Consider the following 56,958-nt stretch of genomic DNA (forward strand, 5'->3'; position numbering starts at 1 on the left):
ATACGCCCGCAGGTAGATGTTCAGCGTCGCCGCCGTCTTGAAAACCGGGCGGGCATTCAGCGTGAAAGTGGTGCCGCTGCCGGTCACACTTGAGGTTTGAGTGTTGATCGCGCAGAGTTTGTTCTGAAGCGCCGCACTCGCGGTGCCGGGCTGAACCGGCCCTACGAAGAACCCACCATCTCCATAGAGCCAGAATCCATCGCCTCGCACATCGTAATGCAGGAAACAATACGGCTGGCCGCCCCCGTCCGCCGCCGCGGCCACTAGGAATTGAACAAAGAGGAGGTCGGTATGGCCCAGGCCCGCCGAGTAGGTCGCCGTAAACGCGCCCGAAGCGCCTGACCCGCTGGCAGGCGACACACTGACCGCGTCAGCCGACGGGGTCGCCGGAACAAAGACGGCGTGGACCGCGCGAGGCGCTGTCATGCTGAGGCTCTGCGACCCGTTGCTGCCGGTAAGGTCGCCACTGAAGCCCGCGAATCGGTAACCCCCGTCCGGGGTCGCTGTTATGGAGACCAGGTAATTCGAATCCAGGTAACCTGTGGCGGGCGCGATGGTCCCGCCCGCGGAAGCCGTGGTGGTGAGCAGATACTGGGTTTTGAAAGTGAGCGAATAGGTGCCGGACTCCCACAAGGTGAAGGACCGCTTCGTGGCAGCCCCACCGTCGGACCAACCCTGCAGCACATAGCGTGTGCCCGCGGTCGCTCCAGGCTGTATGGGCGCGACTTCCACCGTGTGCGTGCTGCCGGCGCTCCAGTGGAAAGTTTGCGCCGTGGCATAGGTCACGCCGTCAACCGCATAGGCCTGGCCCGCAGGCTGCGTGGAGAACGATACCGCCGCCTGCGGAGAAACCGCGGTGATGGCCGCGCTGTGGGCCAGACCCGCCGTGACCGCCGCTACTTGAGTTGCACTGCCGGGCAACGTGGTCTGCCCCTTGTCGTTGGCGCCCCACGCCTGCAGCGTCCCATTCCATTGCAGTGCCAGCGCGTGGGCTCCTCCTGCGGCCACTTGGCGCACGTCCTGCAAATTGGCGGGGATTCCCGCTTGGATGCTCGCCGGATTGTTTCCCCAGGCCGCCACCGTCCCATTCCGGAGTGCCGCCAGGCTGAACTGCGTGCCCGCTGCAACAGATTCCACAGCCGCCAGATTCGCCGGAACCGTGCTCTCGCCCGCGCCGTTGCTGCCCCAGGCAATCACCGTGCCGTCACCCAGCACCGCCAGCGAATGATCCCCTCCCGCTGCAATGGCAACAGCGTTTTGAACCGAGGCTGGCACGCTGCTCTGCCCGCTGCCGTTCGCGCCCCAGGCCGCCACACTGCCGCTGCTCGTCAGCGCCAGGCTGTGGTGCGCCCCGGCCGCAATGGCGAGCACGTTAGTCAGATTGGCCGGGACACTGGACTGGCCGCTGCCGTTGTCCCCCCACGCCGTCACCTGCCCCGCGGAACTCAGCGCCAGCGTGTGGTCCAGGCCCGCTGCGAGCGCGATCACACTGGTCAAGTTGAACGGCACTTGGGACTGCTGCGTGTCGTTCGCGCCCCACGCTGCCACCGTGCCGTCGCCCCGCAGGGCCGCCGTGTGCCTGCCTCCGGCGGCCAGGGCCGTCAGATTCGTCAAACCGTTGGGCAGCGAACACTGGCCGGCGGCGTGATCCCCCCAACAGAGCACCGCATTGCCGGCGCCGGAAACCTCGGTCGGGGCCGTCGCCTCGACTATGCTTGCGTTCGTGGACCTCACCTGCATCACCGGTGCGATGCTGCTGGTGGTATTCGCCGGGATCGAGACAACCGCCTGTATCGCCGGAAATGCCTGCCCTGCCGCGAGCGTGTCGGCGCGGCTGCACGTCGAACCGGAACAGCTCCAGCCGGTGCCCCAGAGGCTCTTGATCGTCACGTTCGTGAATGTCACCGACACCCCGCTCACCGCGGTCGTGCCTTCGTTCAGCACGCGGCCCGCGAAGCTCGCATTCTGCTGACCCTGGATGAAAGGGCCCGCCCCGCGCAGGGTGGCTCGCAGCGCGGTCCCCGTCTGCGCCACGAAACTCGCGGTGACCTGGTCTGGAGCGTTCATCACGGTACGAGCGGGGTTGTTGCCTGTCGTGCCGAGAGAGCCGCCGGTGAACTTGGAGAACACAAAGCCGGGCAATGGCGTTGCCTGGATCAGTACACTGGACCCGATATCGAAGTACCCGCCGGCCGGGCTGATCGTCCCGCCGGTGCCCGCGCTGGTCGCCAGACGGACCCTCGGCTTGAAGTCCAGGGTGTACGCTGCGTCAGCGGAGCCGATCGCAATGCTGTGCGTGGCGGCCCCTCCGTCGCTCCAGGACGCAAAATTCCATTCCACCCCGTTGCCCGATGAGAACTGCTTCTGCCCGGTGGAGATCGTGTGGGTTCCTCCCGGCGCCACTCGCACCGCGTTGTAATAGGTAGCGGGGATGCCGTCTATGGCGAACTTCGGCGAATCAACCGCATAACTCTTCACGTCGAAGTGCTGGGCGGTGACCTGCACGGATAAAATCACTGGCGGTGCGGAAAGGATGACCAGGAAAAAGCTGGGCGTCCCCGCAATGGCTCTGGCGGAGGCCAGGGAACCCGCTGCCAGCGCGACATTCGGCCACGGAGTGACTTGACTCGTAGACGGGCCCCAGGCCCGGACGATGCCGTCGTCCTGCAGCGCCATCACATAGCTATCGCCGGCCAGTGCAACCACTCGGTTCAGGCCCGCTGGCGGAGTCAACAGTTCGCTGGTCCTTGCCTTGTCCCACACCACCACCGTTCCGTCGGCCCGGATGCCGGCCGCCGTGTCCAGATCCACTCGCTCCACTCGCACAAGTGTTCCCAGGTTGGCCGGAATGGGCGGCACCCGTCCGCCCCACGAAACCACTTTCCCCTGTGCGGTGAGCACGAAAGCGCCTCCTGTGCCTGCCGAGAGCTGCACGACGTTCGAGAGGGCGGCGGGAATAAAAACCTCTGCCGGCATTGCCAGGGACACGGCTTGGACCGTCCCCTCCGCGCTCAACGCCAGGGCAAAGTTCGGCCCCGCAACAATCGAGACAATGTTCGACAAGCTGGATGTGTCCGGTGCCGGATAACTCGTGCTCCAGGCAACAACATGCCCGTCACTCTTCAGGGCGAAGAACGTCGTGTCGCCCGCCGCCACCGCGATCACATTCTTCAACCCCGCGGGCAGCGGCCAATTGTTCGAATGGTCGAGGACCCATTGCACGACAGTCCCGTCTTTGCGCAGCGCCAATCCACCCAATCGCGAACCGGCAATCGCCACCGCATCCGACAGGGTACGCGGCGCCAGGGACGCAACGGAAGGCAGGGCACCATTCTCCTGGCCATACAGCCATCCCTCCGAGGCAATACTCGTCGCATCGGTGGCTACGTTATCGCTGATGTTCGAATCCCCACCGCCTGACACCGTCACCAGATTGTTGATCGAGCCCGGAGCGTTCGCCCCCACTGTGGCCAGCACCGTAATGGTGGGTAGCATCTGTCCGGCGGCGAAGCTGTCGGTCCGGCTGCAGGTGCTCGCGGCGCAGGTCCAGCCGGGCCCCGACATCGAAGCAATGCTGATACCGGACGGCATCGACTCCACCACCGCGATGGTTCCGGAAGTGGCGCCCCCACCCACGTTCGTCACCCGGATCAGATACACGGCATTGGTCTGTCCCCTCAGGAAACTGCTGGTGTGGGTGACCTGGATATTCAGATCCGGTCCGGCCGCTGCCCCCAAAGGTCGCTGGACCGCGCCCTGCCCGGGAATCAGCGAGACCGGCTCCTGCAAGCCACGCTGGACCTGCACCTGGGCGGAACAGGGATGGACGGCCAGAATCAGGCACGAAACCAAAGCAGAAATCGAAGCGGCAGAATTACGCAAGACAACCTCAGATTTAGAATGTCACACCGTATTGCGGAAACTAAAGTGGGAATGCAATGAGCCGGAATTATTCAATCAGAGGACATCCGGGACGCGCATAGTCTGGGTGATCCGTTTCGTAAGCAGCCCGTAAAGAAGGACTTGCCGCCGGAATCTCCTGGCCTGTTGACGTTTGGCCGCCCGGGCTCCACTCGCCCGCCACCTTTCTCAACCTCCTGCAACTTCCTGGAATGCACGACAATGCAGCGCCTAAAGCGTCCCGTTTTCCGCTCAACGTGCACTCCGGAGTACGTGTTCAATCAATCGAAATGGCCATTCGGATCGGCCGGCGTCCGGCAAGGAGTCTCCGTCTGGCCCTGCGGGCCGCCAAAACGGAGGAAGACGCCCCCCACATCCCCAGTCCCCGAGCGCAGCGACGGGCTACGCGGACGTCTTCAATGGAGTCAGGGGTGCAGGCAGTGAGCCACATCGTCCCTCAACAGCCGCCGCCATCCACCGTGCTTACCTGGAAACCACCCCCAGGCATCACGCGCCTCACCCCGCAGCCCGCCCGATCCCCACCACCCCCTTCGCCCGAGACCGCACTTTCCCCGCGGTATCCCCCTGTTTTCCACGTTAAGCGTCGTTCATCACGCAACAATCAGAAATTTCTTCTCGCCTAGAATCAACACATTGCGGACATTCGTCTCCTAAATCTTTGGTCCACCACTCCTAAGAATGGGTATAGAGGACATTTTCCATGTACACCATCGAACCGACCGATTGCGCCTTCCCCGACATCGACCTGCTCACCCGTCACACCGCCGTCGAAGAAGACGGTATCCTCACCGGCCCCAACGCCACCGGAGCCATCACCTTCTGCGAACGCAAGGGCTTCTACAAAAAAGTACGTGCCGCCGTCCACGAACAGTACAAACCCGCCAACGTCTACCAGCACATCCTCGCCGACCGCATGGCCGACTGCATCTGGCGCGCCGAACGCTACGCCTCCTTCGAAACCACTGCCCTAAACTTCCAGATCCAGCGCCAATGGGACCACACCAATGAGCTCGTCCCCAAAGCCAGCGTCGGCGTCCACGCCTACCAGGCCTTCCAGACCATGGACCCCGCTCAGCGCAAATCCCTCATGGAAGCCCTCAAACTCGAGGAGCGCTACTGGCGCCGCCACCGCACCCTCGCCGCCGAGCTCCGCCTCATCCAACGCACCTGCCCCATTCAACAGGTGCAGTGAAGAGCAGGGAACACATTCACGAGAACCTGGACCGAGGATCCAGACCAACGATCCAGACCAACGATCCAGACCAACGATCCAGAAATGACCCCCTCCATGCCCCTCGCCCAAATCTCCGAGAAGCGCCTCGCTGCCAACCGAGCCAACGCTCGCAAGTCCACCGGCCCACGCACCGCAAAGGGCAAAGCCAAGGTGTCCGCCAACGCCCGCCGCACCGGAAGCTACAGCGAGGACCACCGCATGCCGCCCCGCCTCGAAGCCCACTTCCGAGCCCTCGCCGAGGCCCGCACGCAAATCCTGGCCGATCCAACGCTGCGCGCCCTCACCTTCGAATGGCACATGCTCCAGGGCCACCTCGTCGTCCACGAGAGCCGCGAACGAGCCCTCTTCAACGCCGGTCTCGAATACGGCTGCGGCAACGAGGAAATCGCCCGCGACTGGGTCCTCCGCCAGCACGGTTACATCCAGGCCCTCAATCGCTACGCCGGTTGGATCCAAATGGGCCTCGGTCGCGTCGAAAGCGCCATCCTCGCCACCCCAATCGGCCCGGACCACCTCGCCCAGTTCCTACGGCCGGAGCCAGAACAACCGCCCAGCCCAGCCCATGTGGGGCCGCATTTATGCTGCGCGGGGCTTGAGCCCCGCCGCGTAGGAACTCCGGAAACTGCGGCGCTATTGTCGAGCAAGCCCTTGGCCGCCGAAGACCAACCCGGCCCCGCCAAGCCCGCAACCACCGAACCCACCGCGATTTTTGAGCGAACAAACCCACCTGTGCCCGAACCGCCGCCCGCCCAGCGCGTCACCCTGGAACCCAACCCGAAACTCGAACCGAAGCCGGAATTTGAGGGAACAAACCCACCTGTGTCCGAACCGCCACCCACCCAGCGCGTCACCCTGGAACCCAACCCGAAACTCGAACCCAAGCCGGAATTTGAGGGAACAGACCCACCTGTGTCCGAACCGCCACCCACCCAGCCCGTCACCCTGGAACCCAATCCCAAGCTGGAATCCAAACCGGAATTTGAAGGAACAAACCCATCTGCGGTGCAACGGCCGGCCATCCCGCCCGCCACCCTGGAACCCACCATGGAATTGGAGGGAACAAACCCACTTTCTCGAAACCGGCCCGCACCCCCGATGGCCAGCCCGGCGACCAAGCCGTCATCCATCCCCCACGAACCGCGAAACAGCCGGAAGCCGCCAACCCAACCGCGCTCCGAGCCGCAGACACCGCCGCATTGAGCCGCGACCGTAAGGGAGCGGAGGAGTCACCGAGAGCCCCCACCAACCCAACCGCGCCGCAAGACCCGACCGTCCACCGAGGCGCCCCCTGGCCACCCCAGCGACCACACCCGCGTGCAGAGCCGCGACTAGAAGGAGCGGGGGAGCAACGGCAAGTCTCCAACCAACCAGCGAAGCCGCCGCGTCCCGACCGTCCCGCCTGTCACCACACTGCGAACCGCGACTGGCAAGAAGCGGACCATGGACTCACCTTCACTGCCGCGACCCCGCCTCACACACCACCGTACGGCGGTCCACCGGCTCCCGGCGCAGCCTTCGAGCATCCTGTCCGACGCGCATTCAACGACTCCCACCCGGCACGGGACGCGACCCTCACGAGAAGCGCGTCCCTCACCGGCCGGCACGCCCCACGCGGCACACCCCCGCACGAGCCCGTACCCACCCGGCAGCCCCGGCCCACCATCCATCACCTACTGACCAAGCAGCTTGGTGGCCCGGTCCAGCTCAGCCGCGAACGCCTCGATCGACGCGGAAGTCTTGACGATCTGCTCGTCGGCCTCTTGCCAATACCGCTCCTCAATCGCCTCCCGGATGCCCGGCAGCGTCTTCACCCCGTAGCCTGTGTAGAAGCCCGGCGCGTAGATCTGGTGCTGGAACCACGGCCGCCGCGGCAGTCCCTCCGGCCGCGTCAGCTTGCGTTCGATCTGAAGCAGGATCGCGTCCAGCGCCTTGGCCTTGGGCTCCGGCAGCGCCTTCAGGTCGATCTTCGTGAACGCCTCGGTACTCAACTTGAGCTTGCTCACCGCGTTGTCCAGCGGAGCGAAGTTCAGGAACGGCACGGCGGACTTAGGCTCCGGCACGATGTATGTCTTGCGCGGATCGGCTGTGAGCTTCAACGAGCCGTTGCGGATCAGCTCATTCTGCTTGTCCGTCTCGGCGCGCATATCGTCGGCCAGCTTCTTCACCTCGCCGGCATAGCGCGTGACGATCTTCGAGAAGTTGTCGAAGCGCAGCGGCAGGACGTCGGCATTCGCCAGGCGCAGGACAAAGCGCCCCCCAAGCTGGGCGGAGGCGAAGATGTACTGGAAGTCGGGGTCTTCGAACTTCACCACGTGATCGTAGGTGTCGTAGTTGGAGTGGTAGCTGCCGGCGCCATTGCCCTCTCCGCCGAAGCCGATGTTCAGGCTGGCAATGCCGAGGTGGTCCACGAAGACGGTGTAGTCGGAGCCGGAGCCGAGGGCGCTGATGGGCAGGTCCCCGGGCGTCGGGTTGCCGGCAACGGCGCGCTGGGCCTTGGCGCGCTCCAGCGTGGAGACCTTGGTTTCGGGATCGGTAATGTCGCGGGCCGCCTGGGACGCGAGGGTCTCCAAGGTATGCGAACCGCCCACATGGACGAAGCCGCGCGAGGTGCCGTCCGAGTTCACATAGACGGCGGCGTGCTTCTTGAGTTCGTCGGCGTGGAACTCGGCCCATTCGGTGGAGCCGAGCAGGGCGGGCTCCTCACCATCCCAGGCGCAGAAGATGATCGTGCGCTTCGGCTTCCATCCGGTCTTGGCGAGTTCCGAGAGGGCGCGGGCCTCTTCCATGACGGTGACCATGCCGGTGAGGGGATCGGAAGCTCCGAAGACCCAGCCGTCGTGGTGGTTGCCGCGGAGGATCCATTCGTCGGGCCGTTCGGCTCCGGTCATGCGGGCGATGACGTTGTGCGTGGGGGCGAGGTCCCAGTTGAATTCGAGCTTGAGGTGGACCTTGGTGGCTCCGGGCCCGATGTGATAGGTGAAGGGCAGCGCGCCGCGCCAGTCGGGCGGGGCGACGGGCCCGCCGAGCGCGCGCAGCAGCGGCTCCGCATCACCGTAGGAGATGGGCAGTACGGGGATCTTGGTGAGCGTGGCAGCCTGCTTGTAGGGGCCGCGCTTCAGGTCCTTGGTGGCGCCGACGCCGGGCGAAAGAGGGTCGCCGGGGTAAGTGGGCATGTCCATGACGCTGCCGCGCTGGGCGCTGTCCTTGGGCCGGAAGCCGCCCTTGGGATAGACGTCGCCGGCATAGTAGCCGTCGTCCCGTGGGTCCGAATAGATAATGCAGCCGATGGCGCCATGCTCGGCCGCGACCTTGGGCTTGATGCCGCGCCACGAAGCGCCGTAGCGGGCCAGGACGATCTTGCCCTTTACGTCGATCCCCATCTCGGCGAGCTTGTCGTAGTCGCCGGGCAGGCCATAGTTCACATAGACCAGGTCGCCGGTGACGTCGCCGTCGATCGAATAGGCGTGATAGGTGGGCAGGCCGCCGGCGGTGTTGGCCGTGCTCTCGTCGCCTTCGATGGGCGGCTCGCTGAGCTTGGCGGTGAACTTCTCGGGGGCGATCATCTCCAGGACGCGCGTCTTGGGGGTAGGGAAGAGCGGGTAGAACGTCTCGATCTGCGTGTCGTAGCCCCAGCTCTTGAATTGGGCGGCGATGAACTCGGCCACCTCGCGGCTGCCGGGCGAGCCGACATGGTGCGGCTTAGCGGACATGCGCTTGAGCCACTGCTGCAGGTTGGCGCGGCTCAGGTGGGAGTCGAACTGCTTTTCGAGCTCGAATTCGCGGCGCGCGTTCTCGGGTTGGAAGCCTGCCAATGGTTTCTCCGGCGACTGCGCGGAGACCATGAGTGTAGACACAAAAAGGGCCAGTGCTCGTTTCATGGAGGTAATGGCTTAGATTATCGCTCCTTCGGGACGCGCGTGTGCGGGCGAGGCTCTGGCTTCTCGCCCAGGTTCGGCCAACTCCACGCGGTGCACTCTATTTCTGGCGTTTGACGGAGAGCTTGGCGGTCTGGTGTTCGCCGTCGCGGTCGCGTTGGATCTCGCCGTTGAGCTCATCGCCGTTGAGGACGAGGGCGAACTTCATGATGCTCTCGCCGGCCGCCACTTCGAAGGTGAGCTTGCCGTCCTCCACCTTGCCCTTCTCGATGGGCATCTGCTGGCTGGCGTCGGGACCGGCCGTGCCGGTGAGCTTGTCTCCGTCCTGTTTGAGAACGAGTAGGGCGGGGCGGGGTTCAGGCGAGTCGCCATTGACGGTGAAGGTTCCGGTCCAGGTGCCGGTGGCGTCGGCTGCCAGCAGGATGGCCGAGGCAGCAAAGAGGGCGAAGGTCAGGCTCAGGATTCGCTTCATGGGAGCTCCTTAGCCACACAGTACGAGGCGGAACCGGCAATTGTTCGGCAGAACGTGAAAAGTTACCCGTGCCGTATTGATTTCACAGCCAGCTTGGGCTTAGGTTGGAGACGAGCGCGAAGGGCGCCACCAGTCCGCGGGAAGGGCCGTGCCCACCTTCAGCAGGTTCCGTGTCGACTACGAACCTTCTTTCAGCCTGATTCGGGCGGACTCCAGGCACGACTTGAAAGGGAGTTCGTCCATGAACACTACTGACCTGATGCCGCTGCCGGCTCGTCCGAGCCTGGCGCAATACCGGAAACAAGCCAAGGAGCTGCTCAAGAGCTACAAGGCTGGAGAGAGTGCCGCCGTAGAACGGGTCAAGCAGTTCCACCCGCGAGCCAAGGAGCTTAGCAGCGAAGAGTTTGTGCTGGCCGACGCGCAGTGGGCGCTGGCACGGCAGCACGGGTTTGAGAGCTGGCCGAAGTTCGTGAAGTGTGTGGAGGCGCTGCTCAAGGCGAGCTCGCCCGCCTCGCGCTTTGAGCAGGCCGTGGAGGCTGTGGTTGGAGGAGATCTCGGTGCCCTGCGGCGGCTGCTGGGCGAGGATCCGTCGCTGGTGAATGCTCGCTCGCCGCGCGTGCACGGGGCGATGCTGCTGCACTATGTGGGCGCCAACGGGGTGGAGAACTACCGGCAGAAGACTCCGCGCAATGCCGTGGAGATCGCCCGCGCGCTGCTGGATGCCGGGGCCGAGGTGGATGCCGAGTGCGGAGCGTATGGGAAGGACACCGCTCTTGGCCTGGTCGCCACCAGCATCCATCCGCTGGCTGCGGGCGTGCAGCTCCCGTTGATGGAACTGCTGATTGAGCGGGGGGCCTCGCTGGAGGGCGCTCCGGGCGGGTGGACGATTGTCCCGGCTGCTCTGGCCAACGGGCGCAAGGCCGCGGCGGTCTATCTGGCGGAGCGGGGCGCCAGCCTGGACCTGGAAGGCGCCGCGGGTGTGGGCCGGCTGGATGTGGTGAGCGGATGCTTCGATGCGGAAGGCCGGCTCAAGCCAGGCGTGCCGGAGTCGAAGCTGCTGCGAGGGTTTCACTGGGCCTGCGAGTATGGCCGCGGGCGCGTGATCGAGTTTCTGCTGGACCGGCGGCCGGAGTTGGTGCGGGATGCCAGTACGGGGATGACGGGCCTGCACTGGGCGATTGTCGGCGGCGAATTGGAGGCGATGAAGACGTTGATCGCCCGGGGCGCTCCGCTGGAGGTGGAGAACCAGTATGGGGGCACCGCGCTGGGCCAGGCGCTTTGGTTCGCGATGACGGCAACGAACGGCATCGATTATCCAGCCACGGTTGAGGTGCTGCTGGCGGCGGGGTCGGAAATTGAGCAGGGCTCGCTGGGCTGGGTGACGCGCCAGGCGAGCGCCTCCCTGGCCACGCGGGAGCGCGTATCGGCCGCGCTCCGTCAATATGGGGCCGAGTCGTAATCCCGGCTAGTCGAAGATTCGGAACTGCGGCTGGGTCCGCGCTTTGGTCTCCTGCTCGAAGGCATAGGCCAGATTGATGAGCTGTTGATCGCGCCAGGCGGTGGAGAAGAACGACAGGCCCACGGGCAGTTCGTCGACCAGTCCCGCCGGGACGGTAACGTGTGGGTAGCCGGCTACAGCGGGCGGAGTGGAGCAGCCGCCCGTGTCGTAGTCGCCGTTCACCCAGTCGATGCACCAGGCGGGACCGTTGGTGAGCGTGACGATGGCGTCGAGCTTGAATTTGGCCAGCGCGGCGTCGATGCCTTCGTCGCGGCTCAGGCGCAGGCAGATGGCGCGGGCGTCAAGGTACTTCTTCTCGGTCAGCGGGCCCTTCTCCACGGACTGGAGCAGGATCTCCTGGCCGAAGTACGGCATCTCGCGGATGCGGTTCTTCTCGTTGAAGTCAATGAGGTCGCGCATCGAGCGCACGGGCCGCCCCTGGGGCTGGCGCGCGAGATAGGCATTGAGGTCCGTCTTGTACTCGTAGAGCAAGACCTCGAACTCCTCCGTGCCGGACTTGCCATGGGACGGCAGATCGGCCGGGTCGACGATTACGGCTCCGCAGCGTTTGAGGACCTCGATTTGCTTGTTGAGGAAGCTGTCCATCTTCTGGGTGCGCTCGAAGAACTTCCGGGCGATGCCGATGCGGGCTCCGTTGAGGGCTTCGGGCTGCAGGTCTTTGGCGAACTCCTTGCCGGCCATGATGCCCAGCAGAATCGCGGCGTCGCGCACGCTGCGGGCCATCGGGCCGGCGGTGTCCTGGCTGTGGGCAATGGGAATGATGCCGCTGCCGGGCAGCAGTCCGAGAGTGGGTTTGATGCCGACCAGGCCGTTGACGGAGGCGGGGCTGACGACGGAGCCATCGGTCTCGCTGCCGATGCCGGCGGCGCAGAGGTTGGCCGCGACCGCCGTTCCGGTGCCGCTACTGGAGCCCGAAGGAGTCCGGTTCAAGGCATAGGGATTGCGGGTCTGGCCGCCTCGTCCGCTCCAGCCGCTGCTGGAGTGGGTGGAGCGGAAGTTGGCCCATTCGCTGAGATTCGTCTTGCCCAGGATGAGGGCGCCGGCGGCCCGCAGGCGGGCGGCGATGGGTGCGTCCACGGGCGCATGCCAGCCATCGAGGGCGAGCGAGCCGGCGGTCGTCATCATGCGGTCGCCGGTGTCGATGTTGTCCTTGAGCACGATGGGCACCCCGTGCAGGACACTGCGCGGGCCGCGCTGGCGCCGTTCGTTGTCCAACTCGTCCGCCAGCTTAACCGCGTCCGGATTGTGCTCGATGATGGCGTTGAGTTTCCACTCCCCGCCGTCGAGGTCCTGGATGCGGTTGACGTACAGCTCCAACAACTGCCGGGAGGTCCAGCGTCTGGAGCGGAGACCGACCGCGAGCCCTTCGAAGCTGAGCTCCTCCAGTTCGAACGCGGTACGGCGGTAAGGAACGCGCGCACAGGATGCCAGGCCGAGGGCGGCGGCCGTGGCTCCGAGAAACTTCCTGCGATTCATGTGCGCCATTGTCCCATGACATACAATTCATTGGACGGAAGGAGGCTCACATGGCAGATAACACCCGGCGGCAGTTCTTTCAGGGCATGGCGGCCACGGCTGTCCTGGCTGAGGAAGTCCTGGCGCAAACCAGCAGCGCATCGGAGACCGGCGTGCCTACGCGGTTGTTGGGCAGGACGGGCGAACGCGTATCGATGCTCGGAGTGGGCGGCGCACACACGGGCCGCGACCGGGACGACAACGCCTGTGTGCGGCTGATCCAGACGGCAATCGATGAAGGGATGACCTTCCTCGACAACGCCTGGGAGTACAACGGCGGGCGCAGCGAAGTGGTGATGGGCAAGGCGCTGGGCATGGACGGGTATCGCAAAAAGGCGTTCCTGATGACGAAGGTCTGCAGCCGCGAGTATGAGGGCGCGATGCAGCAGTTGGAAGAGAGCCTGAAGCGCCTGCAGACGGATCATATCGACCTGTGGCAGTTCCACGAATGCAACTACCACAACGATCCGGACTGGGTGTTTGAGAAGGGCGGCATCCGCGCGGCGCTGGAAGCGAAGAAGCAGGGCAAGATCCGGTTCATTGGCTTCACGGGTCATAAGGCGCCGGCGATTCACCGCAGGATGCTGTCGAAGGAGTTCGCCTGGGATACGGCGCAGATGCCGAACAACGTGCTGGACTCGCAGTTCCTCAGCTTTCGGGAGGAGGTGATGCCCATCTGCCTGCAGAAGAAGATGGGCATAGTCGGCATGAAGGGCTGCTGCGGAGATGGCCGGCCGATCAAGGCCGGGTTATTGACGGTGGAAGAGTGCTACCGCTATTGCCTGTCGCAGCCGGTCAGCGTGCAGGTGGTGGGGCTGTCGAATCTCGAAGAGTTGCAGACCGCGCTGAAGATCGCGCGGTCGTTCAAGCCGCTGACCGCGGCGGAGAAGGCCACGCTCTTAAGCAAGGTGAAGGACGTGCAGTTCGACGGACGGTATGAGCTGTTCAAAACGAGCAAGCGCTATGACAGCGCGTACCACCGCACGCAGCACGGCTTCGCGACGGAAGGCGTCTAAGACCGCGTTTACTCCGGCGCCAGGACCGCTTCGATCAGGAACGGGCCGGGGCGCGACATCGCCGTACGGAAGTGCTGGATGAACTCGGGCGTCGAGGTGGCTCTTACGGACTCGACGCCCATGGATTCTCCCAGCTTCCGCCAGTCGATGTCGGGCCGCGTCAGGTCCACGAGTTCGTCGGCACGCGGGCCGATGACCGTTGTGCCGGTGCGCTTCATCTCCACATCCAGGATGCGGTAGCGGCGATTCACGAAGATCACCGCGGTGACGTCGAGGCGCTCTCGGGCCATGGTCCAGAGGGCCTGCGGCGTGTAGAGGCCGCTGCCGTCCGCTTCCAGGGCGATGACCTTTCTGTCCGGGCACGCCAGGGCGGCGCCCGTGGCAACCGGCAGGCCCTGTCCGATGGAGCCTCCGGTGACGGGCAGTACGTCGTGGGCGGGCGCGTGGTTCAGGTGAAGCTGGACGGGTTCGCTGCTGGAGACCATCTCGTCGCAGAGGATGGCGTTGGCGGGCAGCAGGGCGGCGATGGCGGCTCCGATGGTGTCGGGTGTCAACGCTTCCGCGGTGGGCAGGTCCAATGCGGCAGCCCGCGGGAGTTCCACGCTCGGGCAGCCCGCGGCGAGAGCCTCCAGTGCCGCGGGACCGTCTTCGTTCTGCGCGGCCAGCGTGTGGAACTCGCAATCCTCCGGGGCCATGGTGCTGCGGCGGTTGGGGTAGCCGAAGAAGGACACGGGTGCTTCGGCTTCGACGAGGATGATCTGCTGGATGCCGCTGAGAAGCTCTTCGGCCGGTTCCGGGAAATACGGGATCCGATGGGCGAAAGACCACGGTGCGCCGCGGGGGATGCGCCCGCAGTTGCGGTTTAGGAAGACGGGGACGCCGAGCCGGGCGGCAGCGGTGAGGCCGCGTTCCGACAGGGCTGTGCCGCTGAGCAGCAGGGCCGCGCCGGGGGTCCTCAGTCGTGCGGCGATGGCCTGGATGTGGGCGGCGGGCGGAATGGGCCGGGCCGATGGTTGCACGACGGGGCCGGGTTCACCGGCGGGACTCCAGGAGTGATCCGCCGGGATGATGAAGCTGGCGACCTGGCCGGGCGGTCCGTAGCAGGCGAGGACAGCTTCGGAGGCAGTAAAGCCCATGTTTTCGGCGGAGTCGAGCGTCCGGACCCAACCGGAGACGGGACGGGCGAAGGCTTCGACGTCGGCGGTGAGGGGGGCGTCGTAGCGGAGGTGCTGGGTGGAGTGTTCGCCGACGATGTTGACGATGGGTGAGCGGGCCTTGCGGGCGTTGTGGAAGTTGGAGAGGCCGTTGGCGAGTCCTGGTCCGAGATGGAGCAGGGTGGCGGCGGGGCGGCCGGTCATGCGGGCGTAGCCGTCCGCCGCGCCGGAGCACACACCCTCCTGCAGGCAGAGGACGCCGCGCATGCCGGGGACCCGGTCGAGCGCGGCGACAAACTGCATTTCCGAGGTGCCTGGATTCATCAGGCAGAGGTCGATGCCGTTGGCTAGGAGGGTACGGAGAAGACTTTCAGCGCCGTTCATGGGGAGAATTCCCATGAAAGCACATCGAGGCTGATGGGGTGGTGAATGAGACGATCCAGAATGAGTACGGCGCGCACCCCGAGTGGGGCAGCGCGCCGTGTTAGGCCAAGGTTTGGGCCGAAGCTGTTAGGCTTTGCCGCCCTCAGTATCTGAATCGCTGTCGTCGAAATCCGAAACGAGAACTGGTCCGTGCAGGAGAGGGATCTCCTCTTCCAACGGGCTCGGCTTGTCAGTGTCCTCCTTGCGTTGGAGGCGCTTGGCCGCCTTGTCGCGCTGCTTTTCAGCGCGGGCTTGTTCTTTTTGCCGTTTCGTAAATGTCGTTCGCGATCTTTGAGCCAAAGGGGACTCCCTTTCTAATTAGATTGAGAACTACCAGCGGGGTTCGCGACGCTGACGGTAGCCGCCGCCGCCACCACCGCCGCCGCTGTTGGTCTTCGGACGGGCTTCATTGACGTTCAGGGCGCGACCGCCCATGTTGTAACCGTTCAAGGCGTCGATGGCGCGATCGGCTTCACCCGAATCGCTCATTTCCACAAAGGCGAAGCCGCGGGAGCGGCCAGTCTCACGATCGGTGACGATGCTGACGCGGTCGACGTTGCCGTACGACGAAAACAGGGTGCGAATGGACTCTTCGGAAGCGCCGAAATCCAGGTTACCGACGAAAATATTCTTCAAGTTAACTCCTTGCAGTCGACTAGTTGAAGGCGGGCTCGACGGGGCGGGACGGATCTCGGCCGGTTCTGCGGCACAATCAAGTAGCAATCTCAGTATAACAGGTTCCTCTCCGCTGACCTTTTGGGGTGCACCGTGCCGGAGCACTCAATTTGCCCTCTCCGGGGGGCGAAGATCGGCACAAAAAACGCCGGCCCCACGAGGAGGCCGGCGGGAGGAGATTCACGAGTCTTCGGTCAGACCGCTACGTAGAGGGTGTTGCCTCCACGGTTGACGAGCAGGAGTGGATTCTTGCCCGATTTCTGGACCGCGCGATTGAATTCGGCCACCGACCGAACCTTCTGGCGGTTCACTTCCTGGATTACGTCGCCACGGCGCAGGCCGGAATCGGCTGCCGGGCTGTCGGGATCCACGTCGGAGACCACTACGCCGGCGGTCGTGGGCGGGAGGCCCAGTTCCCGGGCGGCGCCGGCTGTAAGTTCTTCCACCTGAATGCCGTTCAGGTCGGCATCGGGGTTGGATTTGTCGTTGGAAGCGCGCTCCTCACGGGTGGGCAGCTTGCCGAGGGTGACTTCCACGTTCTTGACTGCGCCGTCCCGCAGGACCTTCAGTTTGGCCTGGGAGTCGACCGGCATCATCGAAATGCGGTTGCGCAGTTGGTTGCTGTCGTCGATGGGCGAGCCGTTCACCTCGAGGATGATGTCGCCCTTCTGGAGGCCGCTCTTGGCCGCCGGGCCGTCGGGCGTGACATCGCCCACCAGGGCGCCCTTGCTGTCCTTCACGTTGAAGGCGCGCATGATGGCCGGGGTGACGTCCTGCGGCACGATGCCGAGGTAAGCGCGGGTGACTTTGCCGTCCTTCAGGATGCTGTCCATCACCTGGCGAACCAGGTTCGAAGGAATGGCGAAGCCGATGCCCTGGTTGCCGCCGGAGCCGTGCGAAAGGATGGCCGTGTTGATGCCCACGAGTTCGCCGCGCTCATTCACCAGCGCGCCGCCGGAGTTGCCGGGGTTGATTGGCGCGTCGGTCTGGATGAAGTCTTCGTAATCCTCGATGCCGAGATTGCCGCGGCCGGTGGCGCTGACAATGCCCATGGTGACGGTCTTGCCGACGCCAAAGGGATTGCCGATGGCCAGGGCGAAGTCGCCCACCTGGACTTTGGAGGAGTCGGCGATGGTGATGTAAGGCAGGTCGTCGACGTCGACTTTCAGCACGGCGACGTCGGTCTTGGGGTCGGAGCCGATCAGGCGGGCCTGGAGTTCGCGCTTGTCGAACAGCACGACTTTGATGTCGGTGGCGCCGTCGACCACGTGGTTGTTGGTGATGATGTAGCCTTCGGGGCTGACGATGACGCCGGAGCCGAGGCTCTGTTCACGGCGCTCCTTGGGAATGGCGCGGCCGCCGGGATTGCGGCCGAAGAACTGTTCAAAGAAGGGGTCCATGGGCGGCATGCCGGACATTCCGGCCGGGGTACGGACGACCTTCGAGGACGAGATGTTTACCACGGTGGGGTAGGCGCGCTTCACCACGGGGGCGAAGCTGAGTTTGTTGGGGCCTTCATTCGGATCGGCCAGTTTGAGGGTGGCCGGCGGGTTGGCCGACGCGAGCACCTTCGAGGCGTATGCGGTTCCGAGACCACCCACGACCAAGGCCGCCGCGAAGGCGATGGCGAGACCGGTTCGATTCTTCCAATGCTTCATCATGTGTCGGATTTTCCTTCCTGCTCATGAGACGCGGCCGCCGCGCGGATGGGGTCTCCCGGAGACTGGGTATTTCCGTCACCGACGTTCAGGGATGGGGCGTAAGCGAAAGAAAAATCAGGAAATGACGCCCTTGCGGACGGCGTACAGGATGAGTTCGGGCATGCTCTTGAGGTTGAGCTTCTTCATCAGGTTGGCGCGGTGGGTCTCGACGGTGTAGACGCTGAGATTCAACAGGTTGGCGACGTCCTTGCTCGACTTGCCTTCGGCGACCAACTGGAGGATCTCGCGTTCGCGGGGGGAGAGAAGTTCGTAGGAGTCCTCGGCGCCGGTTTTGCGAAGTTTGCGGAGGTAGTCCTCCAGCAGAACCTGGCTGACGGCGGGACTGAAGAACGATTTGCCCTCGCGGACGGCTACGATGGCCTGGACGAGGTCCGCTTCGGCGGAGTCCTTGAGCAGGTAGCCGCGGGCGCCGGCCTTGAGAGCCCGGAGGACGTACGACTCGTCGGAGTGCATGCTGAGCATGACTACCGCCGTCTCCGGTAGCTGCTCAGTGATCTGGCGGGCGGCCTCGATGCCATTGAGTTCCGGCATGCCGATGTCCAGGACGGCCACGTCCGGCTTGAGTTCCGTGGCCAGCGCCACGGCCTGGCGGCCATCGCCGGCTTCGCCCACGACCCGGAACTCCGGCTGCTGCTCGACGAGCAGGCGCAGCCCGGACCGCATGAGTTTGTGATCGTCGGCGAGGAGGACACGGATGCTAGGCATCGCCGTTAGTTTACCGGGTTCGCGCCGGCGGCAGGCTGGGTCCAGGGCAGTTCCGCACGCAGGGTGGTGGCCCCGCCGGGCGCCGACTGGATGGAGAGCGAGCCGCCGAGCCGCTTGACGCGCTCGTCCATGCCGAGAATGCCCATGCCGCGCGTGGTTTTGGGGTCGAAGCCGCGGCCGTCGTCCGTGACCGTCAGCTCGAATTTGTTGTCACGGTAGTGCAGGGTGACGGTGGCCTGGCGTGCCGAAGCGTGGCGGGCGGCATTGTTCAAGGCCTCCTGGACGACGCGGTAGATGCAGGTCTTCTGGTCGTCGGGGATGTCCTCCGGGATGTCGTCGGCGTGGACCTCCACCTCCATCTCGCCGTGGCGCGAGACCTCGCGGGCCTGCCATTCCAGGGCCGGAACGAGGCCGAGGTCGTCGAGCATGGAGGGGCGCAGCAGCAGGGCGATATTGCGGACGGACTGGAGCGTGCGTTCGGCCACCGACTTGATGTGGGCGACGTAGCCGCGCGCCTGTTCGTCTTCCTGGGGCACGAGCGACGCAAGGCGTCCGGCATCGACCAGCAGGGCTCCCAGGGACTGGCCGACTTCATCGTGCAGTTCGCGCGAAATGGAGCGGCGCTCCTCCTCGTGGGCCTGAACCAGGCGGGAGGAGAGCTGGCCGAGTTCGAACGACCGTTCGTCCACCTCGCGCTCGAGGCGCACGATGTAGAGGAAGCTGCCGGCGGCGAGCAGGAGGCCCGAGAGCAGGGTGATGAGCAGCAGCAGGCGCAGGCGGCCCTGCAGGGTGTCGAAGCGGGCCAGGAGGCGGTAGCCCGACTCCTCCAGCATGCGGCGGTTGACGCGGCTGATCTCCTCGGAGATCTCGAGAATCTGAACCTTGCCGGCCATGATCATGCTGCCGGTGGCGAGCGGCGGCAGGTCGCTGCGTCCGATGAAACTGCGGGCCATGGCCTGGTGCTGGAGCAGGGTGGTATGGAGGAGCTCAATCAGATTCTGCTCTTCGACCGGGCCGTCGTTCGGATAGTGGCTGAGCGCGCCTTCGACGGCTGCGAAGAGGCGGACGAACTCCCGCTCCCTGCGCGGATCGTCCCAGCCATTCTCGGCAATGCAGCGATCGAGGCCCTGCCAGTATTCCAGGAGGCTGCCGCGGAGTTGGGTGAGCGTGGCGTTGCGGATCAGAAATGCCCGGCGCGCCTGCTGCTCCTCGTCGTGCAGGCGGCTGAGGACGCCCAAGCCGTCGAGGCCGGAGAAGAGCAGCAGTCCCAGCAGGCCGCTGAAGCTGACCAGGAGAATTGCCCGCAGTTTCTGGACGGAGGACGATCTGGCGCTATCCATTTGGGCTCAAGCAAGGGCGGTACAAATACAACCGGCCCTGCGATCGATTATCTCGCAGGGCCGGTGAGGGGATGGGATTGGCGCGGGTTAGTGATCGTCGCCCTGAGGGGCGTCGCCGTAGTCGTACTCGTAGACCCCCTCCATCGGCGAACCGGGCTCCATCTGGGCGATGGCCTTGAGGTAGCCGGTGCGGACGTCATAGACCCAGCCATGGATGACGGGCCGGTGCTCCGCTTTCCAGGCGCGCTGCACGATGGACGTCTCCGCGACGTGCAGGACCTGCTCGGCGACGTTCAGCTCCACCATGCGGTCGTAGCGCTGCTGGAAGTCGCCGATGGTGTCGAGCTCGCGTTTGTTGATGCGGTAAACGTCCTTGATGTGACGCAGCCATTTGTTGATGAGGCCGAGATCCTGCCGCGTCATGGCGTTCTTGACGCCGCCGCAGTTGTAGTGGCCGCACACGATGATGTGGCGGATCTTCAGATACTCTACGGCATACTGCAGGACGCTCAGCACGTTCAGGTCAGTGTGAATGACCATGTTGGCGATGTTGCGGTGGACGAAGAGCTCGCCCGGCGCCGAACCGGTGATGTCCTCGGCGGGCACGCGCGAGTCAGAGCAGCCAATCCAGAGGAATTCCGGTGTTTGTACGGTAGCCGTGGCGTCGAAGTAGTCAGGCCGGATGTTCAGCTTGTCTTCGACCCATGCCTTGTTGGCGAGCAGCAGTTTCTTGTAAGACTCCATCGTTGGTAGTTCCTTTTCGGGCTTTCCAATTCTTTCGGGGGTTTCCCTAGCGGGCAGAGGCGAAATTGCGGTACTCGATGTCGATGTTCTTGAAGGACGCCGACTTCTGGAAATCGGAGACTACTTCGAAGATGTCACGATCGATATAGATGGCGCGAGTGGCATCGATCTGGAGGGTGGCGCCGTCCGGGATGGAACGCAGCAGGTTCTTCAGTTCCGCCTTGTTCACGAAGGTGGTGTCCTTGGTGAAGCGGATGAGATACCAGTTGTCCTGCTTCACCAGCACGAACGCCTTGTGGTGGTTGGAGTGAATGACGAAGAACAGCCCAAAGGCCATGCCGATGAGGACGCCCTTCAGCAGGTCTGTGAAGACGATCGCCATTACGGTGACGATGAACGGGATGAACTGGGCGTAGCCAGCGGCGAACTGAGCTTTGTAGAGGTCGATCTTGGTGAGTTTGTAGCCGACGGCGAGAAGGATGGCGGCCAGGGCGCAGAGTGGGGTGAGGTTCAGCAGGGCGGGGATGAACATCGCGGAGACGAGCAGCAGGATGCCGTGCGTAAAGGACGAGATCCAGGTGCGGGCTCCGGAGTAGACGTTGGCGGAGGTGCGGACTACCACGGAGGTAACCGGCAGCCCGCCGATCAGGCCTGAGACGATGTTCCCCGCGCCTTGAGCGAAAAGCTCCCGATTGGGGGGAGAGATTCGCTTGTATGGGTCCAGTTTGTCGCCAGCCTCGAGGGAGAGGAGCGATTCGAGGGAGCCGACCACGGCGAGCGTGGCGGCCGTCATGATGGCCTGTGGATTCGCCAGGATCGCGAAGTTGGGGAACGTGAACTGTTGGGCGAACTCGGTGATGGAGGCGGAGACCGGAAGCGATACGAGATGCGCTTTGTCGGTGAGTTCCAGGAACGGGAAGAACGCGTGAAACAGTTGGTTCATGCCGATGCCAGTGGCGACCACGAGCAGCGGCGCGGGAATGAACGCCAGGAACTTCGGCCCGCTGGCGGCCACCTGATCCCAAAAGAGGAGGATGAGCAGGCAGAGGCCTGTGATCAGCAACGCGCCGGGCGAGCACGACAGCACGGCTTCGAGAATGTCGGTGAGCGTGTTGGACGTGCCTTTCTCGAGAAACGAGAAGCTGCCTTCGTAGTCGGCGTCACGGCCGAGGGCGTGCGGGATCTGCTTGAGGATGATCACCAGGCCGATGGCGGCCAGCATGCCCTTGATGACCGAGAGGGGCACATAATCGCCGAACGAGCCTGCCCGCAGCAGGGAGAAGATGATCTGAAAGCCGCCGGCCAGAACGACGGTGGCCAGGAAGTTCTGAAAGCTGCCCAGAGCGGTAATCGCCGTGGCCACGATGACGGTCAATCCGGCTGCAGGGCCGGAGACGCTCACCTGTGAGCCGGAGGCGACGGATACGACGATTCCGCCGACGATTCCGGCGATGATGCCGGAGAACAGCGGAGCGCCGGAGGCAAGGGCGATGCCCAGGCAAAGTGGTAAGGCAACCAGAAAGACGACCGTCCCCGCGGGGCCGTCGAATCGAAACAAGTTGCCTGAAGTCGGTTGGAGTGTGATTCCTGTGTTTGCTTTCATCGGGCCAAATTGTATCGAAGGATAGGATCGTTGGATCCCAGGTGTGGATAGCCGAAGTATAGCCGATCCTGCGGATTTCTGTATAGTTAATAAATTTTTAGAATCAACTTCCTGTCGGCCGGGTATGGCAAGATCAGGATTCGTGCCCAGAGACGATAAACGCAGACATGTACTTAGAGATGCGTGGGTAGGCGATGCGGTTCTATGCCTTTACGCACGGGAGCTGATTTTACGTGAGGGCGGCGAGGTAGACGGCGCCTGGTACACCCGGATGACCTCCAACCAGTTCCTGGGGCAGTTGGGCGAGCCCAGCGAGGTGGAGGCGCGCATCGGCCGGGCTTACCAGGGCGGCGGATTGGCGGGCGCCTTTGCCTGGATGGACGAGAACCTGTTGCCGCTCTACCGGCGGCAGGAGGCGAAGCGCATGAAGGCGAGCGGTCTGCTGCCGCGCAACCCTCCGGTTAAGAATGGTTTGCCGTCAAAATGAGGCGGTGGGCGCCAGCAGGAAGCTGCAGACCAGGAAGAAGGTGGCGGTCACGACGGCAAGAACCGCCAGTTGGGTGTTCCTGGACGCATCGGGGCGCCGGACGCTGAATCCCAAATAGGCCGCGAAAACGGCCACCAGCACCAGGCACAAGAGAGAATCGCCGGGGATCTTCATACAGCCTGATTCTGCTCCGAAGCGCCTGAAGAGGTCCTAAGGAAGAGATCAGAAATTCGTAAAGCCCGGCGATGGGGCACGAATTCCCGAGACAATCGACGCCCACCTGCCGGATAATCGAAAAGGAAGCAGCCGCTTCCGGGTTGCCGTGAAGAAACGCGACACAGCTATGGTGGTGAGATTCGTCCAGGCGGCGTTGTTTGCCGCGTTCCTGGGCGGAGCGAGCTTGAGCGTCGCGCCGGCGTTCGCTCCGGAAGGACTGCAGGACAGCCTGCTGGCCGCGATCCGGGGCAGTTGCCGGCCCGCCGAAGGTTCATCTTCCTTCCACAACCCGCAGCGGCAGGAACTCAGGCTGGAGCGGTCACGCTCGACCGCGGCACAGCCGTTTGCGGCGGGCCTGCCGACCCGGCGAGCGGATCACACTCCACTGCCGGAGAATGCCGGCGCCTGCGGCCACTTCCAGTCCAATCGCCTGCTGGGCGGCCTGTTCACGACGCGCCCGGCGCGTGCGCCCCCCTCCTTCCTCTCCTAGCCATTTGCGGAGTGCGCGCTGACCACCCGAGGTGGGCCAGTGCCGAGACCGCTTGTTTTCCGATCCAGTTTCGAAACAGGGGAGCTGTGTCTCCCAAGGAGAGAGTATGCCCAGTCGATTGCGCTGGAAATGGATTGTGATTTTTGCCGTGGTACTGGCCTGCCTGACGGGTGTCGCCGGCCTGCCCACGTCGATGGAGCAGTTGACCGCCAACTGGCACAAGAGTATGCGTTTGGGGCTCGACCTGAAGGGCGGCAGCCACATTGTTCTCCAGATTCAGGTGCAGGACGCCTTCAAAGCGGAGGCCGATCTACTCATTGAGCGGCTGAACGAACGGCTGCAGAAAGAACAACTGCCGTACGGTTCGATTGAACGGAACGAGCCGGGTTCGATTGAGACGGCGGAGAGCATTCAGGTGGATGTCCGTGGCGTGCCGTCCGAGCGCTCCAGCGATTTCCGCCGGGTAGCGGCCGACGTCCTCGGATCCGAGTGGGTCCTGACGCCGGTGAACTCCGATACGTACCGCGTGAACATCCGCAAGGAAGCGGCGATTCAACTGCGGCAGGACACGCTGGCCCGCAGCATCAACACGATTGAGAAGAAGATCAACGGGTTGGGTGTGGCGGAATCGAGCGTCCAGCAGAGGGGCGGCAGCGGCGGAGAGACGGAGATCCTGGTGCAGTTGCCGGGTGTCGACGATCCGGCGCGTGTGAAGGGGATTCTGCAGACTTCGGCGCTGCTGGAACTGTGCGAAGTGAAGGGCGGACCGTTCGCTTCGCGGGAGGCGGCCATCAGCCAGCATGGCGGGGTGATGCCGCTGAATTCCAAGCTGGTTCGCAGCACGACGCGAGCCGGGGTGGGCAACGAGCCCGCCTGGTATCTGCTTTCGCGGTCGCCTGTGATCACGGGACGGGACCTGCGGGACGCCAAGCCCATGCCGGGTGAGAATCCGGGGCAATGGGACACAAGCTTTGTCCTGACGCAGGACGCCGCACAGCGATTCCATCGCTTCACCAGCGCGAACATCGGGAAGAATTTGGCGATTGTGCTGGACAACTCGGTGATCAGCGCTCCGCGGATCGATTCCGCCATTTCGGACCAGGGCCGCATCATGGGCGCGGCGGATCAGCAGACGGCGTCGGACCTCGCGTTGAATCTGCGGTCGGGCTCACTGCCCGCGGGCGCGAAGGTGATTGAAGAGCGGACGGTTGGACCATCGCTGGGCGCGGATTCGATCCGGCGCGGCATCCTGGCGGGGCTTGTCGGCCTGGCGCTGGTGGTGGCGTCGATGGTGGCGTACTACCGCGGCGCCGGAGTGAACTCAGTGATCGCGCTGATGCTGAACACGCTGATGACCGTGGCCGCGCTCAGCTACATCGACGCGACCTGGACCTTGCCGGGCATCGCCGGACTTGTGCTTTCGATCGGCATGGCGGTGGATTCCAATGTGTTGATCTTCGAACGCATCAAGGAGGAGATGCGGGGCGGCAAGATCGTCCCGGCGGCCATTGCAGCCGGGTTTGACCGGGCCCTGACGATCATCATCGACACGCACGTGACGACGGTGGTGGCCAGCGCGTTCCTGTTCCTCTTCGGGACCGGGCCGGTGCGCGGCTTCGCCGTCACCCTGGTGATTGGCCTGATCGCGAATCTGTTCACCGCGGTGTTTGTCTCCCGCGCCATCTTCGACCTGAAGGTGTGGCGCAACCCGCGGCTGAGCAGCCTGAGCATCGGCAAGGAGATGTTCGAGCAGCCGAAGATTGATTTCCTGTCCAAGCGGGCGCTGACGCTGGGGCTCTCGGTGCTGGCGATTGTGATCAGCATTGGCAGCCTGGTGATCAAGGGCGGACCGAACTATGGACTGGATTTCCGCGGCGGGTCGCTCATCAGTGTGAAGTTTGATGGAAAGCCCTCGCTGGACCAACTGCGGGGCTACCTCACGGCCCGTTTGCCGGGCGCGGTGAGCCTGCAGGAATCGCAGGGGACCAGCGAAGTCCTCATCGGGACCGAACTGGCCGATGAATCGCAGTTGGAGAAGACGCGGCTGATCGTCGAGCAGACCCTGCGTGAGAAGTACGGCCTGGCGAACGGCAAGTTGGATCTGAACACGGCCAACGTTGGCGCGCTGGACGAGACACTGTCGAAGGCGCTGCCGGAAGCGGGGGTGGGCCTCAACGACCAGGAGCGGCACGACCTGGCGAAGCGGATCACCGACTTCCGCGACAAGGTGCACAGCGGCCTGATCGGCAACATGGACGAACTGTCGAAGGTGGCGGGCGTCGATGGAAAGGTGCTGACTGCCCTGAAACAGGAGACCGGCCTGGGCCACTTCAACATCCGCTCGGCGGAGATAGTGGGTCCGAAGGCGGGGGCGCACCTGCGGCAGCAGGCGTTGATGGCGACACTTTGTGCTTTGGGCGGGATGCTGATCTACGTGGCATTCCGCTTTGAGTGGATCTCCGGCGCGGCGGCGGTGATCGCGACGATCCATGACATTGTCATCACGCTGGGTCTGTTCTCGCTCACCAACCGCGAGATCGACCTGAACATCATTGCCGCGCTGCTGACGTTGATCGGCTATTCGATGAACGACAAGATTGTCGTCTTCGACCGGGTACGCGAGAACATGCAGCACGGGGTGCGGGGGCGTTCGTTCCTCGCGCTGGTGAACGAGTCGATCAACCAGACGTTGAGCCGTACCCTGTTGACGGCGGGCCCGACGCTGCTGGCGTGTCTCTCGTTGTATTTCCTAGGCGGCGAGGTGCTGAACGGCATCGCGTTTGCCTTGTTCGCGGGCGTGGTTGTGGGCACGTACTCGTCGATCTTCGTGGCGAGTGCGCTGCTGGTGATGTGGCACTCACGGAAGAATGCCTCGGCGCCGCCGGCCGTGCGCACTGGTGAGGTGCTGGCCGCCAAGTAGTCTGGGCGGCTATTCGGATCCGGGCAGTCTTAGCCAGGCTGCCCGGAAGCTTCCACGTGGACCACGACGTTCTTGAACGACGGGGTACCGCTTTTGCCGTCGACCGCCCTCTCCACCAGCACGTTGGCTTCGGGGTAGTACATGGCGGCGCAGCCTTTTGCGATGGGGTAGGCGGTGGCGCGGATCCCTGTCATTGAGCCGGCCTTTGATTGCACGCTGACGCGGGTGCCTTCCGCCAGCCCTCGATCGCGCATGTCTGCTTCATTCATCAGGATCACGTCACGGGCAGCCTGGCCGCGGTAGCGATCCTCCTCCTCGTACACCACTGTGTTGAACTGGCCCTCGGAGCGGATGGTCATCAGCCGGAGCGCTCCGTCCACCAGCCGGTTTGGCGGTGTCTCCACGAGGAGGAAGCGAGCTTTGCCGTCGCTGGTGGGGAAGACCGGGGTATGGCGGACGCGGCCCTCGACGTGGAACTCCTGTTTGCTCTCGCCGATGCCGGCGACAGGTTTGTAGCCAGGGACGACGTCGGCCATGACCTGGCGGATGGCGTTGTGGTCGCGCATGCGGTGGAAATCGATGGGGCCGCCTTCGGGCAGGAGGCGGGCCCCGAGGCTGGTGATGATTTCGACTTCGGATTTAAGTTCCGAGGCGGGCGGGCGGCTCATGCCGCCTTCGGACAGCCGGACAAAGCTGAAGCCGCTCTCCTGTGTGGTGGACTGCGTCTCTTCGTCGCGGGCGCAGGTGGGGAGGATGAGGGTGCAGCCGCCCTCGCGTTCCGGCGGAACGCAGACATGGGACTGGTTGAGCTTGGTGTTGATGTGGACCGTGGTCTTCACGCGGCTGAGGGCGGCTCGCGAGAAGCCGGTGTCGGGATTGGCTGCGAAGAAGTTGCCGCCCAGGAAGAGGGCGAAGTCCATCTGGTCCTGCTCCGCCGCCAGGAGGGAGCCCATGGAGTCGAGGCCCTTGCCTGCAGGGGGCTGGAGCCCATAGAGCTCCTCCATCGTCTTCAGGAACCCGGCGCGAAGGTTCGGAGCGAAACCGACCGAGCCGACGCCCTGGATGTTCGAGTGGCCGCGGATCGGCATCAGTCCGGCGTGCGGGCGGCCCACCATGCCGCGCGCGAGGGCCAGGTTGGCGATGGCCGTCACGTTGTCGACGCCATGCTCGTGATGGGTGATGCCCATGGCCCAGAGGAAGACGGCGTTCCTGGCGCGGGCGTAGCGTTTGCCGACCTCGATGATGGCCTGGGCCGGCAGGCCGGCGCCGGCGGCCAGTTCGTCGACGGACTCGCTTGCCAGCGAGGCCTTCAGCGCGTCGAAGCCGACGGTGTAGCCGCGGATGAACTCGTCGTCGCAAGCTCCTTCGCCGATGACCACCTTCAGAAGAGCCTTCAACAGGGCGATGTCTCCGCCGATGCGCGGCTGCAGGTAGAGGTCGTGTACTTTCGATCCGAAGACGAGGGACATCGGCTTCGATGGGATGTAGAACCGGTCGAGACCGGGCTCCCAGAGAGGATTGACGACAATCACCTGGCCGCCGCGTGCGCGCATTTCCACGAGTTGGGAGATGAGGCGCGGATGGTTGCTGGCGGGATTGGCTCCGGTTAGCAGGGCGAAGTCGCAGTGGGCGAGGTCGTCCAGCGTGACGGTGGCTACGCCGGAGCCGATGCTTTGGCTGAGGCCGACTCCGCTGGCCTGGTGGCAGTAATAGGAGCAGTTGTTGACGTTGTTGGTGCCGTAGACGCGCGCCAGCCACTGGAGCAGGAAGGCGGCCTCGTTGCTGCTGCGGCCCGAGGAGTAGAAGAAGCTGCGGTCCGGGCTGGTGGCGCGCATCGCTTCGGCGGCGCGGTCGAACGCTTCGTCCCAGGAGATGCGCTGGTAGCGGGCCGAACCGGAGGTGCGCAGCAGCGGGTAGGCGAGGCGGCCCAGATTCTCGAGCTGCCTGGGCGTGTAGCGGGCGAGGTCATCGACGGTGCGCGAGAGGAACAGCATGGGGTCGATGGGCGGCTGGAGATCGGCTGCCATGGCCTGTACGGATTTCTTGCAGAACTCGGGGAAGTGGCCGGCTTCGTTGTGCATGCCGCCGGCCTGGCCGCCCATGCCGAGGGCGCAGGTCTTGCAGGCATTCTTCGACGACATGCGCCGCCAGAAGTCGACGGGGCCGGTCGCCGCCTCGAAAGTCTTGCCCAGTGTGTAGCGGATCGCGGACCAGCCGCCCCCAGAGTGTCTCCGCATGCTGGCGTTATTGTACCCGCCGGATGAGGCGGAGCGCCGCTATCGATCGTCGTCGTCGATGTCGACGGAGTACGGGGCGAACAGGGAGATCTTCACGCCCGGAAAAGGTGTGTTCCAGCCGCGTGTGGAGTGCCACAGGATCTGGTTCAGCTTGCCGCTGGGTACGGCGTCGGGGACATCCCAGCGCATCCTGGCGGAAGCGATGGCGGCCGATTTTGGCTGGCCGCGCAGGGCTTTCAGCGGTGGATTCATCTCGAAGAGATCCTGCCTGGGCTGGACGTGCGTGTACGGGGTGAGGTCCGCCTGGTTGGTGAAGCTGGGGCGCATCTCGTTGGCGATCATGTCGAACAGGGACAGGGCAGGGAGGCCGAGCATCAACTCCATCGTCTTGAGCATGCTCTGGTGCGAGTAGAAAGTGGAGTCGACGTGACCGCGGCGGGTATAGGGGCTCACTGCGAGGGCGACGGTGCGATGACCGTCGACGTGATCCACGCCGTTCTGGGCGTCGTCTTCGACGATGAGGATCGCCATTTTCGGCCAGAACTTCGACTTCGTGAGGGCTTCGACAATCTTGCCCAGGGCGAGGTCGTTATCGGCGACCATGGCTTTCGGGGTGGAGGTTTCGGGCGTGGTGCCGAACGTGTGGTCGCAGTTGATGAGCATGACGGTCATGTTCGGCATCCTGCCGTCCTGCTCCCACTGCTTCAGGTCCTTGAGGAAGATCTGCGCGCGAATCTGATCCGGGATGGAGTTCGTATACGGCGGATAGTTGGCCGCGAAGAACGGGGTGAGATGGGCGCTGGGCGGCTTGATGTTGAAAGCCGCCGTGAAGTCTTCGCCGGCCTTCCAACGGTTCAGGTATTCGATGCGGCGTTTGGGCGGCTCCGGCAGCGTGCCGCCGTATTCGCCGTAGAGCCGGACCGTCTTTCCCAGCTTGCGGGCCATGTCCCAGATGGTGCCGCCGCGCCCGATGGCGAGCGGGTCGGTGCCGTCAAAGGGATAGCTGCGGCCTTCGTAACCGGGCCAGAGCGCGTAGGAAACTTCGTTGGCCTGGGCCAGCCACTGGTGGCCGTCCGCGCTGTTGCCGCCCGAGGCGTAGAAGTTGTCGAGCAGTACGAACTGATCGGCCAGGCGGTGTGTGTTGGGGGTGACGTCCTCACCGAACATGACGAGGGACGGCTCGCCGTTGCCCTTGGGCATGTCGCCGAGGACCTGGTCGTAGGTGCGGTTTTCCTTGATGATGTAGACGATGTGCTCGATCAGGGAGGCGTCGCCGGCGCGCTCGGGTACGGCTTTCGGCGTGCGGTTGGGCGTGGTGGCGGCCGCTGCGACGCTGGTGAGCGGCAGGTGATTGTTGTCGGCGACGGCGCGGGTGTAGCTGGCGAGTTGAGGCGCGTCGGGCAGGTCGATGACGTGCACCGTGCCTCGGTAGCTGTGGACGAAGCGGCGTTCGGGTTTCTCGGCGAAGCCGGAACCGACACCGAGCATGGAGGTCACGGCGAGGCGTTTGCCGTCGGAGGAGAGCGTGAGGCCGCTGGGATACCAGCCCGTCGGAATGAGTCCCTCGACCCGCCCGCTGGCTGTGTCGATGACGGCGATGGCGTTGATGCCGCCGCATGCGACGAAGAGGCGTTTCCCGTCGGCCGAGACGGCGGTGGCCGTGGGCGCGAGACCTGAGGGGACTCCGGCAAAGGGCTGGATCTTCAGCTGCCGAATGGCCCGTTTTGCGGCGGTGTCGATCACGGTTACGGAATCGTCGTTGTTATTGGCGATGTACAGGCGCGCGTGCGGCTCGTCCCAAGCCATGCCGTTGGGATGCAGTCCGGTGGGAATCGAATCGGTTGTTTTGAAAGTGGCGAGGTCGAGGCGGGATACGGTGCCGGAAGCCGACACGCCGCGATCGTCCACCAGGACCTGATCCGCATTGGCGCCCGGACCCGCGGGTGATGTCCGTTCGCCGGGTTTGGCGGTGCGGCCGCCCCAGTTGGAGACGTAGGCTGTTTTGCCGTCCGTGCTCACTACGGCGGCGAAGGGCGCGATGCCGGTCGCGGCTTCGCCGAGGGTCTTGCCTGAAGCAAGTTCCACAACGACCGCCCTGTTCTGCGCCGTGATGGGCAGGATGATGCGCCCGCCGCCCAGCCCCAGGCCGCCCGCGTTGTGCTTGCCGAGATTCGCGGCCAGCGGTTGGAGCTGGGTCCCGTTGACGACGAATAGTCCAGGATTGCCGCGACGCACCGTGGCCGCAACGTACGGTATGCCCTGGTGGGTGACCAAGCCCTGATAAGCGGGTGTCGAGTTGTGGGTGATGTTCGACAGGATCCGGCCGCTGCGCCAGTCCACCTGGTAGAGCTGGGTCTGGTTGAGGACCCAGATTTCGGTATCGTCTTTGCCGAAGCCGACGCCGTACACCTTGCCCTGGAATACCAGGGGAATGCCGGCCGGAGTGATGCTCTGCCGCGTGGTGATGACACCCGGATCGGTGACGGCTCGAACCGGGCGTTCCTTCGTTTGCGGGAAGGCTGCCGTGCAGAAAAGAGCCGCGAAAAGAACGACCGGGCGGAGCAGGTTGGGCATAGAGTTCCAGGGTGACTCTACAGTCTAGCGAAGGCCGGGACAGGATTGGCCCTATACTACGGAGACTGGTTTCCGTTCTATGATTCTGTTCCTGCGCTGGGTAGTGGGATTGGCAAGCGCCATAGCCCTGGTTGGCTTTGCATTGGTGCTGACGGTGGGCAAGGGTTTGGAACTCACCTACCGGAGCGGGGCCGGGGCGGCGAGCCTGGTGCGCGATCTGATGACGGCCGGGGTGCCCGTGCTGCTGCTGGCGATGCTGGTCTCGGTGTTTCTGCCGCAGGAGCGCACGTTTCTGTGTGTGGTGGCCGTGCTGGTCGCGGCTGCGATGGCGGGTTGCCTGACGATCCTGGCGACGAATCCTGGAGAGGGTTCGCTGTACCTGGGATTCTTCGGGCTCTGGGCTCTTTATTTTGGAATGACGATTTGGGGGAGAGGGTAATGATTTCGCAAGAGGCCCAGATGTTGGCCAAGGGGTTCCTGATCTTTGCTGCAATTGTGGGCGTGCCGGCTGCCATCGGCAGTTGCTACTTCGGCTTCACGACCTACAGGATGGCGCACGCCGGCCCCAAGCCGCCCCCCACTCCGCCCAGCGGAAAAGGAGGGCCGATTATCACTGGCCTGGAGATGATGGACTACGCGGCAGGAAAAGCCGGCCGTGTCTTCGACGCCGCTGCCTTTGGAATCAGCAAGGGACTGCTCGTTGGCTCGGTCTGCGGCCTGCTATTCGCGGCGGGCCTCTACTTCACGAGCCAAGGGCTGTATGCGGGCCAGATGTGGTCGAGGATCGCCGGCGGCGGGCTGCTCGCGATCGTGTTCCTGTTTTCGCTGCTGGTGGTGCTGAGCCGGGTGGGTGGACTCATTTCGATCCTCGCATTGGGCACAATGGGGTTGGGTGGGTATGGACTATGGGTCGTCACGCGCCGGTTTGCCTGAGTTTCCTGATCGCAGCCGGAATGATGAGCGGTTGCTCGAGCAGTAAAATCCCCGAGTTCAAAGGGACGGTGGGGCAGTTGGACCTCGACGGCGGATTCTCGGACTTCCTGGAGCATCATCAGGAAGCGGTGGTCCGGCTGGATGTGGTCATCCCGAGGTCAGAATTCCAGGGCGGCAGCGAGAAGGAGTTCGACTTCATCGATGTTTTCGATACCTGTGATGAAGTCCTGAAGGAGGGCGAAACTCCTTCGGCGCCCCGCTGCCAGGGAACGGAATACAATCTGCCGAAGGTCCAGGGCCGCAGCGTGCTGGTGCTGGATGGCGGATCCTATCACCTGCGCGGCCGGTTCCGGGTGACGAAACGGACCGGGCCGCTACAGGGTATGTTTTCCGTCCAGTTGCAGCCCGCGGATTGACCTGCTTCAGTTGGCCAGCGGCCGCATGGCGGCGGCGGCGACCGGACCGGCTCCGGACGGCTGCAGGAAGACAACCGCTCGTATGCCTTTCAGCTTGGGGTCGAGCGGGACGCGTACGGTCTTGTGGAAGCTGCCGCCATGCTTCACGCTGCCGCCGTTGACAAGGGTGCGGACCACGGCCACGTGCGTGAGCTCCCGGCCGGAATTCTCGCCGCGCCTGACGGCCACTGACTCCCTGTCGCTGGCCAAAGCGACCCACACGTTCCAATCCTCCTTCGGGTTGGACGTGCCACGTCCGGCCTCTATTTCAATGGCCGCCTCCGTACCATTGCGGACGGCCGCCAGGATCCGCAGCTCTGCTTTACCCAGACGGGCCGCTTTAGCTACCGCACTTTGGAGCGCGGCTATGTCGCTGCCGACAAACTGCGCGCGGCCGTCCACCACCATCTGCGGGGTGTAGGCGGATTCCAGCCGGAACGCCTGGCTATAGGCCTGCTGCCGCGCACTGAACTGTGGGGAGGAGAAGGGATCCTTCCAGCCGATGCTGTTCCAGTAGTCGACATGTTCGCTGAGGACGATCACGGGCACACCCGAAACGGTCTGCTCCTGGTCGAGGCGGGCCAGCACCGCATCAGCGTGTGGGCAACTGGAGCAGCCCTCCGACGTAAAGAGCTCCACCAGAACCGGGGCCGCGGGTCCGGCATCGCCCAATGCGGCCGCCACGAGTGCGGCAGTTAGGGCGATCAGCGCGGCGGCTGCGCAAGGATAGACAACGATGTTTCCCAGTTTCATGAGGCTTCCAGTGATGAGTATGCGCCCATAGATCCCAGCTTTCCGTCCGTTTATTCCCGCCCGGTTGTCTCGGCAGGAGCCGGGTGGGAGAATGGCTGTCACGAAGCGGGTTTGGGGCTAGGCGCGCCGGGGAGCGCCCAAATAAAGAGGAGCTTTCTTGCGATGCGTAAAACCTGGATCCTGCTGTTACCACTGTGCGTGAACATGGCCTTGGGGCAAGGCGGCCTGCTGCTGGTGGCGAATAAAGGCGATCAGGCCGTGGCGATCATCGATCCCAAAACCGGCAAGTCGATTGCCGCAGTGCCCGAAGGCGGTGAGACGGCGCATGAACTGGTGGCCTCGCCCGATGGGCGTGTGGCCTACGCGCCCATTTATGGCAACTCCGGGGTCGGCAAGCCGGGCACGGATGGACGCAACATGGTGGTGGTCGACCTGAAGACCCACAAAGTCACCGGCAATGTCGATTTCGGCAAGGGTATCCGGCCCCATTGCCCGGTGATCGGGCCGAAGAATGGCCTGCTGTACGTGACCACGGAACTCGACAACACCATCACCGTGATCGACCCCAAATCTCTGAAGATTGTCGGCACCGTCCCTACCGGACAGGCTGAATCGCACATGCTGGCAATCAGCCGTGACGGTAAGCGCGGCTACACCGCGAATGTCGGTCCAGGGACGGTCTCCGTGCTCGACCTGGATGCGAAGAAGACGGTGAAGATCATCCCGATCTCCAGGAATACGCAGCGTATTGCGCTTTCCGTGGACGACAAGCTCGTTTTCACCTCAGACCAGACCGCGCCGAGGCTGGCGGTCATCGACGCCGCGACGAACACTATTAAGTCCTGGGTGGACTTGCCGGCTCCGGGCTATGGGACCGCACCGACTCCGGATGGGAAGTACCTGGTAGTGGCGGTTTCCAAGGCGAACAAAGTGGCGGTGGTCGACCTCGGCACCATGAAGGTGACGAAGACGATCGATGTGCCGGCTGCTCCGCAGGAAGTGCTGGTGCGTCCGGATGGCAAGGTGGCCTATGTCTCCTGCGACTCCAGCAAGAAGGTGGCGGCGATCCGAACCTCCGACTGGTCTGTCGAACAGATGATCGAGGCGGGCAAAGGCGCTGACGGTTTAGCCTGGGCCGGCCGGTAGTTTCCCCTTGGGCGCGGCTGGAACCCGTCCGGCCGCGCGACGAATCCGCGGCGAAATGAAATAATGGCGTCATGCGTTATCTGCTTTGTCTCGCCGCCACGCTCCTGCTCGTCTCCTGCGGCGAGAAACCCGCCCCGCCCCCTAAGAAGGTAGCCGCCGGCAAGTCACTGAAAGACCAGCCGATGCCCGATGTGTACAAGGTGCTCTTCGACACCTCCAAGGGTTCGTTTGTCGTGGAAGTGCACAAGGATTGGGCGCCGAAGGGAGCGGAGCAGTTCTGGATGCTGGTGAACACGGGCTTCTTCAACGACACGCGGTTCTTCCGCGTCAGGCCCGAATTCATCGTCCAGTTCGGGTTGTCCGGCGACCCGAACACGAACGCGATGCTCAACGCCAAGCCCATCGAAGACGACGCCGTGAAGCAGAAGAACGTCAAGGGGACCATCTCGTTCGCGCAAAGCGGCAAGAGCTCGCGCCGCACCCAGGTCTTTGTGAACCTGAAGGACAATTCGGATCTGGACAAGGACGGCTTCGCTCCGTTCGGCAAAGTCACCCTGGGTTTGGACGTCTTCGAGAAGCTCTACGTAGGGTATGGCGAATGGGATCCGCCCGGGCGCGGGCCGAACGCCTCGCGCATTGCCACCGAAGGGAACAAGTATCTGGATGCGCGCTTCCCGCGGCTCGACAAGATCCTGCGCGCGAAGGTCGTGCGTTAGCCCAGCCAACGCAATATGATGGGCGCCATGAGCGTGAATCGGCGTTCGTTTCTCCGGCAGAGCCTCGTGGCCGCCGCTGTATTGGAATCACTCGAGGCTAAGCCGCGCGCGGCGGGTGTCAAGAACTGGGCTTGGATTCCCACGAATACCCGTCCGACCGCAGACGAGTGGAAGCTCCGCTTCGAGAAACTGCGCGCAGCGGGCATCCAGGCGATTCTGCCCGAAGTCTATGCCGGCCGGGAGGCGTTCTTCGCCAGCACCCGGCTGCCGGTGAAGCAGGATTGGCTCGGCCTGATCCTGCCGCTTGCCAAGGCCGCGGGGCTCGAAGTGCATGCCTGGATGTGGTGCATGCCCTGCATGAATCCGGAGGTCATCAAAGCGCACCCCGACTGGTACAACGTGAATGCCAAAGGCGAGTCCGCGTCAGACAAGCCGGCTTACGTGCAGTACTACAAGTTCCTGGATCCGGGCCGGCCTGAAGTGCGCGAGTGGGTGCTGGGCACGGTGAAGGAGATCGCCTCCATTCCTGAACTCACCGGAGTCCATCTCGATTACATTCGCCATCCCGATGCGATTCTGCCCAGCGGCTTGTGGAAGAAGTACAACATCGTTCAGGACCACGTCTTTCCCGAATACGACTACGGCTACACCGAGTACGAGCGGGCCGAGTTCAAGAAGAAGTATGGCTCCGATCCGATGCAGAAGATGGACGCGAAGCTGGATGAGAAGTGGTTCCAGTTCCGGCTTGATATGGTAACCGGCCTGGTGAATGGGTACCTTGTACCGGCCGCCCATGCGGCGAAGAAGCAGATCACCGCGGCCGTCTTTCCCGGTCCGAGCCTCGCCCGCATCAATGTCCGGCAGGACTGGGGCCGCTGGAAGCTCGACGCCTTCCTGCCGATGATCTACCACTCGTTCTACCAGGAGACCCCGGCCTGGGTCGGCAAAATGACCAGGGAAGGCGTGGGCGCCGTCAAAGCGCCGCTCTACAGCGGTCTGTTCCTGGGCGGCATGAAAGAGGCCGAGTTCGCTGACGCGGTGCGCGAGTCCCTGCAGGCAGGCGCGGCCGGCGTCTCAATCTTTGCTGAGAACGGCCTGAATGACGCCCGGCTGCAGGTCTTGAAGTCCGTCTCGGAGAAGGCCCGCTCCTAGCGGTTGGCGCGGAGCATCCTGACAAAGTCATTGGCCAGCTTCGGCTCGATGTGGCCGCCGATTGAATTCGAGCGGTCGCTGCCGAGGAGCAACTGGCGGCGCCGGTCGATCACGGAAATCGTGAACTGCGAGGTGAACGGCTTGCGGCGCACCTCCAGCACGAGGTCGGCGTCTTTCTGGGTGCGCGTAATGACCAGACCGGTTTTGGCGAACTCCGGTTTCTGAATAATGGCCCGTTCGAGTTCAGCTTCCCGCATGAAGCCGGAGCGGGCACAAATGAAGATCGTCTTCGCCTGGCACCAGGCGGTTTCGGGATTACTGTCGCAGTGGCCGGCGGGCTTGGCGGGAAGCGCGGCCAGCAGCAGCAGGGCAGGGCAGAGCATTGCCCGTTGGGCATTCTTGAATTCCCTCATGTAGGCAATGTAGAGGCGGACCTCCGTCGTGGCCAGCAGGTTCGGTTGGACGGCGCGGAGCCGTGAATGGGCGGCGCAAAGCGAGCAACAGAAGGCGGTCCCGGTGCTAGGCTACTGAGATGGTATTTGGGGCGATTCTGGCGGGCTTGGTCCTGGGGGTGTTGACTGGGGTGGGCATGGGGTACGGCGCGGCTGCGTGGTTCACGTCCGTGGCCGGGCCGCGCGAGGGCGCCGCGGCGATGTACGGGTTCTTTATCTTTGGACCCATCGGCGGAGTGGCGGGGCTACTGCTGGGCAGCGGAGCCGTCTTGCGGTTTTACGGCCACTCGCAGACGTGGGGTAACTGGCTGCTCGGTTCGGGCAGCGTCCTTCTCGTGCTGGGGCTGATGCTGATGGTTTACAGCGCGAATCCGCGCCAGCAGCCGATCTTCTCGAAAGTGCCGATCGTCGAGTTTGAGTTGGACTACCCGGCGGCGGCGCTGGGCGAGGGCCCCATTCAGAACGTCTACTGGACCAACTCGAAGGCACAGAAGAAGGAGGAGGTCAGCTCGCAGTTCTGGGACAAGAAATGCGCGGAGGGCCGCTGCGTGGTGGCGGGCAGTTCCTATGTGATCTCGACGGAACAGGCCAGCACCGTCACGGTGTCGCTGCAGGGGCGGCTGCTCTACTACCACCTCAACCTGCCGAAACGCCTGGAAGGGCCGCTGCCGTGGTCGGAATGGGATGAGCAGGATGGCGTCCGGGTCCGCTGGCGCGTGGTGAAGAAGGACTGACGGCGGATTGAGGAGAAGAGGTCGGCGCAAGCCCCACCTCCTCTCCCGTTGAATGTGATCTGGCTTACGCCAACGCCTGGGCCACGTCGGCGACGAGGTCGTCCAGGGCTTCAATCCCGACCGAGAGCCGGATCAGGTTCTCACGAATCCCCATCCGCTGCTTCTGCTTCGGCGACACATCACGATGCGAGGAGATCCACGGGTAGAGCACCATCGTGTGAACGTCGCCCAGCGAGGTGGCCTTGACGATCAGCTTCAGGCGGTCGAGAAACTCGAAGGCGCCTTCCTTCGACTGCGCATTCTTCAGTTCAAAGCTCACCATGCCGCCGAACAAGCCGTCCGGCAGGAGCCGCGAGACGACCTCGGCATCGGGGTGTTGCGGATCGTCCGGGTAGTAGACGCGCTCCACGCCGGGTTGCTGGCGCAGCCAGGCGGCCAGTCCCTGGGCGTTGCGGCACTGCCGTTCTACACGGAGAGGGAAGGTCTTGATGCCGCGCATAGTCAGGAAGCACTCCATCGGACCCATGACCGGTCCCACGATGCGCGACAAACGCCGCACAGCCTCCAGGTGCTCCTCGTCGCTCACGATCAGACCGCCGAGCGTGTCACCATGGCCGCCCAGATACTTCGTCGAGCTGTGGACGACGATGTGCGCGCCCATCTCCAGCGGACGGACCAGCAGCGGCGAGGCAAACGTGTTGTCGACCACCAGCGCCGTGCCTTGCTTGCGGCAGAGGGCCGCCAGCGCCGGCAGATCACTGACTCGCAGAAGCGGGTTGGAGATCGTCTCCAGCAGCAGGACGCCGGGTTTCTCCTCCTCCATCGCGCGTTCCACAGCCGCCAGGTCTCCGGTATCGACGAAGGTGGTCTCGACCCCGAACGGACCCAGGACATCCATCAGCAGCTTGATGGTGGCGCCGTAGACGTCGCGCGCGCACAGCACTTTGCGGCGGCGGTCCAGCAGGGCAGCCATCAACGAGTGCTGCAGAGCGGCCATGCCCGACGCGCAGGCCAGCGCACCCGCTCCGTTTTCCAGCGAGGTGATCAGCTCTTCCAGTGCCTCATTCGTCGGATTGTGGTAGCGCGAGTAAGCGAAACCCTTCTCCTCGGCGGCGAAGATACGGTCCTGCTCAGCCTGGTCGGAACAAACCCAACTGGCGGCGAAATGCACGGGCGTCGCCACCGGAATCTGCTTCTGAGGCTGCTTCCGGTCTCCGGAGTGAACGGCTTTGGTTTGGATGTTCATTTCGTGTTGAGTATCTGGCCCTGGGCGCTTACTTCCGCTTCCAGCGGACTCCGTCTTTCGTGTCTTCCAGGACGACTCCCTGCTCCAGTAATTCGTTGCGCAAGGCGTCGGCCCGCTTGAAGTCCTTGGCCTTCTTGGCTTTGTTGCGCTCGGCCACCTTCTCGTCGATCTCCGCGTCCGTGAGCGCTCCGCTCTGGAGCGTCGGCTTCAGCACGTCAAAGACGGCATCGAACTCGGCCAGCAGGGCGTGGGCGCCGGGCGCATTTCCCGCCTGGAACTGCCCGGCATCCATCGCCGTATTGGCGTCGCGGACATATTCATAAATGGCGGCCAACGCGTCCGACGTGTTCAAGTCGTCATCCAGGCCCTTGTTGAATGCTGAGCTGGCTGCTGCCGTCCGTTCCTCCACCTGGGGATTGATACCCTCCGGCAGGCGGTCGTTCTTCAGCCGCAGTTCGAAGTTGCGCAGGCGCTCCAGGGAGGCCGCCGCGCCCTTCAGCCCGTCAAACGTGAAGTTGAGCTGCTTGCGGTAGTGGGCCGAAACCAGCAGGTAGCGAATCGACTCCGGCGAGTAGCCTTTCTCGATGATGTCGCGCAGGGTGTAGAAATTGCCCAGCGACTTCGACATTTTCTGCCCTTCCACCATTAGGTGTTCGGCGTGCAGCCAGTAGCGGACAAAACGCTTGCCGGTGATCGCTTCCGACTGGGCGATTTCGTTCTCGTGATGCGGGAAGACCAGGTCCACTCCGCCCGTGTGGATATCGATGGTTTCGCCGAGATACTTCATCGCCATCACCGAGCATTCGATGTGCCAGCCCGGCCGGCCTTCGCCCAAAGGAGTCTCCCACGCCGGCTCGCCCGGTTTCTGCGCCTTCCACAGGACGAAGTCGCGCGCATCGGCCTTGTCGTACTCGTCTACTTCTACCCGCGCTCCGGCGATGTTGCCGCTGAAGTTCGTATGCGACAACTTGCCGTACTCCGGGAACGTCGAAATACGGAAGTAAGTCGAGCCCTCGTTCGCATAGGTGTGGTTGCCGGCCGCCAGCCGCTCGATGGCGTTCACCATCTCAGGGATGTGTTCCGTGGCAAAGGCGAGCCGCTCAGGCGCTTCCAGCCGCAGCGTGGCCGAATCGTCCTTAAAAGCTTGCGTGTACTGCGCCGTATACTCCTGGATCGTCTGGCCCGCCGCCATTGCATTGCGGATGATTTTGTCCTCGACGTCCGTGATGTTCATGACGTGGTCCAGCGTGAAGCCGCGAGCTTTCAGGGTCCGCCGCAGGATGTCCTGGAATGAGAACGTACGGAAGTTCCCAATGTGTACGAACGAGTAGACGGTCGGGCCGCAGGTGTACATGCGGACCGTCTTGCCATCCTGTGGCTGAAACTCTTCGAGTTCCTGGGTGAGAGTGTTGTAGAACCGCAGTGCCATGGGGGAGTTAGAATAACTAGTTTACCCCTTGAAGACGCTTCACTTTGAAAAACAGGCCGTCTGCCCCGAAACAGGCGCCCGCGCCGGCCTGCTCCATACCGCCCACGGAACCATCGAAACCCCTGTCTTCATGCCGGTCGGCACGCAGGGGACGGTGAAAGGGCTCACGCGCAAACACCTGCTGGAGGAACTGGACGCCAAGATCATCCTCGGCAATACCTACCATCTCTATCTGCGTCCGGGCCATAAGCTGATTGAGGGCTTCGGCGGGCTGCACGGCTTCATGCAATGGCCGCGTGCAATCCTTACCGACTCGGGCGGTTTTCAGGTCTGGTCGCTGAGTCAATTAAGAAAGCTCAAGGAAGAAGGTGTGCTGTTTCGCTCGCACCTGAACGGCGATCAGCACATGTTCACGCCGGAGTCGACGGTGGACGTCCAGCTCTCGCTGGGCAGCGACATCATGATGATGCTGGACGAGTGCACGGACTATCCTTCGTCGCATGCCGAAGCCCGCAAGTCGATGGAAATGACGGTCCGCTGGGCCCGCCGGGGTATGCGCCACTACCGGGAGCGGATGGAGTCCCGCGAGCCGCGCAACGCCCTCTTTCCCATCGTGCAAGGGTCGATGTACGCCGACCTGCGCCGCGAATGCGTCGCCCAACTGGGCGAACTGGACGCCGAAGGCTATGCCGTGGGGGGCTTGAGTGTTGGGGAACCGCGCGAACTGAGCATGGAGATGACGGAGGTTACCGTTCCGCTGTTACCAGCGGACAAACCCCGCTACGTGATGGGCGTAGGGGCTCCGGAGGAGTTGCCGGAGTATGTGGCCCGAGGCGTCGACATGATGGACTGTGTGATGCCGACCCGCAACGCCCGCAACGGTTACCTGTTCACCTCGGAGGGCAAGGTTGTCATCAAACAGGCACAGTATCGTGAAGATTCGAGGCCGCTTGACGAGAATTGCCGGTGCCACACCTGCACTACGTACTCGAGGGCCTATCTGAGGCACCTGTTTCAGGCCGGAGAGATCCTCTTCAGCACCCTGGCCACGCTGCACAACCTGACGCATTACCTTGACATCATGCGCCGGATGCGAGAGGCTATTTTGCTTGGGACATTCCCCGAGTTCTTGAAGACTGCGCGCAGGCTCGCCTCAAGTCCAAACTCAGCCCACACCTCATAGATGCAGGGCGGGTTCCGCGCGTCGCAGACATCGAGTCCAAACTTTTGGGTGACACCGGAACGGAAATGAATTTCCTCCTTCTCCAGACGCCCGCAGCGGCTAGCTCGCTGCTGCAATTCGTCCCTATACTCCTGATTTTCGGGATCTTCTACTTCCTACTCTTCATGCCCATGCAGCGGCAGAAGAAGCAGCAACAAAAGATGTTGTCCGAGCTCAAAGCCGGTGACCAGGTGGTCACCAACGGCGGCGTGGTCGGCACCATCGTCGGCATCAACGAAGACGACACCCTGGTGTTGCGCGTGAAGCCGGATAACGTGAAACTGCAATTCGCCAGGGGTTCGGTAGCGAGCCTGGCGAACCAGGAGAAGAAGTCTTAATCACAGCGGAAAGTTAGAACACATGCAGAATCTCAAGTGGAAAGCCGTCCTGATCGTCGCCGTCGTGCTCATCTGTGTTTACGGCATGATCGGAATCCCCAAGTCGAAGGATGAGCTCATCGCGAATTGGCACAATAACATCCGCCTCGGCCTGGACCTGAAAGGCGGCACGCTCCTGGTGCTGCAGGTGCAGGTGCAGGATGCCTTCAAGGCCGAGGCTATTCAGCAGATTGAACGGCTGAAGGAAGAGCTTGGCAAGCAGAGCATCAACTACGGTTCCATGGATCACAGCGAACCGAAGACGATTGCCGAAGCCGACAAGATCCAGATTGATATCAAGGGCATTCCGTCCGACAAGACGGCCGCCTTCCGCACCCTCATTTCCGAGTCGATGCCCAGTTGGGTGCTGACTCCGGTCAACTCCACGGACTATCGGGTGAACATGAAGCCGACCGAGGCGTTGGCGCTGACGAAGGACACCCTGGCCCGGTCCCGGACCACCATCGAGAGTCGCATCAACGGCCTCGGGTTGGCGGAGAGCAGCGTGCAGGAGCGCGGCGGCGCGAATGCCGACGGCGAAATCCTGGTGTCGCTGCCCGGTCTTGACGATCCGGCCCGCGTGAAGGCAATTCTCCAGACAGCGGCCATGCTCGAGCTTTACGAAGTGAAGGATGGTCCGTTCCCCCGCCAGCAGGATGCGCTCGCCAAGACCGGCGGCGTGCTGCCGTTGAACACGAAGCTGCTGCGCTCGCAGCCGCGGGCTGGCGATCAGAACAACGAAGGCTGGTACATCGTAACCCGCACTCCCGTGATCACGGGCCGCGACCTGCGCGATGCCAAGCCCGCCCAGGATGAGTTCGGCAAGTGGGAGACGTCATTTGTCCTCGCCCAGGATGCCAAGGGCCGTTTCGGCAAGTTCACTGAGTCGAACGTCGGGCAGCGCCTCGCCATTGTGCTCGACAGCCAGATCCGCAGCGCTCCGGTGATCCAGAGCCGCATCGAGGATTCGGGCCGCATCACCGGCGCAGGTTCGCAGCAGGATGCCAGCGATTTGGCCCTCGTGCTGCGTGCCGGTTCGCTGCCGGCTGGTGTCATCTACCTGCAGGAGCAGACGGTCGGACCTTCGCTCGGCGCCGACTCAATCCAGCAGGGCCTGATTTCGGGTCTCGTCGGCCTTATTGCGGTGATCGTCATCATGCTGATCTATTACCACATGAGCGGCGTGAACGCGACGATCGCGCTGATTCTGAATGCGATCATTCTGATCGGCGCCTTGGCCTATCTCAAGGCGGTTCTCACACTGCCCGGCATCGCGGGCGTGATTCTCCTGATCGGCATGGCGGTTGATTCCAACGTGCTGATCTTCGAGCGTATCCGGGAAGAGATGCGCACCGGCAAAGCGGTGCTCGCGGCAATTGATACGGGTTTCAGCAAGGCCTTCCTCACCATCATCGACACGCACGTGGCGACCGTCGTCAGTTGCGCGTTCCTCTTTATGTTCGGTACGCCAGCCGTGCGCGGCTTTGCCGTCACGCTGGTCATTGGTCTTCTGGCCAACGTGTTTACTTCCGTGTTTGTGTCCCGCGCCCTGTTCCAGATGGAGATGGCTGGCAAGGGGCCGAATGCCACGTTGAGCATCGGCGTATAACTGTGATAAGAAATGGGGAGCTCAACCTAGGCTGCTGCTCCCCGGAGTCCGGGTTCGGTACGGTACATGGAGCTATTTAAGAACACAAACATCGATTTCCTTGGAAAAAAGGGAATCTTCATCGGGGCCTCGCTGGTCCTGACTGTCGTGGGCCTGGCCAGTTGGATTGGCAAAGGTGGGCTCAAGTACGGCATCGACTTCACCGGTGGCGCCAACATCACCGTCAAGTTCGCTTCAACACCCCCTGTCGATAAGCTCCGTTCGGAAATCTCCTCCAAGATCCCGGGCGAAATCTCCGTACAGGAGATTCCTGGGCAGAACTCCGTCATCATCGGGACGCCCCTGAAGGACGAGATTCAACTCAACTCGGAGCGGAGCGCCATCACCGAAACGCTGGAAGCCAGCTTCGGTAAGTCCGGCGGCAAATTCGACTTCAACAACGCCAGCGCGCAATCGCTGGCCGATCGTTTGCGCGACCCCATGCAGAGAGCGGGCGTGGCTCTCAACGAAGAACAGCTGCAGTCCGTTGCGAAGAATGTTCTGGAGTTCAAGAACACTCCGCCCCGTTCAGGAATCGTGACCAATCTCGATCAGCTGAACGGTGTAAGCGGCGTGACACCGCAGATCCTGGGTGTCATCAAGCAGGAGTGCTTCCTCTCCCCCTTCTCCATCATTGGTGCGGAAGTGGTGGGGCCGAAGATCGGTGCGGAACTGCGGAGCAAGGCTGTGCTCGCTACCCTCTACGCACTGGGCGGCATGCTGGTATACTTGGCCTTCCGTTTCGAGTTCATCTACGGTTTGGCGGCCGTGATTGCGGTCTTCCACGACGTGATCATCACGCTGGGCCTGTTCTCGCTCTTTAACAAAGAGATTTCGTTGAACGTTGTCGCCGCCCTCCTTACCCTGGTCGGCTACTCCATGAACGATACGATCGTCGTGTTCGATCGCATCCGCGAGACCTTGAAGCTCTCCCGGAAGGAACTGGGTGAAGAGATCGTGAACCTGAGCATCAACCAGACGCTCAGCCGAACGATCCTGACCTCGGGCCTAACCTTCATATCGGCTATTGCGCTGCTGTTGTTCGGCGGCCCGGTACTGAATGGCTTTGCGTTCGCCCTGGTTGCGGGTATTATCGTTGGTACCTATTCGTCGATCTTCATCGCGAGCCCCATCCTCGTCTTCTGGCACAACTATCTCCAGAAGCGGAAGAAGGCTCCAGTGGCTGCCCAGGCCAAGTAGGCCGTGCCATGTCGCGGGGCGAATAGAAAGTTGAGCTAAAAAGACACCGGGGACCGGAATTCCCGGGAACCGGTAGCAAACTTCGGTGTCCAAATAGGTGAGAACGGTCTCTGAGGTCTCGGGGGCCGGACGCAAGGAGAAACAGCCCAATGTTCGAACAGACCTTCGTGGATGGAACGGCTAAAACCAACAAAGGTTGGACGGTCATCGTATCCACAACGTTGCAGATCGCATTGATCGGGGGAGGAGTCATCCTGCCGCTGCTCAATCCGGAAATTCTCCCCAAGACCGCTTTGAGTTCCATGCTGGTGGCGCCGCCTCCTCCGCCTCCTCCTCCTCCCCCTCCTCCTCCCCAGGCAGCTGTGGTGAAGGTTGTGAAGGTGGTTCCGAAGCAGTTCGACGGTTCCCGCCTGATGGCTCCAAAGCAGGTACCTAAGGAAATCGCCATGATCAAGGAAGACGAAATTCCTGCCAGCACCTCCGGTGGCGTGGTGGGTGGTGTTCCTGGTGGCGTCCCGGGCGGAGCCCCGGGTGGTGTAATTGGCGGCATTATCAGCAGCGCCGCTCCTCCTCCTCCTCCTCCAGTCAAGGAGGCTCCCAAGCCCGTTACCCCCAAGCGCATTTCGGTGGGCGGCAACGTGCAACAGGCCATGCTCGTCAGCCAGCCTCGGCCCACTTATCCTCCCTTGGCCAAGCAGGCGCGCATCTCCGGAACAGTCCGCTTCACCGCTGTCATCGGCCGCGACGGTACGATCCAGAACCTAACCCTGGTATCAGGCCATCCGCTGTTGGTGCAGTCGGCGACCGAAGCCGTGAAGCAGTGGCGCTACAAGCCCACGCTGCTGAACGGCGAACCGGTGGAAGTTGTGACTCAGATTGACGTCAACTTCACGTTGAACCAGTAGTAGTCCGCATTCGTTCAAGACAAATCAACTCGCAGGAGATTTAAGAAGATGATTCTTCAGTTCCAAGTATGGTCGTTCCTGTTGCTCCAGGAGGCGGCCGTCAATTTTGACCTCCGGTCGATGTGGTCTCAGATGGGATGGCTGGCCAAAGTCGTCGTCATCGTTCTGTTCATCATGTCCGCCTGGTCAATCGGCGTGATGATCGATCGCCTGATCGTTTTTAATGCCGCTCGCAAGCAGAGCCGTCTGTTTGCCCCGGCCGTTGCTGGCGCCCTCCGCGAAGGCAAGCTCGATGAAGCCATCAAGATTGCTGATCGCTACAAGAAGTCGCACCTCGCCAAGGTCGTCGTGGCTGGTCTTCAGGAATTTCGCGCTCACCAGATGAGCACCGAAATCCCCGGCGAAGAGATGGAAGCCTCCAAGCGCGCCCTCGAGCGTGCCGAAGCGATCGTGCACTCCGAGATGGAGCGCGGCATCAGCGGTCTGGCCACCATCGGTTCCACCGGCCCCTTCGTGGGTCTGTTCGGCACGGTCGTCGGTATCATCAACGCGTTCAAGGGCATTTCGTCTGAAAAGTCCACCGGTCTCGGCGCTGTGGCCGGCGGTATTTCGGAAGCCCTGGTCACCACCGCTATCGGTCTCTTCGTGGCTATCCCCGCGGTGTGGATGTTCAACTACTTCAACAACCGCGTGAAGGCGTTCGACGTGGAGATGGGCAACTCCAGCTCCGAACTGATCGACTACTTCCTGAAGAAGTCGCAGAAGGCTGCGACCAAGTAAGTTTGTCAGGTCAGGCACTGTAAGCGAGTCCGGCGAGTTGATTTCGCCGTTGCCGGGGGCTCCGGGTCTGGAGCCCCCGGGCAGCGCGGAGTTACTTCTGCCGGGATAAGGAGAACCCGAATGTCAGACAAGAAGAAGAAACAGGCGGCGGGCGCTACCATCGCAGACATCAACGTCACCCCGATGGTCGACGTGATGCTCGTGCTGCTCATCATCTTCATGGTCATCACGCCGATGCTCTCCAAGGGCGTCAGCGTGGACCTTGCCAAGACGATGAACCCGATTGCGATGCAGAACGCCGATAAGGAAGACGCTGTCTTGGTGGCCGTGACTCGCGATGGCCGGGCTTGGCTCGGATCCAGCCAAGTCAATCCGGCCGACCTTCCTGGAAAAGTGAAAGACCTCCTCTCCACCCGCCTCGATAAGACCTGCTACGTGAAAGCCGATTCACGTGCTCGCTACGAGAAGGTTGTGGATGTCGTCGATAACCTGCGCGCGGCAGGCGTCGACAACATCGGTCTGCTCACCGACCTGGATGCCAAGGCCAGGAAAGCTGGCGCTGGCGAGCCGGCTGCCGCTGAAGCAAAGTAATTTAGTCGGGCCGCCCTCAGGGCCGGCCCAGGCGCTACCTGACTGAGAAGTTTGGCGGCGCGGACTTGAACAGTTTTAAAGGAGATTTCCTATGGGCATGGCAGTTGGCGGAGACGGCGGCGGACCGAAGTCAGAAATCAACATGACTCCGCTGATCGACGTTCTCCTCGTTCTTCTCATTATTTTCATGGTCATCACGCCTCTTACCCCCAAAGGTCTCGAGGCCACGATCCCGCAGCCGCCGCCGCCGAACTCACCTCCTCCTCCGGTGGATCGTACCGTGGTCATCATCATCAACAAAGATCGCTCGATGATGCTGAATACGGAGCCGATCTCCGAAGAACGACTGGCGGAACGTCTGCTTGACGTATTCAAAACGCGCGCTGAACGCATCTGCTTCGTCAAGGCGGACCCCGATCTTGAGTTCCAGTACGTTGCCAAGGCGATTGATATCGCCAAGGGCGCGCAAATGGACAAGGTCGGCCTAATGACCGCCAAGATGGAGGCCGGCGAATAGCCTGAGGTGGTACGCTGATGAATCGCAAAGCGCTCGTAATTCTCACCGCGGCGACACTATTACTCGCCGGCATGTCCTCTGGCTGCAAAAAGCTGCAGGCTCGCGACAATCTGAATAAAGGTGTTCAGGCCTTCAAGAACGCCAAGTACGCTGATTCCGTCGAGTTCTTCAAGCAGGCCATTGAACTCGACCCTACTTACCCCACCGCTCGCCTGTACCTGGCCACCGCTTACATGAGCCAGTACATCCCCGGTGCTGAGTCCCCCGAAAACGTAGCGTTCGCCAAGAACGCCAACGACAACTTCCTTGAGGTTCTGCGCGCCAACCCCGGCGACACCACCGCTTTGAAGTCGCTGGCCTCCCTGGCTTACCAACAGGTCACAGGCGCTCCTACGCCCGAAGAGAAACTGGCTCGTCTCGACAAAGCCGCTGAATGGTACAAGAAGCTCGCTTCAGTCGACCCCAACGAGAAGGAAGCTTTCTACTCTCTCGGCGTCATTGCCTGGGCCAAGTTCTACCCGGCCTGGATGAGCGCACGCAATAAGCTGGGCATGAAGCCGGAAGCTCCTGGTCCCATCAAGGACAAGAAGGTGAAGGCTGAACTCGCCGAGAAGTACACCGCTGTCGTTGCCGAAGGCATCCAGAATCTGGAGAAAGCCCTCAGCATCGACAAGGAGTACGACGACGCGATGGCTTACCTCAATCTGCTGCACCGCGAACGGGCCGATATCGCCGACTCCGACGCGGATTACAAAGCAGAAACCGAAATGGCCGACAAGTTCATGGCTCAGGCTCTCGAAACGCGCAAGATCAAGGCCGAACGCGCTCCGAAGACCCAGGGCATCACCACGGAAGAAGCGCCCGCTAAGTAAGCGCTTTGTACCGCAGGCCGTCAGATTCGTTAGAATAAGAGCGAGGGCATCTCATTCAGGGATGCCCTCGCTCTTTCTGTATCAGTTGGCGCAGCGGCCACGACGCCGGCGCATTTGGCCGTGAAGATGGATTCTTCCCCGACTCGCCTCGAACCCGCGGCACCTGTCTCACCGGAAACCCCTACCTTGCCTGGAGTTACGCCGGCCCTCGAGGCCGCTTACAACAACGTCGAGGCGACCGTTCGCGCCCGCCGCCCCAACGACGACCTCGGTCCGCTGCGCCGTGCCTTCGAGTTCGCATGCGAGAAGCATGCCCCTCAGAAGCGCGACTCCGGTGAGCCGTACATGTTCCACCCTGTCGCCGTCGCCCAGATCCTCGCAGACATGCAGATGGATCTCGTGTGCCTCGAAACAGGGCTCCTGCACGACACGCTGGAAGATACGCAGACCACCTCCGAGGAAATCCGCAAAGCCTTTGGCGAGGACGTCGCCCGCTGCGTCAACGGCGTCACGAAGCTCAGCAAGATCAACCTTCACAATCGCGAAGTCCGCCAGGCCGAGAGCGTCCGCAAGATGCTGCTCGCCATGGTGGAGGACATCCGCGTCATCATTGTGAAGCTGGCTGACCGCATGCACAACCTGCGCACGCTGGACTCCATCTCCCGCGACCGCCAGGAACGCATCGCCGCTGAAACGATCGAACTCTACGCCCCCATCGCCCACCGCCTGGGCATGGGCAAACTGCGCGCCGAGCTCGAGGATCTCGGTTTCCGCTATCTGGACCCGGAAGCCTACCGGGAAGTTCGCGAAGCCATTGAAACTCGCCGCCTAGCCAACGAGGAAGTCCTCGACGAGATCCGCACCACCATTCAGAACAAGCTCGGCGAAGAGGCGATCCCCGTCCGCGTCCAGGGGCGTGTGAAACGGCCCTGGTCGGTCTACCAGAAGCTCCGCAAGCAGCGCATTCCCATCGACCAGGTGTACGACCTCCTTGGTATCCGCATCATCACGGACTCCGTGAAGAACTGCTATGCCGCCCTCGGTGTCATCCACAACGAGTGGCATCCCATCCCCGGCCGCATCAAAGACTTCATCGCGATTCCCCGTCCGAACCTCTACCAATCCCTTCACACGTCGGTCATGGGCCCCAACGGTGTCGTTTTTGAGGTCCAGATCCGCACGGAGGAGATGCACCGTCTCGCCGAAGAGGGCATCGCCGCGCACTGGAAGTACAAGGAAGGCAAGAAAGGCCCGGGCGACGACGATCAACGCATCGCCTGGCTGCGCCAACTTGTCGAGTGGCAGCGCGAAATGGGCGACCCTTCCGATTTCATGTCCAACCTCAAGGTGGACTTATATCCGGAAGAGGTCTACTGCTTCACCCCCAAGGGCCGTGTCGTTGTCCTGCCGCGTGACGCCACATCCGTCGACTTCGCCTACGCCATTCACACCGATGTCGGCCACACCTGCATCGGCGCCAAGGTGAACGGCCGCATGGTGCCCCTCAAGCACTCCCTGCGCAACGGTGACGTCGTCGAAGTCCTCACCCAGAACGGCGGCCAGCCCAGCCGCGACTGGCTCACCTTCGTCAAGACAGCCCGCGCCCGCAACAAGATCCGTCATGTCATCAATGCGACGGAACGCGAAAAGGCCGTCGAACTCGGCCAGAAGCTGCTGGAACGCGAGGCCCGCCGCCTCGGTGTGGCCATGAGCCGCATCACCCGGGCGCAGATGGAATCCGTCGCCGGCGACTACGGCTACAGCAAGATCGAGGATCTTCAGGCCGCCCTCGGCTGGGGCAAGTTCTCCGCACGCCAGGTGCTGGCCAAACTCGCGCCGGATGTGGTGGAGCCGGAAACACCCGTCTCGCCCTCACCGCTGCCCACCCCTTCACAGGACAAGGATAAGTCCGGCGCGGCCAAGGACTACGTCATCCAGGTGAAGGGCATCGACGACCTGCTCACCTATCGCGCCAAGTGCTGCAACCCCATTCGAGGCGAACCCATCGTCGGCTACATCACCCGCGGCAAAGGCGTCGCCGTCCACTCCAAGAACTGCCCGAACGTCCAGAACCTGATGTATGAGGCCGAGCGCCGCATCGAGGTCGAATGGGCGCGCGGCGCGGGCGAGTCGTTCCATGTCCGCCTGGTGGTCCATACAGACGATCGCGCCGGCATGCTCAACCAACTCACCCAGATCCTGTTCGACGAGGATGTGAACATCCGCAGCGTCGAAGCACACGCCGACGAGAAGCAGTTCGATTCGGCCATCGTCGAGATGACGGTGGAAGTGCGCGACAAGAAACAACTGGAGCGCATCGTGTCCGCCATGCGCCGTGTCTCCGGCGTCCGCGATATCGAACGCGTTCATTAGGAATCTCCCATGACCATTTCCACGGATCCGCTGCACCTCGCCGTCTCTAAATCCAAAGGCATCAAGATCGACTGGTCCGACGGCCACAAGAGCGATTTCTCCTGCGAACTCCTGCGTGACGAATGCCCCTGCGCCACCTGCACCGGAGCCCATGGCACCGAGCCGCAGCGCACCGATTACTCCAAGCCCGCCCCCGCCGCCAACCCCTTCCAGATGTACAAGCCGAAGATCCGCATGAACAACATCGAAGAGGTCGGCACCTACGCCGTGAGAATTGACTGGAACGATGGACACAACGCCGGGATATACTCCTACGAGCACCTGCGCCGCATCTGTCCATGCGCCGAGTGCATGAAGTTACGACAGGAAGGCCGACTATGAAGCTGCTGTTCGCATTGATAGTCCTCCTGGCCCTGCCACTGGCGGCGGCCGATCTCACGGGACATTGGAAAGCGGAAGTCCAGATCGCCGGCAATACCGGCAACCCCTCGTTCACCTTTCAGCAGGATGGGTCCAAGCTCACCGGAACCTACACCGGCATGCTGGGTGAATACAAACTCAACGGCACCGTCGATGGCAATAAGGTTCGTTTTGAGTTCAAGGCCAACTACGAAGGCAACGCCCTGAACGTCGTCTACACGGGCACCATCGAGTCGCCCACCAGCATGAAGGGCACCATCGATTTTGGCGGCGCGGCCGACGGATCCTTCACCGCACAAAAGGATAAGTAACTCCGAATTGTAGCCCTGCCTGTGGCGATATACTCGATGCATGTTGCGCAGAGAGTTCCTGTTGCAGGCCGGCGCCACCGGTCTGCTCGCCGCCGCTGACGTCGATGTCGCCACCAGTGCCTGGAAGGCCCGTTGGGTCTTCCCCGCCGGTGCGTCGCCCAATGCGTACGGCGTCTACCACTTCCGCCGTAGCTTCTCGCTCGACCGCAAGCCGGCCGCACTCAAGCTTCATGTCAGCGGCGACAGCCGCTATGAGCTGTTCCTGAACGGAGTCCGCATATCCCGGGGTCCCGCTCGCGGCGACCTCAACCACTGGCGCTATGAAACCGTCGACGCCGCTGTCCACGCAGTCCAGGGAAAGAATGTCCTTGCCGCCGTCGTCTGGAACGAGACGCCCTACTCCGCAGTCTGCCAGTGGTCCAATCGAACCGCCTTCCTGCTCCAGGCCGGCGACACTGATTTTGAAACCGTGAACACCGGCAAAGGCTGGGTCTGCGCCGCCAATCCGGCCTACGCGCCCATCCCGCTGCCCGGCAACCAACGCGGGGATATCGCTCCCGGCTACTACGCCATCGGCCCGATGGAGCGTTTCGACGCCGGCAAACACCTTTGGGGCTGGGAACGGCCCGAGTTCGACGATTCCGCCTGGCAGCCCGCCGAAGTCGGTCCCAATGCATCACCTCGCGACCAGACCGACGCGCCCAGCCGTTGGATGCTCGTCGCCCGCAACATCCCGCCGATGGAAGACACGCCTGCCCGCCTGGCGCGCGTCCGCAAGGCCGACGGCATCCAGCCGCCGCCCGCCTTCCCGGCGCAGAAAGCGGCCTTCACGATCCCCGCCAATACCAAGGCGACCCTGCTCATCGACCAGGACCACCTCACCACCGCCTTCCTCGAACTCGAAGTGAACGGCGGCCGCGGAGCCCAGATCCAGGTCCGCTATGCCGAGGCGCTCTTCCAGCAGCTGCGCCCGCGCGCCGTCAAAGGCAACCGTGACGAAGTGGACGGCAAGGAGTTCCGCGGCTACGGCGACATCTACACCGCCGACGGCCAGCACCGCGTCTACCGCCCCCTCTACTGGCGCACCTGGCGCTACATCCAGCTCACCGTCGAAACCAAGTCCGAGCCCCTCGTCATCGAGGACCTGCGCGGCGTCTTCACCAGCTACCCCTTCACCGTCAAAGCCAAGCTCGATACCGGCGTCCCCTTCCACCAGAAGATGCTCGACATCGGCTGGCGCACCGCCCGCCTGTGCGCCCATGAGACCTATATGGACTGCCCCTACTACGAGCAGCTGCAGTACGTCGGCGACACCCGCATCCAGGCCATGGTGACGCTCTACATGACCGGCGATCCGCGCCTCGTCCGCAACGCCATCGAACTCATCGACAGCTCGCGCACCGCGGAAGGCGCCACGCTCTCCCGTGCCCCCAGCGTCCTCCAGCAGTACATCCCGCCTTTCTCACTGTGGTGGGTCGGCATGGTGCACGACTACTGGTGGTACGTCGACGATCCGGCCTTCGCCCGCCGCATGTTGAACGGCGTCCGTGCCGTGCTCGGCTGGTACACCAGCTTCCTGCGCAGCGACGGCCTGCTAGGGGCCATGCCCTGGTGGAACTACGTCGACTGGGTCGCCACTTGGCGCGGCGGCCGCCCGCCGTCCGAGCCCGACGTCATGCCGGCCACCATCCAACTGCAGCTCCTGCTCGCCCTGCGCTGGGCCGAGGAACTGGAAGCCGCCCTCGGCAGCCGCGCTCTCGCCGGCCAGTACAAGGAAACCGCCGGCCGCCTCCACGCCGCCATCCAGGCCAAGTTTCACGACGCCCAGCGCGGCCTTTACAGCGAGGATCTGGCTCACAAGCTCTTCTCCCAGCACGCCAACGTGCTCGCCGTCCTGGCCGACCTGCCGGCCACGCCAGCCGCCGCCCGCGAGCTCATGCTTAAGGTGGAGCCCGATCAGTCCCTCTCCAAGTGTTCTGTCTACTTCCGCTATTACCTCGACCGCGCCATGGTCAAGGCCGGCCTCGGCGACCGCTACCTCGACCGCCTCGGCACCTGGGAGTTCATGGTCAAGGAAGGGCTCACCACCTGGGCCGAAACCGACTCCGGCGCCACCCGCTCCGACTGCCATGCCTGGGGCTCCAGCCCGAACATCGAGTTCTTCCGCACCGTGCTCGGTGTCGACTCCGCCGCCCCTGGCTTCAGCAAGGTCCGCCTGGCGCCCAACCTCGGCAAGCTCACCAAGGCCAGCGGCGTCGTGCCGCACCCCAAGGGCCTGATCGAAGTCACCGTCGAACGGGCCGGCTCCGGCTACCGCTGGACCGCCAAGGCCCCCGCCGGAGTTCAGGTCATCGGTCCGCCGCAGGCCTGATCCGCTCCGGCTTACCGCTACAATCGAAAGACGGCGCCCGGGCCTCATCCGCCCGCCGCGCCGTCTCGGCCCGCTCGACGTCCGCCGACCACTGGAGAATTCGGATCCGCCCATGTCCGCGAAATCCTGGTACAAATCGCTCTACCTGCAAGTGCTGGTCGCCATCGCGGCTGGAGCCCTCCTCGGCTACCTCTCTCCAGCCACTGGCACCGCCATGAAGCCCTTCGGCGACGGCTTCATCAAGCTCATCAAGATGCTGATCGCACCCATCATCTTCTGCACGGTGGTAGTGGGCATCGCGGGTACCGAGGATGTGAAGAAGGTCGGCAAAACCGGAGCCCTGGCGCTGCTCTACTTTGAAGTGGTCAGTACGCTCTCCCTGGTCATCGGCCTGATCATCGTCAATCTCGTGCAGCCCGGCGCGGGCATGAATGTCGATGTCAAGACCCTCGACGCCGGCTCCGTCGCGGACTACGCCACACCCCACAAGCTCGGCACCACCAAGGACTTCCTGCTCCACGTCATCCCCGACACCCTGGTCGACGCCTTCGCCAAAGGTGAGATCCTCCAGGTGCTGTTCATCGCCGTCCTGGTCGGCGTCGCTCTCCAACGCCTGAACTCGCGCGAAAATCTGGTCTTCCAGGTCATCGAAAAGTCTTCGCATGTCCTGTTCGCCATCGTGGGTTACGTCATGAAGCTCGCCCCCATTGGGGCGTTCGGAGCCATGGCTTTCACCGTCGGCTCCTACGGACTGGCCAGCCTGGTATCCCTGGCGCGGCTGATGGGGACCTTCTACGCCACCTGCCTGATCTTCGTCTTTGCCGTTCTCGGCTCAATCGCACACCTGCACGGCTTCAGCATCTGGCGTTACCTGCGCTACATTCGCGAGGAGTTGCTGATTGTCCTCGGGACATCATCTTCGGAAGCCGCACTCCCCCGCATGCTGGCGAAAATGGAATCCCTCGGTGCCAGCCGCTCCACCGTGGGTCTGGTCATTCCAACCGGCTACTCGTTCAATCTCGATGGGACCTCGATCTACCTGACCATGGCGGCCATCTTCATCGCCCAGGCGACAAACACCCCGATGACGCTCTTCCAGCAGATCACGCTCCTGGCGGTCCTGCTCCTGACCTCCAAGGGCGCGGCTGGAGTCACCGGCAGCGGGTTCATCGTCCTGGCGGCAACGCTTTCAGCCGTAGGACACGTCCCTGTCGCCGGCCTGGCGCTGATCCTGGGCATCGACCGCTTCATGTCGGAAGCCCGGGCCATCACGAACGTCATCGGCAACGGCGTGGCGACGCTGGTGGTAGCGCGATGGACCGGTGAGCTCGACATTCCCACCATGGAAGCTCGCCTCGAATCCGGCCCGCCCGATCGCACCCCCGCCGAAGAACCAATTCTCAACTAGCACTCCACCCCAGTCTCGCCAGTTCACCAAGCTCTCCCCCCAGCATTCCCTCCGGCATTGCCGGAGCCCCGCCGCAACCCACACAACTCCGAGGGACTCCAGCACCGTCGCAACCAACCGGGAGAGTCCGCAGCCAACCAACCTCACCAACACGCAAAAAGGGCTGCCCCCGAAGGAGCAGCCCTTTTTCAATCCACCTGGCTTTCGTTTACAGCAGCCGGAAGTTCACTTCCACATTGGCCTGTACCGGAACGGGCTTCCCGTCTTTATACCCTGGCCGGAACTTCCACTTCATCACCGCTTCGATGGCCTTCTCATCCAGCCCCATGCCAAGCGGCCGGACCACGCGTACATTGGTAGTCTTGCCGGTTTCGTCGACGACAATCGCCAGCATCACGGTGCCCTGGAACTTAGCCTTGCGAGCCTCTTCCGAATACTCAGGTTCCACGCGGAACACCGGCACCGGAGCGCTCACGCCACCGCCAATGCGGTACGCGCCGCCGCCAAAGCCGCCGCCTTCACCAGGACCCACGCCGCCGCCTCGGCCCGAGCCGACGCCGCCGCCACTACCGGAACCAATACCGCCACCGGAACCAGGGCCGTTCGAGGGAATGCCCGCCTTGGCGAACGGATCGCCGTAGTTCGGCATATTCACATTCGGCAGGGGCGTATCCGGAGGAGCGATAATCGTGGGCTCCATCACCAGCCGCGGATTCGGATTGTTGATTACAGCTACCGGGGGCGTAAACTGCTTCAGATCCGCGCGGGGCAGCTTGCCCTTGCTGGCCGGCAGGGGCGAACGATCACCGCCACCACCGCCGCCGCCCATGGCCTGCTTCTTGACCGCCATCTTCGGCATGTACGGGTCAATATCCGGCTGGACGAGCGTGATCGAATTCTTCACCGCAGTCTGGATCGTCTTGTTGGTCCCCAGGAAGAAGGCCAACGCCACAAGCCCGACGTGGACGAACACCGACATGATCTGCGACTTGCCGCGATACTCGTCGCGGGCGAACATCTCTTTGACTTGTACCGGCTGGGACGTCACCTGCAGCGGTGGTAGCTGCGGCGGGAAGAACAGATCCTTCGCGTTGGCGAAAATCGTCCGGTACCAGGGCAGGGAAGTCTTGGCCAGCTCACCCATGCCCGACAGCCCGACCTCTTCTTCCGTCAGGGGACGGGAAGTGATCTGCAGCGGCGGGGGAGCGGGACTGAAGAGATCGGCGATGTTTTCCCGCAGCGTACGGAAAAACGGCTTCTTCTGCTGGATCTCCGCCAGTTGGCGCAGGGAAGAGTCGGTGCCGTGCAGCAACTCATCTTCGCTCAACGGCTTGAAGGTGACCTGCAGCGGTGGCAGCTTTTTATACGCAGCCAGTTCTCTCAGGTTTTCAATCAGCGAAAGGAACCACGGCTTCGAGCCGTCCTGCAGTTCCAGCGCCCGGTCCAGCGGACTGGACATAGGGATCTGCGAGGGGTTCCCCGGCTGCACTCGGTTCGCCTGGTTAGGCTCGTTGAATTGGTTGGGATTGCTCGCCGACATACCTCTCGACTCTCACATTCCAAACGTCAGCCTTGTGGCCGTTCGAATCTCTTGCTTCTGTTCCTTAGACGCGCCATGTATCTCAAGGTTGCAGGAAACGCGTCTGAAACTCATCCCAGCTCTTCAAAAAATTGTATCACGCAGAGTCAGCGGATGTTAGCCCTTCCATTTTTCGTAAGTGATTGAAAATTCAACACTGTCTCAAAGGTATAGGACTCTTCCACCGCTTCCGCCTGCTTGTCCAGTCTGCAAACCATTCGTTCCAGACGATTTGTCGCGGCCAGTGGTCCATCCAGGGCCAACTCCTGCCGCCCGCCGGCCGCCACCGTCCCACCCGCTCGCCGCCAATCCGCCTCCGGCCCATTCGCCAGGCGGCAGGCTACACTCACATTGACCGTGTTATCCAGAGTGTTCTCAACCATCGCCAGCGGCCGGCCGGAACCCGGCTCTGCACGCAAAGACGACAGAAAAACCTTCGGTGTAACAAGCAGGGCCACAGGTAAACAACCTGCCGGCAGCGATATTTCGTTTGGACCGCGGCTCGAAAGATAGGGCGTCAATGCGGG

Annotated in this window: 48 protein-coding genes (2 of these 48 running past the window's edge); 28 read left to right on the forward strand and 20 right to left on the reverse strand. The window is 63.1% G+C overall.

The features are described 5' to 3' along the window. Nucleotides 1-3,882 carry the 5' portion of an InlB B-repeat-containing protein gene (locus IRI77_RS35735; protein WP_194449694.1) on the reverse strand. 510 nt of this gene lie to the left of the window's left edge, so only the first 3,882 of its 4,392 coding nucleotides appear in the window; the start codon lies at nt 3,880-3,882; the stop codon falls past the left edge of the window. Between the two features lie 739 nt (nt 3,883-4,621). Here IRI77_RS35735 and IRI77_RS35740 point away from each other — a divergent pair. Together IRI77_RS35740 and IRI77_RS35745 are read left to right on the forward strand one after the other, a co-directional pair. Continuing rightward, complete coding sequence (locus IRI77_RS35740; protein ID WP_194449695.1) at nt 4,622-5,113, forward strand: hypothetical protein; 492 nt, start codon at nt 4,622-4,624, stop codon at nt 5,111-5,113. 96 nt (nt 5,114-5,209) lie between these two features. After that, the gene (locus IRI77_RS35745) at nt 5,210-6,355 is read left to right on the forward strand and encodes a hypothetical protein (RefSeq protein WP_194449696.1); all 1,146 of its coding nucleotides are present in this window, start codon (nt 5,210-5,212) and stop codon (nt 6,353-6,355) included. 470 nt (nt 6,356-6,825) lie between these two features. Here the strand turns inward: IRI77_RS35745 and IRI77_RS35750 are convergent, their stop codons facing one another. Further along, nucleotides 6,826-9,033, reverse strand: coding sequence for a transferrin receptor-like dimerization domain-containing protein (locus IRI77_RS35750; RefSeq protein ID WP_194449697.1), 2,208 nt, complete (start codon nt 9,031-9,033; stop codon nt 6,826-6,828). A 97-nt stretch (nt 9,034-9,130) separates the two neighbouring features. After that, nucleotides 9,131-9,502 carry a hypothetical protein gene (locus IRI77_RS35755; protein ID WP_194449698.1) on the reverse strand — a complete coding sequence of 124 codons (372 nt, stop codon included), beginning with the start codon at nt 9,500-9,502 and terminating at the stop codon, nt 9,131-9,133. Between the two features lie 241 nt (nt 9,503-9,743). On the opposite strand from IRI77_RS35755, the gene IRI77_RS35760 reads away from it, so the two are divergent. Continuing rightward, nucleotides 9,744-10,961 (forward strand): ankyrin repeat domain-containing protein, encoded by a 1,218-nt coding sequence (locus IRI77_RS35760; RefSeq protein WP_194449699.1) that lies wholly within the window; start codon nt 9,744-9,746, stop codon nt 10,959-10,961. 6 nt (nt 10,962-10,967) lie between these two features. On the opposite strand, the gene IRI77_RS35765 is transcribed toward IRI77_RS35760, so the two are convergent. Continuing rightward, nucleotides 10,968-12,497, reverse strand: a complete 1,530-nt coding sequence (locus IRI77_RS35765; RefSeq protein WP_228486495.1) for an amidase — start codon at nt 12,495-12,497, stop codon at nt 10,968-10,970. Between the two features lie 50 nt (nt 12,498-12,547). Here IRI77_RS35765 and IRI77_RS35770 point away from each other — a divergent pair, with 50 nt between their 5' ends. Further along, nucleotides 12,548-13,552: an aldo/keto reductase gene (locus IRI77_RS35770; RefSeq protein ID WP_194449701.1), complete on the forward strand. Its 1,005-nt coding sequence runs from the start codon at nt 12,548-12,550 to the stop codon at nt 13,550-13,552. Nucleotides 13,553-13,560: 8 nt separating this feature from the next. Here IRI77_RS35770 and IRI77_RS35775 read toward each other — a convergent pair whose 3' ends face one another. The 7 genes from IRI77_RS35775 to IRI77_RS35805 all read right to left on the reverse strand — a co-directional run bounded on the left by IRI77_RS35775 (nt 13,561) and on the right by IRI77_RS35805 (nt 21,872). Further along, complete coding sequence (locus tag IRI77_RS35775) at nt 13,561-15,090, reverse strand: acetolactate synthase large subunit (protein ID WP_194449702.1); 1,530 nt, start codon at nt 15,088-15,090, stop codon at nt 13,561-13,563. Nucleotides 15,091-15,459: 369 nt separating this feature from the next. Further along, complete coding sequence (locus tag IRI77_RS35780; RefSeq protein ID WP_228486496.1) at nt 15,460-15,909, reverse strand: RNA recognition motif domain-containing protein; 450 nt, start codon at nt 15,907-15,909, stop codon at nt 15,460-15,462. 89 nt (nt 15,910-15,998) lie between these two features. Further along, nucleotides 15,999-17,465 carry a DegQ family serine endoprotease gene (locus IRI77_RS35785; RefSeq protein WP_194449703.1) on the reverse strand — a complete coding sequence of 489 codons (1,467 nt, stop codon included), beginning with the start codon at nt 17,463-17,465 and terminating at the stop codon, nt 15,999-16,001. Nucleotides 17,466-17,579: 114 nt separating this feature from the next. After that, on the reverse strand, nt 17,580-18,230 hold the full coding sequence (locus IRI77_RS35790) for a response regulator (protein ID WP_194449704.1): 651 nt from the start codon (nt 18,228-18,230) through the stop codon (nt 17,580-17,582). 5 nt (nt 18,231-18,235) lie between these two features. Next, nucleotides 18,236-19,570, reverse strand: coding sequence for a sensor histidine kinase (locus IRI77_RS35795; protein ID WP_194449705.1), 1,335 nt, complete (start codon nt 19,568-19,570; stop codon nt 18,236-18,238). An 87-nt stretch (nt 19,571-19,657) separates the two neighbouring features. Further along, nucleotides 19,658-20,314 (reverse strand): carbonic anhydrase, encoded by a 657-nt coding sequence (locus IRI77_RS35800; RefSeq protein WP_194449706.1) that lies wholly within the window; start codon nt 20,312-20,314, stop codon nt 19,658-19,660. Between the two features lie 46 nt (nt 20,315-20,360). Continuing rightward, nucleotides 20,361-21,872, reverse strand: a complete 1,512-nt coding sequence (locus tag IRI77_RS35805; protein WP_228486497.1) for a SulP family inorganic anion transporter — start codon at nt 21,870-21,872, stop codon at nt 20,361-20,363. 316 nt (nt 21,873-22,188) lie between these two features. On the opposite strand from IRI77_RS35805, the gene IRI77_RS38260 reads away from it, so the two are divergent. Then, complete coding sequence (locus IRI77_RS38260) at nt 22,189-22,404, forward strand: hypothetical protein (RefSeq protein WP_228486498.1); 216 nt, start codon at nt 22,189-22,191, stop codon at nt 22,402-22,404. Here the strand turns inward: IRI77_RS38260 and IRI77_RS35815 are convergent. Beyond that, nucleotides 22,396-22,578 carry a hypothetical protein gene (locus tag IRI77_RS35815; protein WP_194449709.1) on the reverse strand — a complete coding sequence of 61 codons (183 nt, stop codon included), beginning with the start codon at nt 22,576-22,578 and terminating at the stop codon, nt 22,396-22,398. The two genes, IRI77_RS38260 and IRI77_RS35815, sit on opposite strands and share 9 nt — an antisense overlap. Nucleotides 22,579-22,747: 169 nt before the next feature. Between IRI77_RS35815 and IRI77_RS35820 the strand changes: the two genes are divergently transcribed. After that, nucleotides 22,748-23,110 (forward strand): hypothetical protein, encoded by a 363-nt coding sequence (locus IRI77_RS35820; RefSeq protein ID WP_194449710.1) that lies wholly within the window; start codon nt 22,748-22,750, stop codon nt 23,108-23,110. 106 nt (nt 23,111-23,216) lie between these two features. Next, a complete protein-coding gene (gene secD / locus IRI77_RS35825) occupies nt 23,217-26,030 on the forward strand; it encodes a protein translocase subunit SecD (RefSeq protein WP_194449711.1) in 2,814 nt (937 codons plus the stop codon). 29 nt (nt 26,031-26,059) lie between these two features. Here secD (IRI77_RS35825) and IRI77_RS35830 read toward each other — a convergent pair whose 3' ends face one another. Continuing rightward, nucleotides 26,060-28,267: an FdhF/YdeP family oxidoreductase gene (locus tag IRI77_RS35830; RefSeq protein ID WP_194449712.1), complete on the reverse strand. Its 2,208-nt coding sequence runs from the start codon at nt 28,265-28,267 to the stop codon at nt 26,060-26,062. Nucleotides 28,268-28,306: 39 nt separating this feature from the next. Beyond that, nucleotides 28,307-30,841 carry a bifunctional YncE family protein/alkaline phosphatase family protein gene (locus IRI77_RS35835; protein WP_194449713.1) on the reverse strand — a complete coding sequence of 845 codons (2,535 nt, stop codon included), beginning with the start codon at nt 30,839-30,841 and terminating at the stop codon, nt 28,307-28,309. Between the two features lie 79 nt (nt 30,842-30,920). On the opposite strand from IRI77_RS35835, the gene IRI77_RS35840 reads away from it, so the two are divergent. From IRI77_RS35840 to IRI77_RS35850, 3 genes are read left to right on the forward strand one after another with little or no spacing between them, the layout of a single operon-like run. Then, entirely contained in the window at nt 30,921-31,280 is a 360-nt protein-coding gene (locus IRI77_RS35840) for a hypothetical protein (protein WP_194449714.1), read from the forward strand. After that, complete coding sequence (locus tag IRI77_RS35845) at nt 31,280-31,774, forward strand: hypothetical protein (protein ID WP_194449715.1); 495 nt, start codon at nt 31,280-31,282, stop codon at nt 31,772-31,774. Before IRI77_RS35840 ends, IRI77_RS35845 begins: the two co-directional genes overlap by 1 nt. Further along, nucleotides 31,747-32,190: a hypothetical protein gene (locus tag IRI77_RS35850; RefSeq protein WP_194449716.1), complete on the forward strand. Its 444-nt coding sequence runs from the start codon at nt 31,747-31,749 to the stop codon at nt 32,188-32,190. The genes IRI77_RS35845 and IRI77_RS35850 overlap by 28 nt, the downstream gene beginning before the upstream one ends. Before the next feature lie 6 nt (nt 32,191-32,196). Here the strand turns inward: IRI77_RS35850 and IRI77_RS35855 are convergent, their stop codons facing one another. After that, the gene (locus IRI77_RS35855) at nt 32,197-32,982 is read right to left on the reverse strand and encodes a DUF1223 domain-containing protein (protein WP_194449717.1); all 786 of its coding nucleotides are present in this window, start codon (nt 32,980-32,982) and stop codon (nt 32,197-32,199) included. Nucleotides 32,983-33,144: 162 nt separating this feature from the next. On the opposite strand from IRI77_RS35855, the gene IRI77_RS35860 reads away from it, so the two are divergent. From IRI77_RS35860 to IRI77_RS35870, 3 genes are all read left to right on the forward strand, one after another. Further along, nucleotides 33,145-34,128 carry a cytochrome D1 domain-containing protein gene (locus IRI77_RS35860; RefSeq protein ID WP_194449718.1) on the forward strand — a complete coding sequence of 328 codons (984 nt, stop codon included), beginning with the start codon at nt 33,145-33,147 and terminating at the stop codon, nt 34,126-34,128. 71 nt (nt 34,129-34,199) lie between these two features. Continuing rightward, the gene (locus IRI77_RS35865; protein ID WP_194449719.1) at nt 34,200-34,844 is read left to right on the forward strand and encodes a peptidylprolyl isomerase; all 645 of its coding nucleotides are present in this window, start codon (nt 34,200-34,202) and stop codon (nt 34,842-34,844) included. 27 nt (nt 34,845-34,871) lie between these two features. Beyond that, on the forward strand, nt 34,872-35,996 hold the full coding sequence (locus IRI77_RS35870) for a family 10 glycosylhydrolase (RefSeq protein ID WP_194449720.1): 1,125 nt from the start codon (nt 34,872-34,874) through the stop codon (nt 35,994-35,996). Here the strand turns inward: IRI77_RS35870 and IRI77_RS35875 are convergent. After that, nucleotides 35,993-36,379, reverse strand: a complete 387-nt coding sequence (locus tag IRI77_RS35875; protein ID WP_194449721.1) for a hypothetical protein — start codon at nt 36,377-36,379, stop codon at nt 35,993-35,995. The genes IRI77_RS35870 and IRI77_RS35875 overlap by 4 nt on opposite strands. 149 nt (nt 36,380-36,528) lie before the next feature. On the opposite strand from IRI77_RS35875, the gene IRI77_RS35880 reads away from it, so the two are divergent. After that, complete coding sequence (locus tag IRI77_RS35880; RefSeq protein ID WP_194449722.1) at nt 36,529-37,182, forward strand: hypothetical protein; 654 nt, start codon at nt 36,529-36,531, stop codon at nt 37,180-37,182. Between the two features lie 64 nt (nt 37,183-37,246). On the opposite strand, the gene IRI77_RS35885 is transcribed toward IRI77_RS35880, so the two are convergent. Together IRI77_RS35885 and cysS are read right to left on the reverse strand one after the other, a co-directional pair. Further along, entirely contained in the window at nt 37,247-38,428 is a 1,182-nt protein-coding gene (locus tag IRI77_RS35885; protein WP_194449723.1) for a trans-sulfuration enzyme family protein, read from the reverse strand. Between the two features lie 28 nt (nt 38,429-38,456). After that, complete coding sequence (gene cysS, locus IRI77_RS35890; RefSeq protein WP_194449724.1) at nt 38,457-39,857, reverse strand: cysteine--tRNA ligase; 1,401 nt, start codon at nt 39,855-39,857, stop codon at nt 38,457-38,459. A 28-nt stretch (nt 39,858-39,885) separates the two neighbouring features. On the opposite strand from cysS, the gene tgt reads away from it, so the two are divergent. The 14 genes from tgt (at nt 39,886) to IRI77_RS35960 (ending at nt 54,852) form a co-directional block, all read left to right on the forward strand. Then, nucleotides 39,886-41,040: a tRNA guanosine(34) transglycosylase Tgt gene (tgt, locus tag IRI77_RS35895; protein WP_194449725.1), complete on the forward strand. Its 1,155-nt coding sequence runs from the start codon at nt 39,886-39,888 to the stop codon at nt 41,038-41,040. A gap of 65 nt (nt 41,041-41,105) precedes the next feature. Next, a complete protein-coding gene (gene yajC / locus IRI77_RS35900) occupies nt 41,106-41,417 on the forward strand; it encodes a preprotein translocase subunit YajC (RefSeq protein ID WP_194449726.1) in 312 nt (103 codons plus the stop codon). A 22-nt stretch (nt 41,418-41,439) separates the two neighbouring features. Then, complete coding sequence (secD, locus tag IRI77_RS35905; protein WP_194449727.1) at nt 41,440-43,065, forward strand: protein translocase subunit SecD; 1,626 nt, start codon at nt 41,440-41,442, stop codon at nt 43,063-43,065. A 66-nt stretch (nt 43,066-43,131) separates the two neighbouring features. Beyond that, complete coding sequence (secF, locus tag IRI77_RS35910; protein WP_194449728.1) at nt 43,132-44,304, forward strand: protein translocase subunit SecF; 1,173 nt, start codon at nt 43,132-43,134, stop codon at nt 44,302-44,304. 149 nt (nt 44,305-44,453) lie between these two features. Continuing rightward, nucleotides 44,454-45,209 carry an energy transducer TonB gene (locus IRI77_RS35915; RefSeq protein WP_194449729.1) on the forward strand — a complete coding sequence of 252 codons (756 nt, stop codon included), beginning with the start codon at nt 44,454-44,456 and terminating at the stop codon, nt 45,207-45,209. A 48-nt stretch (nt 45,210-45,257) separates the two neighbouring features. Next, nucleotides 45,258-45,989 carry a MotA/TolQ/ExbB proton channel family protein gene (locus IRI77_RS35920; RefSeq protein ID WP_194449730.1) on the forward strand — a complete coding sequence of 244 codons (732 nt, stop codon included), beginning with the start codon at nt 45,258-45,260 and terminating at the stop codon, nt 45,987-45,989. A 120-nt stretch (nt 45,990-46,109) separates the two neighbouring features. Further along, entirely contained in the window at nt 46,110-46,580 is a 471-nt protein-coding gene (locus tag IRI77_RS35925; RefSeq protein ID WP_194449731.1) for a biopolymer transporter ExbD, read from the forward strand. Nucleotides 46,581-46,671: 91 nt separating this feature from the next. Next, nucleotides 46,672-47,097, forward strand: a complete 426-nt coding sequence (locus IRI77_RS35930) for an ExbD/TolR family protein (protein ID WP_194449732.1) — start codon at nt 46,672-46,674, stop codon at nt 47,095-47,097. A gap of 17 nt (nt 47,098-47,114) precedes the next feature. After that, nucleotides 47,115-47,969 carry a hypothetical protein gene (locus IRI77_RS35935; protein ID WP_194449733.1) on the forward strand — a complete coding sequence of 285 codons (855 nt, stop codon included), beginning with the start codon at nt 47,115-47,117 and terminating at the stop codon, nt 47,967-47,969. A gap of 186 nt (nt 47,970-48,155) precedes the next feature. Further along, on the forward strand, nt 48,156-50,342 hold the full coding sequence (locus tag IRI77_RS35940) for a RelA/SpoT family protein (RefSeq protein WP_228486499.1): 2,187 nt from the start codon (nt 48,156-48,158) through the stop codon (nt 50,340-50,342). Nucleotides 50,343-50,351: 9 nt separating this feature from the next. Further along, nucleotides 50,352-50,723, forward strand: coding sequence for a gamma-butyrobetaine hydroxylase-like domain-containing protein (locus IRI77_RS35945; RefSeq protein WP_194449735.1), 372 nt, complete (start codon nt 50,352-50,354; stop codon nt 50,721-50,723). Then, the gene (locus IRI77_RS35950) at nt 50,720-51,073 is read left to right on the forward strand and encodes a hypothetical protein (RefSeq protein WP_194449736.1); all 354 of its coding nucleotides are present in this window, start codon (nt 50,720-50,722) and stop codon (nt 51,071-51,073) included. Before IRI77_RS35945 ends, IRI77_RS35950 begins: the two co-directional genes overlap by 4 nt. Before the next feature lie 40 nt (nt 51,074-51,113). Next, nucleotides 51,114-53,444 carry an alpha-L-rhamnosidase-related protein gene (locus IRI77_RS35955; protein WP_194449737.1) on the forward strand — a complete coding sequence of 777 codons (2,331 nt, stop codon included), beginning with the start codon at nt 51,114-51,116 and terminating at the stop codon, nt 53,442-53,444. A gap of 112 nt (nt 53,445-53,556) precedes the next feature. Further along, nucleotides 53,557-54,852 (forward strand): dicarboxylate/amino acid:cation symporter, encoded by a 1,296-nt coding sequence (locus tag IRI77_RS35960; RefSeq protein ID WP_194449738.1) that lies wholly within the window; start codon nt 53,557-53,559, stop codon nt 54,850-54,852. Nucleotides 54,853-55,060: 208 nt separating this feature from the next. On the opposite strand, the gene IRI77_RS35965 is transcribed toward IRI77_RS35960, so the two are convergent. Together IRI77_RS35965 and IRI77_RS35970 are read right to left on the reverse strand one after the other, a co-directional pair. Then, complete coding sequence (locus IRI77_RS35965; RefSeq protein ID WP_228486500.1) at nt 55,061-56,311, reverse strand: energy transducer TonB; 1,251 nt, start codon at nt 56,309-56,311, stop codon at nt 55,061-55,063. Between the two features lie 227 nt (nt 56,312-56,538). Further along, nucleotides 56,539-56,958: the 3' portion of a hypothetical protein gene (locus IRI77_RS35970; RefSeq protein WP_194449739.1), read on the reverse strand. It continues 150 nt past the right edge of the window; 420 of the gene's 570 nt are visible here — the last part of the coding sequence; its start codon lies beyond the right edge, outside the window — the gene reads right to left on this strand; its stop codon occupies nt 56,539-56,541.

It is taken from the genome of Paludibaculum fermentans (assembly GCF_015277775.1).
In the GTDB taxonomy this organism is placed as follows: domain Bacteria; phylum Acidobacteriota; class Terriglobia; order Bryobacterales; family Bryobacteraceae; genus Paludibaculum; species Paludibaculum fermentans.

What these genes read in the sequence shown, in the direction of transcription:
- IRI77_RS35935 (WP_194449733.1), top strand. Translation starts at nt 47,115, where the DNA reads ATGAATCGCAAAGCGCTCGTAATTCTCACCGCGGCGACACTATTACTC.
- IRI77_RS35925 (WP_194449731.1), top strand. Translation starts at nt 46,110, where the DNA reads ATGTCAGACAAGAAGAAGAAACAGGCGGCGGGCGCTACCATCGCAGAC.
- IRI77_RS35800 (WP_194449706.1), bottom strand. Translation starts at nt 20,314, where the DNA reads ATGGAGTCTTACAAGAAACTGCTGCTCGCCAACAAGGCATGGGTCGAA.
- IRI77_RS35835 (WP_194449713.1), bottom strand. Translation starts at nt 30,841, where the DNA reads ATGCCCAACCTGCTCCGCCCGGTCGTTCTTTTCGCGGCTCTTTTCTGC.
- IRI77_RS35750 (WP_194449697.1), bottom strand. Translation starts at nt 9,033, where the DNA reads ATGAAACGAGCACTGGCCCTTTTTGTGTCTACACTCATGGTCTCCGCG.
- IRI77_RS35885 (WP_194449723.1), bottom strand. Translation starts at nt 38,428, where the DNA reads ATGAACATCCAAACCAAAGCCGTTCACTCCGGAGACCGGAAGCAGCCT.
- IRI77_RS35965 (WP_228486500.1), bottom strand. Translation starts at nt 56,311, where the DNA reads ATGTCCAGTCCGCTGGACCGGGCGCTGGAACTGCAGGACGGCTCGAAG.
- cysS (WP_194449724.1), bottom strand. Translation starts at nt 39,857, where the DNA reads ATGGCACTGCGGTTCTACAACACTCTCACCCAGGAACTCGAAGAGTTT.
- IRI77_RS35865 (WP_194449719.1), top strand. Translation starts at nt 34,200, where the DNA reads ATGCGTTATCTGCTTTGTCTCGCCGCCACGCTCCTGCTCGTCTCCTGC.
- IRI77_RS35855 (WP_194449717.1), bottom strand. Translation starts at nt 32,982, where the DNA reads ATGAAACTGGGAAACATCGTTGTCTATCCTTGCGCAGCCGCCGCGCTG.
- IRI77_RS35830 (WP_194449712.1), bottom strand. Translation starts at nt 28,267, where the DNA reads ATGCGGAGACACTCTGGGGGCGGCTGGTCCGCGATCCGCTACACACTG.
- IRI77_RS35820 (WP_194449710.1), top strand. Translation starts at nt 22,748, where the DNA reads ATGGTGGTGAGATTCGTCCAGGCGGCGTTGTTTGCCGCGTTCCTGGGC.
- yajC (WP_194449726.1), top strand. Translation starts at nt 41,106, where the DNA reads ATGAATTTCCTCCTTCTCCAGACGCCCGCAGCGGCTAGCTCGCTGCTG.
- IRI77_RS35945 (WP_194449735.1), top strand. Translation starts at nt 50,352, where the DNA reads ATGACCATTTCCACGGATCCGCTGCACCTCGCCGTCTCTAAATCCAAA.
- IRI77_RS35850 (WP_194449716.1), top strand. Translation starts at nt 31,747, where the DNA reads ATGGGTCGTCACGCGCCGGTTTGCCTGAGTTTCCTGATCGCAGCCGGA.
- IRI77_RS35795 (WP_194449705.1), bottom strand. Translation starts at nt 19,570, where the DNA reads ATGGATAGCGCCAGATCGTCCTCCGTCCAGAAACTGCGGGCAATTCTC.
- IRI77_RS35740 (WP_194449695.1), top strand. Translation starts at nt 4,622, where the DNA reads ATGTACACCATCGAACCGACCGATTGCGCCTTCCCCGACATCGACCTG.
- IRI77_RS35920 (WP_194449730.1), top strand. Translation starts at nt 45,258, where the DNA reads ATGATTCTTCAGTTCCAAGTATGGTCGTTCCTGTTGCTCCAGGAGGCG.
- IRI77_RS35755 (WP_194449698.1), bottom strand. Translation starts at nt 9,502, where the DNA reads ATGAAGCGAATCCTGAGCCTGACCTTCGCCCTCTTTGCTGCCTCGGCC.
- IRI77_RS35875 (WP_194449721.1), bottom strand. Translation starts at nt 36,379, where the DNA reads ATGCTCTGCCCTGCCCTGCTGCTGCTGGCCGCGCTTCCCGCCAAGCCC.
- IRI77_RS35880 (WP_194449722.1), top strand. Translation starts at nt 36,529, where the DNA reads ATGGTATTTGGGGCGATTCTGGCGGGCTTGGTCCTGGGGGTGTTGACT.
- IRI77_RS35915 (WP_194449729.1), top strand. Translation starts at nt 44,454, where the DNA reads ATGTTCGAACAGACCTTCGTGGATGGAACGGCTAAAACCAACAAAGGT.
- IRI77_RS35765 (WP_228486495.1), bottom strand. Translation starts at nt 12,497, where the DNA reads ATGAATCGCAGGAAGTTTCTCGGAGCCACGGCCGCCGCCCTCGGCCTG.
- IRI77_RS35815 (WP_194449709.1), bottom strand. Translation starts at nt 22,578, where the DNA reads ATGAAGATCCCCGGCGATTCTCTCTTGTGCCTGGTGCTGGTGGCCGTT.
- IRI77_RS35775 (WP_194449702.1), bottom strand. Translation starts at nt 15,090, where the DNA reads ATGAACGGCGCTGAAAGTCTTCTCCGTACCCTCCTAGCCAACGGCATC.
- IRI77_RS35845 (WP_194449715.1), top strand. Translation starts at nt 31,280, where the DNA reads ATGATTTCGCAAGAGGCCCAGATGTTGGCCAAGGGGTTCCTGATCTTT.
- IRI77_RS35760 (WP_194449699.1), top strand. Translation starts at nt 9,744, where the DNA reads ATGAACACTACTGACCTGATGCCGCTGCCGGCTCGTCCGAGCCTGGCG.
- IRI77_RS35785 (WP_194449703.1), bottom strand. Translation starts at nt 17,465, where the DNA reads ATGATGAAGCATTGGAAGAATCGAACCGGTCTCGCCATCGCCTTCGCG.
- IRI77_RS35870 (WP_194449720.1), top strand. Translation starts at nt 34,872, where the DNA reads ATGAGCGTGAATCGGCGTTCGTTTCTCCGGCAGAGCCTCGTGGCCGCC.
- IRI77_RS35770 (WP_194449701.1), top strand. Translation starts at nt 12,548, where the DNA reads ATGGCAGATAACACCCGGCGGCAGTTCTTTCAGGGCATGGCGGCCACG.
- secD (WP_194449711.1), top strand. Translation starts at nt 23,217, where the DNA reads ATGCCCAGTCGATTGCGCTGGAAATGGATTGTGATTTTTGCCGTGGTA.
- IRI77_RS35950 (WP_194449736.1), top strand. Translation starts at nt 50,720, where the DNA reads ATGAAGCTGCTGTTCGCATTGATAGTCCTCCTGGCCCTGCCACTGGCG.
- IRI77_RS35840 (WP_194449714.1), top strand. Translation starts at nt 30,921, where the DNA reads ATGATTCTGTTCCTGCGCTGGGTAGTGGGATTGGCAAGCGCCATAGCC.
- IRI77_RS35860 (WP_194449718.1), top strand. Translation starts at nt 33,145, where the DNA reads ATGCGTAAAACCTGGATCCTGCTGTTACCACTGTGCGTGAACATGGCC.
- IRI77_RS38260 (WP_228486498.1), top strand. Translation starts at nt 22,189, where the DNA reads ATGACCTCCAACCAGTTCCTGGGGCAGTTGGGCGAGCCCAGCGAGGTG.
- secD (WP_194449727.1), top strand. Translation starts at nt 41,440, where the DNA reads ATGCAGAATCTCAAGTGGAAAGCCGTCCTGATCGTCGCCGTCGTGCTC.
- IRI77_RS35930 (WP_194449732.1), top strand. Translation starts at nt 46,672, where the DNA reads ATGGGCATGGCAGTTGGCGGAGACGGCGGCGGACCGAAGTCAGAAATC.
- IRI77_RS35745 (WP_194449696.1), top strand. Translation starts at nt 5,210, where the DNA reads ATGCCCCTCGCCCAAATCTCCGAGAAGCGCCTCGCTGCCAACCGAGCC.
- secF (WP_194449728.1), top strand. Translation starts at nt 43,132, where the DNA reads ATGGAGCTATTTAAGAACACAAACATCGATTTCCTTGGAAAAAAGGGA.
- IRI77_RS35790 (WP_194449704.1), bottom strand. Translation starts at nt 18,230, where the DNA reads ATGCCTAGCATCCGTGTCCTCCTCGCCGACGATCACAAACTCATGCGG.
- IRI77_RS35955 (WP_194449737.1), top strand. Translation starts at nt 51,114, where the DNA reads ATGTTGCGCAGAGAGTTCCTGTTGCAGGCCGGCGCCACCGGTCTGCTC.
- IRI77_RS35960 (WP_194449738.1), top strand. Translation starts at nt 53,557, where the DNA reads ATGTCCGCGAAATCCTGGTACAAATCGCTCTACCTGCAAGTGCTGGTC.